The sequence below is a fragment of the Deltaproteobacteria bacterium HGW-Deltaproteobacteria-18 genome, from assembly GCA_002841885.1.
Lineage (GTDB): Bacteria > Desulfobacterota > Desulfovibrionia > Desulfovibrionales > Desulfomicrobiaceae > Desulfomicrobium.
Genome location: PHBE01000002.1, coordinates 287,177 through 344,847 on the forward strand (window position 1 = coordinate 287,177; position 57,671 = coordinate 344,847).

The 57,671-nt window shown below is 60.8% G+C and carries 52 protein-coding genes, 1 other RNA gene and 2 pseudogenes (2 of these 55 running past the window's edge); 36 read left to right on the top strand and 19 right to left on the bottom strand.

Annotation, left to right across the window (positions count from 1 at the left end):
* Both CVU60_02715 and CVU60_02720 read right to left on the bottom strand, forming a co-directional pair.
* On the bottom strand, positions 1-37 hold the 5' portion of the coding sequence (locus CVU60_02715) for a hypothetical protein (GenBank protein ID PKN43286.1). The gene continues 1,265 nt to the left of window position 1, outside the view; the window shows 37 of its 1,302 coding nt (coding positions 1-37); the start codon lies at positions 35-37; its stop codon lies off the left edge, out of view.
* A 9-nt stretch (positions 38-46) separates the two neighbouring features.
* Positions 47-391: a transcriptional regulator gene (locus CVU60_02720; protein PKN43287.1), complete on the bottom strand. Its 345-nt coding sequence runs from the start codon at positions 389-391 to the stop codon at positions 47-49.
* Positions 392-563: 172 nt separating this feature from the next.
* Between CVU60_02720 and CVU60_02725 the strand changes: the two genes are divergently transcribed.
* The 4 genes from CVU60_02725 to CVU60_02740 all read left to right on the top strand — a co-directional run bounded on the left by CVU60_02725 (position 564) and on the right by CVU60_02740 (position 2,511).
* Positions 564-884 carry a transcriptional regulator gene (locus tag CVU60_02725; GenBank protein PKN43288.1) on the top strand — a complete coding sequence of 107 codons (321 nt, stop codon included), beginning with the start codon at positions 564-566 and terminating at the stop codon, positions 882-884.
* A 199-nt stretch (positions 885-1,083) separates the two neighbouring features.
* Positions 1,084-1,320, top strand: a complete 237-nt coding sequence (locus tag CVU60_02730; protein PKN43289.1) for a thioredoxin family protein — start codon at positions 1,084-1,086, stop codon at positions 1,318-1,320.
* Positions 1,321-1,426: 106 nt separating this feature from the next.
* Complete coding sequence (locus CVU60_02735; GenBank protein PKN43290.1) at positions 1,427-1,807, top strand: thiol reductase thioredoxin; 381 nt, start codon at positions 1,427-1,429, stop codon at positions 1,805-1,807.
* The gene (locus CVU60_02740) at positions 1,804-2,511 is read left to right on the top strand and encodes a cytochrome C biosynthesis protein (GenBank protein PKN43291.1); all 708 of its coding nucleotides are present in this window, start codon (positions 1,804-1,806) and stop codon (positions 2,509-2,511) included. The genes CVU60_02735 and CVU60_02740 overlap by 4 nt, the downstream gene beginning before the upstream one ends.
* Positions 2,512-2,595: 84 nt before the next feature.
* On the opposite strand, the gene pgl is transcribed toward CVU60_02740, so the two are convergent.
* Positions 2,596-3,327, bottom strand: a complete 732-nt coding sequence (gene pgl / locus CVU60_02745; GenBank protein ID PKN43292.1) for a 6-phosphogluconolactonase — start codon at positions 3,325-3,327, stop codon at positions 2,596-2,598.
* Between the two features lie 155 nt (positions 3,328-3,482).
* Here pgl and CVU60_02750 point away from each other — a divergent pair, with 155 nt between their 5' ends.
* A complete protein-coding gene (locus CVU60_02750) occupies positions 3,483-4,454 on the top strand; it encodes a hypothetical protein (GenBank protein ID PKN43293.1) in 972 nt (323 codons plus the stop codon).
* A gap of 107 nt (positions 4,455-4,561) precedes the next feature.
* On the opposite strand, the gene CVU60_02755 is transcribed toward CVU60_02750, so the two are convergent.
* From CVU60_02755 to CVU60_02770, 4 genes are all read right to left on the bottom strand, one after another.
* A complete protein-coding gene (locus CVU60_02755; protein ID PKN43294.1) occupies positions 4,562-6,157 on the bottom strand; it encodes a transporter in 1,596 nt (531 codons plus the stop codon).
* A 4-nt stretch (positions 6,158-6,161) separates the two neighbouring features.
* Entirely contained in the window at positions 6,162-9,332 is a 3,171-nt protein-coding gene (locus CVU60_02760) for an AcrB/AcrD/AcrF family protein (protein PKN43295.1), read from the bottom strand.
* A 20-nt stretch (positions 9,333-9,352) separates the two neighbouring features.
* A complete protein-coding gene (locus CVU60_02765) occupies positions 9,353-10,522 on the bottom strand; it encodes a hypothetical protein (GenBank protein PKN43296.1) in 1,170 nt (389 codons plus the stop codon).
* 227 nt (positions 10,523-10,749) lie between these two features.
* Positions 10,750-11,712 carry a hypothetical protein gene (locus tag CVU60_02770; GenBank protein PKN43297.1) on the bottom strand — a complete coding sequence of 321 codons (963 nt, stop codon included), beginning with the start codon at positions 11,710-11,712 and terminating at the stop codon, positions 10,750-10,752.
* Positions 11,713-11,745: 33 nt separating this feature from the next.
* Here CVU60_02770 and CVU60_02775 point away from each other — a divergent pair, with 33 nt between their 5' ends.
* A complete protein-coding gene (locus CVU60_02775; protein PKN43298.1) occupies positions 11,746-12,063 on the top strand; it encodes a hypothetical protein in 318 nt (105 codons plus the stop codon).
* Positions 12,064-12,073: 10 nt separating this feature from the next.
* Here CVU60_02775 and CVU60_02780 read toward each other — a convergent pair whose 3' ends face one another.
* Positions 12,074-12,988: a hypothetical protein gene (locus CVU60_02780; GenBank protein PKN43299.1), complete on the bottom strand. Its 915-nt coding sequence runs from the start codon at positions 12,986-12,988 to the stop codon at positions 12,074-12,076.
* A gap of 752 nt (positions 12,989-13,740) precedes the next feature.
* Between CVU60_02780 and CVU60_02785 the strand changes: the two genes are divergently transcribed.
* Both CVU60_02785 and CVU60_02790 read left to right on the top strand, forming a co-directional pair.
* On the top strand, positions 13,741-15,768 hold the full coding sequence (locus CVU60_02785) for a chemotaxis protein (GenBank protein PKN43300.1): 2,028 nt from the start codon (positions 13,741-13,743) through the stop codon (positions 15,766-15,768).
* Positions 15,769-15,788: 20 nt separating this feature from the next.
* Positions 15,789-16,274 carry a chemotaxis protein CheW gene (locus CVU60_02790; GenBank protein ID PKN43301.1) on the top strand — a complete coding sequence of 162 codons (486 nt, stop codon included), beginning with the start codon at positions 15,789-15,791 and terminating at the stop codon, positions 16,272-16,274.
* 96 nt (positions 16,275-16,370) lie between these two features.
* On the opposite strand, the gene CVU60_02795 is transcribed toward CVU60_02790, so the two are convergent.
* From CVU60_02795 to CVU60_02810, 4 genes and pseudogenes are all read right to left on the bottom strand, one after another.
* The gene (locus CVU60_02795; GenBank protein ID PKN43302.1) at positions 16,371-18,032 is read right to left on the bottom strand and encodes a hydroxylamine reductase; all 1,662 of its coding nucleotides are present in this window, start codon (positions 18,030-18,032) and stop codon (positions 16,371-16,373) included.
* Positions 18,033-18,098: 66 nt separating this feature from the next.
* Entirely contained in the window at positions 18,099-19,280 is a 1,182-nt protein-coding gene (locus CVU60_02800; protein ID PKN43303.1) for an MBL fold hydrolase, read from the bottom strand.
* A 79-nt stretch (positions 19,281-19,359) separates the two neighbouring features.
* Positions 19,360-19,894: pseudogene (locus tag CVU60_02805) on the bottom strand (HPP family protein).
* Positions 19,895-19,897: 3 nt separating this feature from the next.
* Positions 19,898-20,125 carry a hypothetical protein gene (locus CVU60_02810; protein PKN43304.1) on the bottom strand — a complete coding sequence of 76 codons (228 nt, stop codon included), beginning with the start codon at positions 20,123-20,125 and terminating at the stop codon, positions 19,898-19,900.
* 29 nt (positions 20,126-20,154) lie between these two features.
* Here CVU60_02810 and CVU60_02815 point away from each other — a divergent pair, with 29 nt between their 5' ends.
* Both CVU60_02815 and CVU60_02820 read left to right on the top strand, forming a co-directional pair.
* Positions 20,155-21,432: a 3-hydroxyacyl-ACP dehydratase gene (locus CVU60_02815; GenBank protein ID PKN43305.1), complete on the top strand. Its 1,278-nt coding sequence runs from the start codon at positions 20,155-20,157 to the stop codon at positions 21,430-21,432.
* On the top strand, positions 21,429-22,205 hold the full coding sequence (locus CVU60_02820) for a 3-hydroxyacyl-ACP dehydratase (GenBank protein ID PKN43306.1): 777 nt from the start codon (positions 21,429-21,431) through the stop codon (positions 22,203-22,205). The genes CVU60_02815 and CVU60_02820 overlap by 4 nt, the downstream gene beginning before the upstream one ends.
* A gap of 487 nt (positions 22,206-22,692) precedes the next feature.
* Here the strand turns inward: CVU60_02820 and CVU60_02825 are convergent, their stop codons facing one another.
* From CVU60_02825 to CVU60_02840, 4 genes are all read right to left on the bottom strand, one after another.
* On the bottom strand, positions 22,693-23,466 hold the full coding sequence (locus CVU60_02825) for a nitrate ABC transporter ATP-binding protein (GenBank protein PKN43307.1): 774 nt from the start codon (positions 23,464-23,466) through the stop codon (positions 22,693-22,695).
* A gap of 3 nt (positions 23,467-23,469) precedes the next feature.
* Complete coding sequence (locus CVU60_02830) at positions 23,470-24,303, bottom strand: ABC transporter permease (protein ID PKN43308.1); 834 nt, start codon at positions 24,301-24,303, stop codon at positions 23,470-23,472.
* Between the two features lie 54 nt (positions 24,304-24,357).
* Complete coding sequence (locus CVU60_02835) at positions 24,358-25,428, bottom strand: ABC transporter substrate-binding protein (GenBank protein ID PKN43423.1); 1,071 nt, start codon at positions 25,426-25,428, stop codon at positions 24,358-24,360.
* 79 nt (positions 25,429-25,507) lie between these two features.
* A complete protein-coding gene (locus CVU60_02840; protein ID PKN43424.1) occupies positions 25,508-26,635 on the bottom strand; it encodes a hypothetical protein in 1,128 nt (375 codons plus the stop codon).
* A gap of 378 nt (positions 26,636-27,013) precedes the next feature.
* On the opposite strand from CVU60_02840, the gene CVU60_02845 reads away from it, so the two are divergent.
* A complete protein-coding gene (locus CVU60_02845) occupies positions 27,014-27,805 on the top strand; it encodes a hypothetical protein (protein PKN43309.1) in 792 nt (263 codons plus the stop codon).
* Between the two features lie 3 nt (positions 27,806-27,808).
* Here the strand turns inward: CVU60_02845 and CVU60_02850 are convergent, their stop codons facing one another.
* On the bottom strand, positions 27,809-29,035 hold the full coding sequence (locus tag CVU60_02850) for a glycosyl transferase family 1 (GenBank protein PKN43310.1): 1,227 nt from the start codon (positions 29,033-29,035) through the stop codon (positions 27,809-27,811).
* A gap of 509 nt (positions 29,036-29,544) precedes the next feature.
* On the opposite strand from CVU60_02850, the gene CVU60_02855 reads away from it, so the two are divergent.
* The 10 genes and pseudogenes from CVU60_02855 to CVU60_02900 all read left to right on the top strand — a co-directional run bounded on the left by CVU60_02855 (position 29,545) and on the right by CVU60_02900 (position 36,433).
* The gene (locus tag CVU60_02855) at positions 29,545-30,531 is read left to right on the top strand and encodes a hypothetical protein (protein PKN43311.1); all 987 of its coding nucleotides are present in this window, start codon (positions 29,545-29,547) and stop codon (positions 30,529-30,531) included.
* A 91-nt stretch (positions 30,532-30,622) separates the two neighbouring features.
* On the top strand, positions 30,623-30,874 hold the full coding sequence (locus CVU60_02860) for a hypothetical protein (protein PKN43312.1): 252 nt from the start codon (positions 30,623-30,625) through the stop codon (positions 30,872-30,874).
* A 41-nt stretch (positions 30,875-30,915) separates the two neighbouring features.
* Entirely contained in the window at positions 30,916-31,149 is a 234-nt protein-coding gene (locus tag CVU60_02865; GenBank protein PKN43313.1) for a hypothetical protein, read from the top strand.
* A 53-nt stretch (positions 31,150-31,202) separates the two neighbouring features.
* Positions 31,203-32,009 carry a fatty acid hydroxylase gene (locus tag CVU60_02870; protein PKN43314.1) on the top strand — a complete coding sequence of 269 codons (807 nt, stop codon included), beginning with the start codon at positions 31,203-31,205 and terminating at the stop codon, positions 32,007-32,009.
* A 308-nt stretch (positions 32,010-32,317) separates the two neighbouring features.
* Complete coding sequence (locus CVU60_02875; GenBank protein ID PKN43315.1) at positions 32,318-32,641, top strand: hypothetical protein; 324 nt, start codon at positions 32,318-32,320, stop codon at positions 32,639-32,641.
* Between the two features lie 228 nt (positions 32,642-32,869).
* A complete protein-coding gene (locus CVU60_02880) occupies positions 32,870-33,421 on the top strand; it encodes an RNA polymerase subunit sigma-24 (GenBank protein PKN43316.1) in 552 nt (183 codons plus the stop codon).
* Complete coding sequence (locus tag CVU60_02885; GenBank protein PKN43317.1) at positions 33,418-33,999, top strand: glycoside hydrolase family 13; 582 nt, start codon at positions 33,418-33,420, stop codon at positions 33,997-33,999. The genes CVU60_02880 and CVU60_02885 overlap by 4 nt, the downstream gene beginning before the upstream one ends.
* Before the next feature lie 10 nt (positions 34,000-34,009).
* A complete protein-coding gene (locus tag CVU60_02890; protein PKN43318.1) occupies positions 34,010-34,696 on the top strand; it encodes a hypothetical protein in 687 nt (228 codons plus the stop codon).
* Positions 34,697-34,736: 40 nt separating this feature from the next.
* Complete coding sequence (locus tag CVU60_02895; GenBank protein PKN43319.1) at positions 34,737-35,738, top strand: hypothetical protein; 1,002 nt, start codon at positions 34,737-34,739, stop codon at positions 35,736-35,738.
* Positions 35,739-36,346: 608 nt separating this feature from the next.
* Positions 36,347-36,433, top strand: a pseudogene (locus CVU60_02900) (plastocyanin).
* Between the two features lie 87 nt (positions 36,434-36,520).
* Here CVU60_02900 and CVU60_02905 read toward each other — a convergent pair.
* Positions 36,521-38,710, bottom strand: coding sequence for a SulP family inorganic anion transporter (locus CVU60_02905; protein ID PKN43320.1), 2,190 nt, complete (start codon positions 38,708-38,710; stop codon positions 36,521-36,523).
* Positions 38,711-38,856: 146 nt separating this feature from the next.
* On the opposite strand from CVU60_02905, the gene CVU60_02910 reads away from it, so the two are divergent.
* From CVU60_02910 to CVU60_02950, 9 genes are all read left to right on the top strand, one after another.
* Positions 38,857-40,176 (top strand): MFS transporter, encoded by a 1,320-nt coding sequence (locus CVU60_02910; protein PKN43321.1) that lies wholly within the window; start codon positions 38,857-38,859, stop codon positions 40,174-40,176.
* The gene (locus tag CVU60_02915; GenBank protein PKN43322.1) at positions 40,173-41,213 is read left to right on the top strand and encodes a hypothetical protein; all 1,041 of its coding nucleotides are present in this window, start codon (positions 40,173-40,175) and stop codon (positions 41,211-41,213) included. The genes CVU60_02910 and CVU60_02915 overlap by 4 nt, the downstream gene beginning before the upstream one ends.
* Before the next feature lie 90 nt (positions 41,214-41,303).
* On the top strand, positions 41,304-43,601 hold the full coding sequence (locus CVU60_02920; protein ID PKN43323.1) for a carbon monoxide dehydrogenase: 2,298 nt from the start codon (positions 41,304-41,306) through the stop codon (positions 43,599-43,601).
* A complete protein-coding gene (locus CVU60_02925; GenBank protein PKN43324.1) occupies positions 43,598-44,053 on the top strand; it encodes a ferredoxin in 456 nt (151 codons plus the stop codon). The genes CVU60_02920 and CVU60_02925 overlap by 4 nt, the downstream gene beginning before the upstream one ends.
* Positions 44,050-44,880, top strand: a complete 831-nt coding sequence (locus CVU60_02930; GenBank protein ID PKN43325.1) for a molybdopterin dehydrogenase — start codon at positions 44,050-44,052, stop codon at positions 44,878-44,880. Before CVU60_02925 ends, CVU60_02930 begins: the two co-directional genes overlap by 4 nt.
* 217 nt (positions 44,881-45,097) lie before the next feature.
* Entirely contained in the window at positions 45,098-45,427 is a 330-nt protein-coding gene (locus CVU60_02935; GenBank protein PKN43326.1) for an anti-sigma factor antagonist, read from the top strand.
* 82 nt (positions 45,428-45,509) lie between these two features.
* Positions 45,510-46,811 carry a hypothetical protein gene (locus CVU60_02940; GenBank protein PKN43327.1) on the top strand — a complete coding sequence of 434 codons (1,302 nt, stop codon included), beginning with the start codon at positions 45,510-45,512 and terminating at the stop codon, positions 46,809-46,811.
* The gene (hisC, locus tag CVU60_02945; GenBank protein PKN43328.1) at positions 46,798-47,904 is read left to right on the top strand and encodes a histidinol-phosphate transaminase; all 1,107 of its coding nucleotides are present in this window, start codon (positions 46,798-46,800) and stop codon (positions 47,902-47,904) included. The genes CVU60_02940 and hisC overlap by 14 nt, the downstream gene beginning before the upstream one ends.
* Before the next feature lie 363 nt (positions 47,905-48,267).
* The gene (locus CVU60_02950) at positions 48,268-50,604 is read left to right on the top strand and encodes an SLC13 family permease (GenBank protein PKN43329.1); all 2,337 of its coding nucleotides are present in this window, start codon (positions 48,268-48,270) and stop codon (positions 50,602-50,604) included.
* A gap of 164 nt (positions 50,605-50,768) precedes the next feature.
* Here the strand turns inward: CVU60_02950 and CVU60_02955 are convergent, their stop codons facing one another.
* Positions 50,769-51,125 (bottom strand): hypothetical protein, encoded by a 357-nt coding sequence (locus CVU60_02955; GenBank protein PKN43330.1) that lies wholly within the window; start codon positions 51,123-51,125, stop codon positions 50,769-50,771.
* A gap of 202 nt (positions 51,126-51,327) precedes the next feature.
* On the opposite strand from CVU60_02955, the gene CVU60_02960 reads away from it, so the two are divergent.
* The 6 genes from CVU60_02960 to CVU60_02985 form a co-directional block, all read left to right on the top strand.
* Positions 51,328-52,578 (top strand): hypothetical protein, encoded by a 1,251-nt coding sequence (locus CVU60_02960; GenBank protein PKN43331.1) that lies wholly within the window; start codon positions 51,328-51,330, stop codon positions 52,576-52,578.
* A 54-nt stretch (positions 52,579-52,632) separates the two neighbouring features.
* Positions 52,633-53,364, top strand: coding sequence for a hypothetical protein (locus tag CVU60_02965; protein ID PKN43332.1), 732 nt, complete (start codon positions 52,633-52,635; stop codon positions 53,362-53,364).
* Between the two features lie 8 nt (positions 53,365-53,372).
* Positions 53,373-53,729: RNase P RNA component class A (rnpB, locus tag CVU60_02970), an RNA gene on the top strand.
* Positions 53,730-53,736: 7 nt separating this feature from the next.
* Complete coding sequence (locus CVU60_02975; GenBank protein ID PKN43333.1) at positions 53,737-54,927, top strand: bifunctional 2-C-methyl-D-erythritol 4-phosphate cytidylyltransferase/2-C-methyl-D-erythritol 2,4-cyclodiphosphate synthase; 1,191 nt, start codon at positions 53,737-53,739, stop codon at positions 54,925-54,927.
* Entirely contained in the window at positions 54,924-56,384 is a 1,461-nt protein-coding gene (locus CVU60_02980) for a glutamate--tRNA ligase (protein ID PKN43334.1), read from the top strand. The genes CVU60_02975 and CVU60_02980 overlap by 4 nt, the downstream gene beginning before the upstream one ends.
* A 2-nt stretch (positions 56,385-56,386) precedes the next feature.
* A protein-coding gene (locus CVU60_02985; protein ID PKN43335.1) for a cysteine--tRNA ligase crosses the window boundary here: on the top strand, positions 56,387-57,671 show its 5' portion. It continues 185 nt past the right edge of the window; the window shows 1,285 of its 1,470 coding nt (coding positions 1-1,285); its start codon is at positions 56,387-56,389; the stop codon falls past the right edge of the window.

The following is a 57,671-nucleotide window of genomic DNA, read 5'->3' on the forward strand; positions in this document are numbered from 1 at the left end:
TGATGGCCAGTGTTTTCCACTCTTCTTTCCAGTTCATGACGAACCTCTATTTGGATTGCGACCGGGCAGGCCTGCCGATCATGGTGAAATGTTCCAGGGCGCGTGCGGACAGCACGGCCTCCACGCAATGCATGAAATTCAAAACGCACGGGACCTTGAGGCTGTAATAGACCTGCTTGCCCCGCTTTTCGTCAGCCACGATTCCGGCCTGCTTGAGCACATTCAGGTGCTTGGATACGGTGGAGAAATCCGCGTCGATGACTTCGGCAAACTCGCACACGCATTTTTCGCCAGCTTCGAGCTGCTCAACCATCCAAAGCCTGGTCGGATGCGCCAGGGCCTTGAGGACCGCAGCCTTGGCCTCGTAAAATTTCCTGTCTTCAGCTTTCATGGACGCTCCTTCATTTGCACAAATTGCCAAATATGCAAGCATTCAAATTTCGTCAAGTGCGACCACAATCTGGCTGATCGTATTGAATTCATCGAAATCATGAAAAGGGAGGGGAAAGAAATTGACGAGAAGAACGCTTGGCCATATTGCCAAATAAAAAATGGAGACTCACATGCTCGTGCACCTGCGCCCGACCAGGGAAGATTTCGAGGCCCGCGCAAAGGTCATGAAAGCCTTGGCGCATCCGACCCGCCTCATGATGGTCGAGGAACTCTCACGCGGCGAACGCTGCGTCTGCGAACTGCGCGATCTGGCTGACCGCGACCTGTCCACGGTCTCCAAACATCTCGCGATCCTGAAAAACGCGGGGATCGTGGAAGACGACAAACGGGGCAAGCAGGTTTTCTATCGCCTGCGCGTGCCTTGCGTGCTGAATTTCTTTCATTGCCTGGACTCGGTGCTCACGGCCCGGGACAGGCTGACAGGCCTTTGAAAAACGGCGATCTGCTGCGTCAGCGAATAAATCCAGACCGCTTATGTATTCGCAATACACCGCGCGTCCTGGATTTTTTCGCTTCCTTGCATCTCACCATTTTTGAAAGGCCTGCGAATTTGAATTTTTATGTCAATCGTGAGTAGACTGATTCTTGGCCGTAAGGCCAATCAAAACTTCAACCGTTTACGGAGCTGTCATGAAAAAAGTTCACGTCATGGGCCCAGGCTGCCCCAAGTGCACGGAAACCTACAAGATCGTCGAGGCCGCCATCGCCGAAACCGGCGTCGAAGCCAGTCTTGAAAAAGTCACCGACTTCACCGAAATCTCAAAATTCGGAGTGTTCACCACTCCGGCCGTGGCCGTGGACGGCACGGTCAAGGTCATGGGGAAGGTACCCAAAAAGGCCGACGTCATGGCTTGGCTGACCGCATAGCGTCCCTTTCGCCGCAACGCTTCGTGAACTTTTCCGTGATGCGTCGCGGCGAAACGGCTTTACCTTCCGGCGCGTACCGATCGCCAATACACTGCACGGAGTTTTCATGAAAATCCTTCGCTTTCTCGTTGCCCTCATCTTCCTCGCTTGTACCGCCGCAGCCGCAACCTCGCCTCTCATTTCCGGCGATCCGCAGGAGGTTCCCATCAAGGGCATGGTCACCATGGTCGATATTGGCGCAAAAGCCTGCATCCCGTGCAAGATGATGATTCCGGTCATAGAATCCCTGTCCGAGGAGTACGAAGGGCGGGCCGCCATCGTTTTCATCGACGTCTGGAAAAACCCGGACGAAACCCCGAAATTTGGCATCCGCGCCATCCCGACCCAGATTTTCTATGACAAGGACGGCACAGAAGTCATGCGCCACGAAGGATACTTCTCCAAGGAAGACATCATCAAGGTTCTGACCAGGCTCGGGGCAGAATAATGGACCAGTTCCTGATCCTCATCCACGAATGGATGGGGTCCGGCGTGGGTCTGGCGGCACTGGGCTGCTTTCTGTGGGGTGTGGTCAGCGTGCTCTTCAGCCCCTGCCACCTGGCCTCCATCCCGCTCATCGTCGGCTACGTGGCCGGTCAGGACAAAATGATCGAAGGTCGGCAGGCAGCATTTTATGCGGGCCTCTTCACCGCCGGGCTGTTCCTGACAATCGCCGCCATCGGAGTGATCTGCGCCATGCTGGGCCGGATGCTCGGCGACGTGGGGCCCTACTGGACCATCGTCGTCGGGCTCGTCCTGTTGTGGGTGGCCATGGACATGCTGGGCGTCTCCAAATGCTCCATGGGCGGGAACCTCATGGGCCGCTTCAGGCTGCGTGGCACGGGCGGAGCCTTCGTGCTCGGTCTGGCCTACGGAATCCTGTCGGGGTCCTGCACCTTCGGCTTCATCGCGCCCATCCTGGCCGTCATCACTGTCCAGGAAAGGATCATGACCGGCATCCTGTTCATCGGCCTCTTCGGCCTTGGACACTGCATCCCCATCGTCATCGCCGGCAGTTCCACCGCGCTGGTGCGCCGCCTCATGGCCAACGCCTCCTGGCAACGCGGAGGCACGGCTTTTCGACGCATTGCCGGAATCCTCATTGGCCTCATGGGCATCTACTTCATCGCCCGGCCGTTCCTGCCAGCCTAAGCCAGCCCGTCAGGGCAGTCCACCGTCGTGGTGCCTTTTGCACAAGGCGGCAGGCTTTGCACTGACAATATCCATAAGACGTCTTCATTCCTCCATCTGATCCGTGAACACCGTGGCATCCTTCATTTCGATCAAAAATCTGGCCGGACAAGACGATACTGAAATCGAGGCGTTGCAAAACCTCCCGAAAGCCTCGCGTTTGGACTCGCCGGTGAAAAGAAGAATCCCGGTCTGAGCCGTGAGCATGAGCGACAGGGACGAGGTCATCCGTTCCGGGGGCGGTTTGGGCGAATCGTCCATGACGATGAAACCGTGGTGCGGATCGGTTACGGAGTGATGATCCGGAAACAGAGCCCCGACGTGACCGTCCTCGCCGGAACTGAGCAGGATGATGTCGTAGCGGAATCCCTGCTTCGCGAGCACCTCTTCGTAGGCCCGTGTTCCGCGATCCGCAGCGGTCGTGTCCAGGATGAAAGGATGAGCGTTGTCCGGAGGGATTTTGCCTTCCCGCGCCAGCGGGGTGATGAGGTGATCCTTGAGCAGCCTGTAGTTGCTATCGGGATGATCGATGGGGACAAGTCTCTCGTCGACGATGAAAAAATGCACCCGGGTCCAGTCGACCAACTCCTGGCGCATCGCATCAAAAATCTTCGCAACGCTTCTCCCGCCAGGAACCGCCATGTTCACGGAGGATTGCACGGCCAGGGCATCCCGGAGTTTTTGACAAATGAACTGGGCGGCCTTTTGCAGGATCACGTCGGTATCGTTTTCCTTGATGATTGTGAGCATGGAATGTGTCCTTTTGAAGTGAATCATTACCTGCCGGCCCCTTCCTGGGTCTCGACCATTTATGACAAGTTGCCTGCGGAAAAATCACCATCGCTGACGAGCCAGCATACTCAATAACGCTTATTCATCTTAAACAACAAGAGGTGTTGTTCCCGGCAAAAGGCTGACGTACTGCGTCCGGCATGAAACCGGTCAACAACATTCACGACAACCTGTTCAGGTACGCCATGAGCCACAGGGATGTGGCCGCCGACTTCCTGCTCCACTATCTACCGACGGACTTGACCGCTAACCTGCGGCTCGAGACCCTGACCATTGCCAAGGATACCTTTGTGGATCCCGGACAACGGGAGCACTATTCGGACCTGCTCTACACAGTCTTTCTGAAAGGCGACACAGCAGCGTTCGTCTATTTCCTGTTCGAACACAAAAGCCGACCCGATCATTTCGTAGCGCTGCAAGTTCTTCGGTACATGGTCGAAATCTGGGACTTGCACCGCAAGCAGAACAAACAAGCCAAGACTCTGCCGCTTATCATTCCCATCGTCGTCTATCACGGCAAAAACAGTCAGAAGGCATCAAGACTAGCCGACCTGATCGACCTTCCGACCATGGATTACAATGCTTACGTGCCACACTTCGACCTCGCGTTTTATGACTTCTCACCCGCATCTGATGAAAAGATCAAAGGAGCCATCACCCTGCGCCTGATGCTTGCGTGCTTTCGGGCCAAAAACAATCCAAGGACGGTTGGACATGTATTGGAAATTTTCGGTTTGCTTGGCAAACTCGACAACAGCGAAACCTCCATGCGCTGGATCGAGGTCATCGCGACCTACATGTTCCAGACCATGGACATCGACAGGAACGTCATGCACAATATCGCAACCCTGCAACTGGATGCGAGCAAGGAGGACACGATCATGACTCTGGCTGAACGACTGCGCAAGGAAGGGCGTATGGAAGGCAAGCTGGAAGGGGAAGTTCTGGGCCGCCACGCCATGCTGCAGCGTCAGCTCAGCAAGCGTTTCGGAAAGGACATTCTGGACATCCGCATGCAGGAACGCCTGCGCACCGCCAGCGCCGAGCAGCTCGATCTCTGGGCGGAACGCATCCTCGATGCCAGAACCCTGGAGGATGTCTTCAGGGAATAGGCCATCCCATGCGGGCTCACGCCGCCGCGTCTTCGGGCTTGATGCGCCTAGACTTCATCGACCTGAATCGCCCTGCGCCACAACTTCCTGCCTCAACAAAAACCGCCCTATTCCGCCAAGTCGCCACCTGCCGCATCTGAAACGGGAGTTTCAAGCAACGCGCCCCAGTCCGTGCGTCCGCTCATCTCCCGCAGGATCTCCTGCGGCAGAAAATTCTTGCCGGACCGGGCTTCCCAGCCGCCGCCAAGAGCCTTGTAGGTGGCGATGAGGTTGATGAGCACCGAACCCTGCGTGGCGGTCAGCTGGTCCTGGGCCTGGACCTTGGAACGCTGCGTATCCAGAACGCGCTGAAAATCGGCCAGACCCTCGCGGTATTGGATCATGGATATCTCCACCGAGCGTTTGGCAGAGGCCACCCCCTGCTCCAAGAACGCCACTTCCTCCTGCGAGCGCGAAAAAGCGGACAGCGCGTCCTCGGTTTCCCGAGCGGCGGTAAGCACTGTGTTCTTGTACTGCTCCACAAGTTGCTGAAAACGGGCGTCCTGCACCCGGACATTATTGCTGATGCGTCCGTAATTGAAGACGTCCCAGCCAAAGCCCATACCTCCAGAATACTGCAGACTCTCCCCGCTCCAGAGGTCGCCCAGACTGCTCCCGCCCGGATACCCGGCAAAGGTCAGGGCTGCGTTGCTGGCGGAGAGGCCGATGGTGCCGAAAAGCGAAAAGCGAGGGTAGAGATCTGCCCGAGCCACGCCGATCAAGGCGCACTGGGCGGCCATTTGCGCCTCGGCGGCGCGGATGTCCGGACGCCGCCGCAACAGTTCCGCGGGTACCCCCACAGCCACGTCAGACGGTACCTGCGGGATGGGACCCGGTCCGCCAAGCAGCCGATCCGCTTCACCGGGCAACATCCCGAGCAGGGCAGAGAGCCCGTTCTTGGCCTGCCGCAGTTGCGCCTCAAGACGCGGGATGGAGGCCTGCGTCCCAGCCAGCAGTGCCCCGGCCTGGGTCACGTCGAGTTCGGTCACGTCCCCGCCCTCGTGCAGCACCTTTGCGATCTGCAGGGAGCGCTCCTGCACCGCCACGTTTTCATGCGCAATTCCCAGCCTCTGTTCCAGGGTGCGCAGGCTCACGTAGACCCTGGCCACCTCCGCCGTGAGCGTTACCAGCAGGTCATCATACCCGGCCGAGGCCGCATCAACGCTCCATGCCCCGGACTCCACCGCGCGCCGGAACTTGCCCCAGAAATCCAGCTCCCAGGCCGCGTCCAGCGCTACGGAAGCTGTGGCATAGTATCTGTCGATGGCCGGGGAGGTGTTGGCATTGTGTCTACTTAAACCCGTATCTGAGACATTGCCCTTGAGCTGCTGCAGCTGCGGGAATTGATTCCCGGTGGCGATGCCAAGCCGGGCCCGGGCTTCCAGGATGCGCAGCGCTGCAACGTGCAGGGTCGGGTTACGCTCCCCGACCAGCTCCACCAGCCGGTCCAGCACGGGATCGTTCAGCCGCTTCCACCAGTCCGCAAGCTCGGCCGGGCCGTCATTTACGCCTGCGCCCCCCTGGTCCAGCCACTCCTGCATCTGTGGAGCCTGGGGACGCACGTAATCCGGTCCCACGGCACAGCCGGACATGAAAAAAAGGACAAAACCGAGAGTCGCAAACCGGAGCGTCCTGCCGCCCGTCGTCAGCCTGATATCCTGCATGGCGCTACTCCTCGCTCTTCACGTTGAAAAAGATCGCATACAGCACGGGCACGACGATCAGCGTCAGCACCGTCGCAAAACCCAGACCGAACATGATGGTCACCGCCATGGACACAAAAAAGGCGTCCTGCACCAGGGGCAGCATGCCAAGGATCGTGGTCAGGGCGGCCATGGACACGGGAATGAGCCGGCTGACCCCGGAATCGATAACGGCCCTGAAAGGCGACTTGCCGCTCCCGGTTTCCAAATCGATCTGATCGATCAGAACAATGGCGTTCTTGATCAACATGCCCGAAAGGCTCATCAGTCCCAAAAGAGACATGAACCCGAAGGGCTGGTCGAAAAGAAGCAGGCCTGCGGTCACGCCGATGACGGACAGGGGTACCGTGAACCAGATGACCAGGGTCTTCTTGATGGAGTTGAAGAGCACGATGACGATAAGGATCATGAGCCCGAAAAACACCGGAATGGTGCTCGATAGACGCGCATTGGCCTTGGCCGAGTCTTCGGATTCACCACCCCAGGCCATGTAATAGCCGGGCATGTCCTTTATGGGCCATTTATCGGAGTAGCCAACCTTGAGGGTCGAGGCGTCGTAGTCCTCTGAGAAGGGGTCCTCTCCGGACGCGAGTTTTTTTCCGAGCACCTGCGCCACGTCCACATTCAGGACCTGCTCGATCCTGGGCTTCACGCGCTTCATCAGCTCGCTCGGCAAGCCTTCGCTGGGATCGGCATGAATGCGCAGCATCTTGAACCGGTCCCGGCGCCACATGTAGGCGTCCTCGAACTCCACCGTTATGCCCTCAAGCACCTGGCCGATGGGAATCATGGATTGCGCGGCCGGACTCCAGATCGGGATGCCCTGCATGCTGTCCAGGTCTTTGCGTTCCTCTTCCGGAGCGCGCGTGATGATCGGGAGCAGCTCGTCACGCTCCTTGAAAACCCCCACCCGGGTTCCCTCGAAAACAGACTCAAAAGCCATGGCGATCTGCGGTCTCTCGATGCCGGCCCTCAGCGCCGGGGCCTCGGCCATCTGGGGCCGCATGACCTTGACCTTCTGCCGCCACTCGTTGCGCACGGACTTGGCATGGGGGTCATCCAGCAGCACCTGTTCCGCCTTGGCCGCCAATTCCCTCAAGACCGTTGAGTCGGGACCGTACAGGCGTAGCTGGATCTTGCCGCCCACGGACGGGCCGAGCACAAAGAGCCGCACGCTGATTTGGGCCTGGGGGAACATGCGGTCGAGATCCCGCTGTATCTCCCGGGTCAGGTCCGGGATGCGTTTGTAATCGTCAACGTCCACAAGAATCTGGCCGAAGGCGTCGTAACTCTTCTCCGTCGGATAGGTCAGCAGGAAACGGACCTGCCCTCCCCCGATCATGGTCGTTATGTGGGACACGCCCTCGCGCTTGCCGATATCCGCTTCGGCTCGCTCCAGTTGTCGCTGGGTCTCGCGGATGTCCGTGCCCTCGGCGAACCAGAAATCCACGAAGAACTGGGCCCTGGTCGAATCCGGAAAAAAACTGTTCTTAAGCAGGCCAAAACCGACCAGGGACGCGATGAACATGGCGACCACGACCGCCACCGTGATCCAGCGCCAGCGGATGCACCAGGTCAAAAAGACGCGATACGCGCCATAAAATCCCCCGCCGTAGGAGTCGGGAGAGCTGCTTGATCCGTCCGCGTTTTGCGGCCGGACCTTCAGAAATGCCTTGCAAAAGAGTGGGGTGGTGTTCACGGCCGTGACCCAGCTCATGAGCAGGGAAATGAGAATGACATAAAAGAGTGAACGGCAATATTCGCCCGTGCTGTCTTGGGATGTGCCGATGGCGGCAAAGGCGGCAACAGCCACGAAAGTCGCGCCCAGCAGAGGCACCCCCACCTGGCCCACGACGTCTCGGGCTGACGTCAAGGCGTCCACCCCCCGGTTCATTTTCTCCTTCATTCCGTCCGTGACCACGATGGCGTTGTCCACCAGCATGCCAAGCGCAATGACCAGCGCACCGAGCGAGATCCGCTCCAAGGTGATGTCTCCCATATCCATGACAATGAACGTCGCCATGATGGTGATCACCAGGACCGCCCCGATGATGAGTCCGCTGCGCAACCCCATGAAAATGAGCAGAACCACGACAACGATCGCCACGGCCTCCAGTAGGTTAACCAGAAATCCGTTGATGGCCTCGGTCACGGCCTGGCTCTGGTGGGAGATGACGTGCAGTTCCATGCCCACGGGGCGCATGGATTCAAGCTCGTGAAAACGCTGATCCAGGGATGCGCCCATGTCGACCACGTTGCCGCCCAGAACGGTGGAAACGGCCAAGCCGATGGCGGGCTTGCCGTCGTAGCGCAGGATCGTATCCGGCGGAGCGATATAGTCACGTTTGATGTCGGCCACGTCACGCAGGTAGACCGTACTGTCCGAACCCATGCCCTTGATGAGCAGCCCGCCGATGTCCTGTTCGGACTCGAATTCGCCCGTGGGGCTGATGGGGATATATTCGGCCCCCAGCGGCAGATGTCCCCCGCTGGCCGGAATGTTCTTGGCCTTCAGAGCGGCAGCTATATCGGACGGAGCGACGCCGAACTGGGACATCTTTTCGCGGCGCATCTCGATAAAGATGGCTTCCTTCTGCACGCCGTAGAGGTTGATCCGCTTGACATCCTGGGCCTTCAGGAGCTCGCGCTGCAGGAATTTCGCGTACTCGTAAATCTCGCGCGGCGTGTAGCCCTCGCCGGTGATGGCCAGGAACACGCCGTAAACGTCCCCGAAATCGTCGTTGACTATGGACGGCCCGGCCCCGGGAGGGAGGTTGCGCTGGGCGTCGGAGACCTTGCGCCGCAGCTCGTCCCAGACCTGCGGCAGGCTGGCCTTGTCGAAATTATCCTTCATCGTGACCTGCACGATGGACAGATCCCGCGAGGACCGCGATTCGACCCGTTCCAGTTGTCCCATCTCCTGGCAGGCCTTCTCGATCACGTTGGTGACCTCTTCCCCCACCTGGTCCGCCGAGGCCCCCGGATACGGGGTGATGATGACCGCCTCCTTGATGGTGAACTCGGGATCTTCCAGCCTGCTCAGGTTGTTGAAGGAGTACCATCCGACCACGAGAAAAAGGACGGTCATCACCCAGCTGATGACGCTCTTACGTATGCTCCACTCCGCGATATTCATCATCGTTCTCCCGGCCGGTCTCAGAAGGTTCCATCAAAGGGCTTGACCCGCATCCCGTCCCGCAACTGGCTGGCCCCGCTCACCGCCACGATCTCTCCGGCCTTGAGTCCCCCGGTTATGCGGATGCCCGCATCCCCGGCCACCTCGCCCGTGACGACCTCGCGGCGCTGCACCGCCATCGTGGCCGGATCGACCACCCAGACATGGGCCACGCCCCGCTCGTCAGCAAAAACGGCCATGGCCGGGATGACGAACCGGCCGTCACCGTTGACTCCCTCCGGCGACGTGCCGACGATCATGGCGGTCATGCCAGGCAGGATTGAAACGTCCTCTGGTTTCTTCATCTCGAAGACGACCTGAAAGGTTTGAGTTTTCGGATCGGCGCGGGTGGAGAATTCCTTGACGACAAGCGAATATTTCTTGCCGGGCAGCGCGGCGAATTCAGCCATCACCGGAGCCTCATTGCCGGTTCTGCCGGATGGCTCGTTTATGCGAGCGACGACGCTCTCCGGCAGATCGACCAAAATTTCCAGCGCCGAGATGTCGTCCAGACTGACGATGGGTTCCTTGGCCTGCACCTCCTGAAAATTTTCCACATGCCGCTTGGAGACAATGCCGGAAAAAGGCGCACGCAGGGTCGTGTAGCCAAGCTTGTCCCGGGCTGCGTCCACTGCGGCCTGGACGGACTCCATCTCGGCCAGGGCCCGGTCCATGGCCTCGCGCCTCTTGACGACCATGCTCTCGCTGGTCGCACCGGGATCTTGCTTTCTGATCCGTAGAATCCGCTCGTACTCGCTCCTGGCGCCCTGCAGAGCGGCGCGCACATTGCCAAGCTGCCCCTGGGCGTTACGCAGGCTGTTCTCGAAGTCGCGCTGGTCCAGCTGGGCCAGAACCTGCCCTTCCTTGACCTCCTGCCCTTCCCCTGCTGGAAGCTGGGTGAGCGTCCCGGACACCTGGAAGGCCAGCTCCGCCCGCCTGGCCGCCCGAACGCTGCCCGGAAACGAGCGTTGCGCGGCTTGCGAAGCCGCACCGACGGTCAGCATCTTCACTGGCCGGGGCTCCTCCACTTCAGCTTGCCGCTCCGGTGCGCTGTCGCACGCGGCCAAAAGGAAAAATGCCAATACAGCCAAAAAGGCAGCGCCGGAGATGACACCTCCGCGGTGTTCTGAAATCCAGTAATTCCTGCTCATGCCAACACCATTTCCTTGTTTTTGCAGCTGCGCGAAAGTGGTTCCATATCTATCCGCCTCCAAAGATCCTGCTCACGATGCATCATCACGACCGCCCTTGAGCATCCTGCGGGACGGATACTAAAAAAATAAAACAAAAGAAACATCTCATCATACAAAATGCCAATCACTTTCGATTATTACCCACGTCTCGACACGACGGGCAGGGACTTCTCAACATACAGGCGTCAAGGTACCTGATAGGACCCGCTTGCGAGAGCCTCGATCACCGCCTGCCGGACCATGGAGTAGACCTCCTCGGGAGAACGCCCGAGGGTGAGAGGGCCGCCCACGCTGTCCAGGAAGGACATTTGCCCATCGGCATTGCGGTCGGACAGGCTCAGCAGGATTTCACCTGAATCTCCCGGCGCATGCACAAAGGCCTGCACAGACCAGAATGTCCCTTCCGTCAGACGCACCACTACGCGCCCCAGAGATGTCGCAAACCGAGCCTCATAAGCGCAGACACCTTGCGGGCACAGCGGAAGGCCACGGGCATCGAGGGCCGTTGCGCGGCTGAAAGGCCGCGTCAGTCCGAAAAGATTCGTGGCGCTGTTGAAGATGAGCACTGCGTCCCCTGGGCGACAGAAGGCGAAAAGCCTGTCCATGTCTCCATTGTCCAGCGCAACGCAGCCTTCGGTCCAGTCCCGCTCCATACTCTCGCCGAACCGCCGGAGCACCCCGCCGCCATGGATGGCGATGCCGCATCCAAGGCCCGTGCCGCATGGCCCCGGCCGCGAACGGCGGACGGCATCCAGTATTTTCGCATATTCGGCCTCGGATATGATGCCGCCTGTCAGAGCCTTCTCGGCATCGGCTTGATTCGGATACGAAATACCCAGGGTGCGATGGTACTGGCTGGGATCCTTTATGTATGATATGAAATACTGCCCCTCGGGAGTGGCAAAATCATGGGCCCTGCGCTTGTCCGAGACGGGATCGACGCCAAGCGAAACAGGGTAGGCGGCAATCTTTCGTCCATCCTTGAAAAGGACCATCTCGCGCCTGGCCTTGTCCACAACCAGGCACCGCTGCGATGCGGACCACGCATGAGCGGCAAGAAAATTCATGACTGCAACAGTCAGGATTAAAAATACAATCGTTTGACTTGGAAAATGCATACGCTGTATTATATTACATAATCGTCTCATTTGAATCTGGCCCAAAACAAGGAGGATGAAAAGATGTTCGCGAAAAAAACGTATCGAAATCTGTCCGTGGCCGTTTGTCTGGCCGCAGCCCTTGGTCTTGCCGGATGCGCAACCTTGAGCAAAGAGGACCGCGCTCTCCTGGAAAGCGCAAGGCTGTCCGCCGAGGAAGCCAGGATTTCAGCCGCCAGGGCCGAAGCCGTGGGCGACAGGCTTGAGGCAATGGGCGTGCGCCTTGAAAGCGCGGCCGCCAGTGCGGAACAGTCCGCGACCAAGGCCGAAATGGCCGCCGCACGCGCCGAGGCAGCGGCCGAAAAGGCTGAGCGCATCTTCGACAAGTCCCTCAAGAAATAGCCGGGCACGGTTATTGTTCCTTGGGCCGCGCGACAACCATGGGCACCCCGCTCTTTTCCTGCAGGATCTTTTCAAGGGCCTGACGGTCGATGTCGAGGGGGCCTATGGTTGCTTCGTGGTAAAGAAGCTCCTCCATGATCTTCATGAGAGGATTCTCGCCCCTGTTCTCAAAATCCTCGAAAGCCTGCACCCAGAACCTGCCGTCCGCCCACCCGTACTTGACCGGCTCGTAGATGACTTTCACCTTGGTACCTACCGGCACCATGGGATAAAGCGCGCCGACGTCCTCGGGATAAAGGCGGATGCAGCCGTGGCTGACTCGCCGGCCGATGCCCCAGGGTTTGTTCGTGCCGTGGATGGCGTAGGCCCGGTGCGAAAGGCGGAAGGCATAGTCGCCAAGCGGGTTGTCCGGCCCCGGCGGCACGGAGGCGGGCAGGCTCGGGTCCTCCTGGCGGATGGACTCCGGCACGATCCAGGTCGGGTTGGCGGTCTTGCTCTTGACGGTGTAGGTGCCAAGCTCGGTCAGGTACCCTTCCCTTCCGATCCCGGTGGGCGCGGTGATGAAATAGTCGTGCCCGCCGTCGGAAAAAAAGTAGTAGAGCTGCATTTCGGCCAGATTGACGACAATGCCCTGGACCAGGCGCTCCCTGGGCAGCACGATGGCCAGTGGCAATCGCACGATACTCCCCTCTGCGGGCACCCAGGGATCCACCCCGGGATTCGCGGCCACGACGTGATTGTACCCGAGGCCGAACTCTCGCGCGATATCGAGCAACGTGTCCTTCTCCTCCACCTGCACGTGACGTATGGTGCCGTAAAGGGCAGACTCCGGTGAAAGTACGAAAGAACGCAACGCCCATGCGGACCAGGGATTGAACAATGCGATTACAAGTGTCGCTACAAGAAACGCGGTTGTTCGCTTCATGGCTGAATAGTCCTCTTGCAGTCTGAAATCATCGAAACAGGCAGTACATCCCGATCGGACCCGACAGACGTCACAACCTTTGACATGACACATCCCTAGCAGGATTCGCCATCACAGTTCCAGTCCTGATTTTCCGAAAACGACGCGTTTTCCCTCCCCATATCAGACACCGCCTCGGAATCGCCGTGAATCGTCGACCGCGGCCATCTTCCCGGACAGCAGCACATGCAGGTCTTTACCGCATGGCGCTTCGATTCGATCTCAACATCTTTCTGTACATCGCCATGAGGCACGGGTACGGAGGGCACTTTGGCAGCAGGATAAAAACATTTTATTTCAGACGGTTAAAAAACCACGTGAGATTTGCGCGATATCGTCAAGCAAAAAAAATAGATAGACACCAGTTCATTCATACAAAACCGACAAAAACAATTCTTTTTTATTTTTATAAACAAAATTTAAAAATAGTTTGAAATTTAAAAATGATATATTTATTCATATAAAATATAAATAGTTATAAAATCATATATTTAAAATAAAATTATAAATCAGCAATAATATTTTTTTTTATAAATAAATATATTCATAAAAAATGTATGACATTTTTTCATAAATACTACATCATATTTTAATAACTAAATTCTCATAAAAACAAAAATGCATAACATGTCAGACACATTGCAATATTCAATAGTATATGACAATGAAGTTCAAATTTACACTTTTCTCACTACACCATCGCGGAGATCCCTGTGAAAAACATCAAACTCGGCACCAAACTCATCGGCGGATTCACCCTTACTGCCCTCATCGCCCTTGTCATAGGTCTGGTCAGCATACTGACCATGCGTGACCTGTCCGGGGAAATCGAGTCCATGGGAACAAAGTCCCTCCCGTCGGTAGAACTCCTGTTGCGCGTCAAGGGAGGTATCGCGGATCTGACAACGAACCTGCGCAGCCTGCTCAGCACGGAACTGACCGTCCAGGACCGCAAGGAGATTCCGGCACAGATAAACATTGTGCGCGAAGAATACCGCAAGTCTGCGGAGTCCTATGCCGCCTTGCCGCACAGCGAGGAAGAGACGGTTTTGTGGCGGGACATCCAGTCCAGCATTTCCAATCTGGACACAACCAACAACAAGGTTCTCGGCCTCAACGGCCATCTCGTCCTGCTTGACATCATGAAGCCCGATGAACTCATGGGCAGACTTCAGCAATTTCGCGGCGACCACTACAGCCTCATGACCAATGTCGGGAGACTTCTGGCCACCGGTGAACATTTCGATGGAGGAACGGATCATCATGCCTGCAATTACGGTCAGTGGGCTGGAGGGCTGGCAACCACGAATACTAAAATGAAAAGCACCCTGGAAACCGTGTATCCCGTGCACCAGTCGTTCCATCAGACCATCGCCAAGATCAAGGAGCTTGCTGCCGCAGGGCGAAACGAAGAGGCACTGGATCTTTACAAAAAGCTTCTGCCAATCGCGACGGAAGTGTTCAAGCATTTCGGCGATATGCGCGGCCAGGCTCAGGAGGCTCAAGAAACCTTCCAGGGAATGGGCCAGCTGCTGATGGTTGAATCAAGGGCGGACCAGGCGAAGCTCGATCAAACCATGCTCCAGGCCGTGGACCTGACCACCCGCAACAGCGCGCAGGCCGCCACCGCTGCCGGGCAAGCGGCGACACAGGCCATAACCGTGACCAGCGTCGGCGTTGTACTGGGCGTCATCATCGCTCTGACCCTGGGTATCGTCCTGACCAGATCCATCACCGGACCAGTGTACAAAGGCGTGGATTTCGCCAAGAAGATCGCCCAAGGAGACCTGACCGCCGAAGTGGACGTGCACCAGAAGGACGAACTGGGCATCCTGGCCCAGGCCCTGCGCGACATGGTCGCGAAACTGCGCGAGATCGTCGGCGAGGTGCAGTCGGCATCGGACAACGTGGCCTCGGGCTCCGAGGAACTGAGCGCTTCCTCCGAGCAACTCTCCCAGGGTGCCACCGAGCAGGCGGCCTCCGTTGAAGAGGTATCATCGAGCATGGAAGAGATGGGCACCAACATCCGCCAGAATTCCGAAAACGCCAGCCAGACCGAAAAGATCGCGCTCAAGGCCGCCAAGGACGCAGAGGCCGGGGGCAAGGCCGTGAACCAGGCCGTAGGCGCCATGAAGAACATCGCCGAGAAGATCTCCATCGTCGAAGAGATCGCACGCCAGACCAACCTGCTGGCCCTCAACGCCGCCATCGAGGCTGCCCGCGCAGGCGAGCACGGCAAAGGCTTTGCGGTGGTCGCAGCCGAAGTGCGCAAGCTGGCCGAACGCAGCGGCACAGCTGCGGCCGAAATAAGCGAACTCTCCTCCTCCACCGTGAGCGTGGCCGACCAGGCCGGCCAGATGTTGACCAAGCTGGTTCCGGATATCCAGCGCACGGCAGAACTGGTGCAGGAAATCTCCGCCGCATCGAACGAACAGAACGCGGGCGCGGAGCAGATAAACAAGGCTCTGCAGCAGCTTGATCAGATCATCCAGCAGAACGCCTCCGCCTCTGAGGAAATGGCTTCCACCTCCGAGGAACTGTCCAGCCAGGCCGAACAGCTGCAGTCGTCCATCTCCTACTTTCATCTGGGCGCGACCACGGCCCGCGTCACCCGCCAGTCGATTCACAGAGGCAGCCCTGTCCGCAGGGCGCCAAAGTCCCTGCCCGCCAAGAAAGGGTCGTCCGGCCTGGCCCTTGATATGGGGCGCGACGACGAAGACGACGAATTCGAAAGATTCTAACCAACGAATTGGAACGACTCATGAGTGACAACACCACCCTGCAGTACCTTACCTTCGCCCTTGGCGAGGAGGTCTTTGCCCTGGAGACGGGCTGTGTGCGCGAGGTCATCGAACTCGTGCCGGTGACCCGCATCCCCAAGACCCCGCCCTTCATGCGCGGTGTCATCAACCTGCGAGGCCACGCCGTGCCCGTGGTCGATCTGCGCATCAAATTCGACATGCCAACGACCGAGGACACGGTGAACACCTGCATCATCATCGTGGACGTGGAAGTCGAGGGCGAAAACAGCCATATGGGCGCGATAGTCGATTCCGTGCGTGAAGTCTTTGAAATGACAAACGACCAGATCAACCCGCCGCCGCGCATGGGCACGTCCGTCAGGGCGGACTTCATCCGGGGCATGGGCAAGCAGAACGAGGCGTTCATCATGATCCTCGACATCGGCAAGGTCTTCTCCCAGGAGGAACTGGCGCGCGTGCTTGAAAGCGAAGACGCCGATTCCTGACAGAGGCGTCCGGAAACCGGGTGCATCAGATGCAAAACCCCCGCCGGGAAAATTCCAGGCGGGGGCTTTTTTATCTCAACGGAACGAAGTTTTGACCTACTTCCCGGCCATCATGGCGGCGATGTCGTCCTGCACCGTGCCGATGGGCTTGATGTCGAAGTTCTCCACCAGCACGTTGGCAACGGCAGGTGACAGAAAGCCCGGCAGTGTGGGCCCGAGACGGATGCCCTTCACGCCCAGGGCCAGGAGGGCCAGCAGCACGGCCACGGCCTTCTGCTCGTACCAGGCAATGTCGTAGGACACGGGCAGGTCGTTGATGTCGTCGAGGCCGAAAACCTCTTTGAGCTTCAGCGCGATGACGGCCAGGGAATAAGAATCGTTGCATTGTCCGGCATCGAGCACGCGCGGGATACCGCCGATGTCGCCCAGGTCCAGCTTGTTATAGCGAAACTTGGCGCAACCCGCCGTCAGGATGATGGTATCCTTCGGCAGATTCTGGGCCACCTCGGTGTAATAGCCGCGCGACTTCTGCCGTCCGTCGCAACCGGCCATGACCACGAACCGTTTGATGGCCCCGGATTTCACGGCTTCAACCACCTTGTCGGCCAGGGCCAGGACCTGATGGTGCGCAAAGCCGCCGACGATGGTGCCGGTCTCGATCTCCGTGGGCGGCGGGCACTTCCTGGCCTGGGCGATCATGGCCGAAAAGTTCTTGGCTCCGCCCTCCGGACGCTCGGGGATGTGCGTTGCGCCTTCGTAACCGACCACGCCAGTGGTATAGAGCCGATCGAGATAGGTGTTGTCTTTCTTGAGCGGCACCAGGCAGTTGGTGGTCAGCAGAATGGGGCCGTTAAAGGATTCGAATTCGGTGTTCTGCTCCCACCAGGAGCCGCCGTAGTTGCCGATGAAGTGGCTGAACTTCTTGAAGGCCGGATAGTAGTTGGCCGGGAGCATCTCGCCGTGGGTGTAGACGTCCACGCCCATGCCCTCGGTCTGCTTCAGGAGCTCTTCCATGTCCTTCAAGTCATGGCCGCTGATCAGAATGCCTGGGTTCTTGCCCACGCCGATGTTGACCGTGGTGATCTCGGGATTGCCGTAGGTCGTGGTGTTGGCCTCGTCCAGGAGGGCCATGGTGGTCACCGCCATGTTCCCGGCCTTCAGGACCAGGGCGACCATCTCGTCCACGGACAGGTTCTTGGTGGTGGAGGCCAGGGCTTCGAGCATGAAATCATCGATCTCGGACTTGCGAAAGCCCAGCACCGCCGCATGTTCGGCATAGGCGGCAATGCCTTTGAGGCCGATGATCAGCAGCTCGCGCAGGGAGCGCACGTCCTCGTTTTCCGTGGCCAGGATGCCCACGCTCCTGGCCTTTTCGGCAAAACCGGCAGAGTCTCCTTTCCAGGTCGCGGCTTCGGGCAGCGGATCGGCGAAGTCCTGGCCGTGTCTGGCCTTGTACGCGGCCAGGAATGCATTTTTCAGCTTGTCGCGCCGAGCCAGGGCGTCCTGGATCAAAGCCACGAACCGGGAGTCGTCCCAGTTGGCGTTGGTGATGGTGGCGAAAAGCGCCTGCAGTACGAAATCGTCATTGGAGCGGTCCGCCTGGCCCAGTTCCTTGAGCCTTTCGCCATAAACGGCAATGCCGCGCAACACGAAAATGAGCAGATCCTGCAGATTGGCGGTTTCTTCCGGTTTGCCGCACATGCCCTTGACCGTGCAGCCCGTATTCTTGGCCGTTTCCTGACACTGGAAGCAAAACATAATGACCTCCTTTGAATCACCGTTTCTGGTCGTGCGACAACGCACCCCTCAAACCAATCACAAAAATCAATCTTGAAAGCCACTCTCCCGATGTCTGGCGGCAATGGCGTCCGCCAGGCGGTCCAAGGCGCCGAATGTGTCGTCCTTGGGCAAACCCTTGCACAGCACAGGCTCAAGCACCTCGACCTTCAGGTTGGGTATCATGCCGGCCAAGGTTTCCACGGTCTTGCCGCCCCACCCGTATGAGCCGATTATGGACAGATATCTGGCCTTGGGCCGCAAGGCGTTGGCCAGGAACGCGGCGTAGGCGGCCAGAGGGTGCGGCCCGGCAAGCACCGTGGGAGTTCCGAGCACTATGGTGCCAGCATCGACCAGGGACATGGCCAGCTTGCCGATATCGGTCACTGCCAGGTTGAAGAGCTCCACCCGCACCTCGCGTTCGGACAGGGCCGCCGTCAGATGGTCGACCATGAGCCGCGTGCTGCCGTGCATGGAGACAAAGGCAAAGGCCACCAGATTGTGCGCCGCGCCCGAAACCCAGTCCCTGTAGGCGTCAACGATCCAGCCGGGACTGTCGTAGATCTGGCCGTGGCTGGGGGCGATCATGCGGATGTCATGGGGACTCAGTTTTTCCAGGTTTTTGGCGATGATGCTCCGATAAGGCATCATGATCTCCCCGAAATACCGTTTGGCTGCTTCATGCACCCGGCCCTGGTCACGCACGAAGAGGTCGCTGGTTGCGATGTGCGAGCCGAAAAAATCGCAACTGAACAGAATCTTGTCTTCGGCCAGATAGGTGGACATGGTTTCCGGCCAGTGCACCCAGGGCGTGAGAATGAAGGTCAGCGTCTTGTCGCCAAGGGAGAGGGTTTCGCCATCGCCGACAACGATGAATTTCTCCTCGGGGATGAGCAAAAGGTCCATGAGCATGGACTTGGCCTTGGCGTTGGTGACGACCTTGGCTTCCGGGTAGAGGTCCAGCACCAGGGCGATGGTCCCGGAATGATCCTGCTCGGCATGCTGGGAAATGACATAGTCGAGCTTTTCCACGCCCTCCAGATGCCCGAGCAGGACATCGACCATGTCCGGATCAACGGCATCGATGAGCGCGGTCTTCTCGCTGCCTTCCACGAGGTAGGCGTTATAGGTTGTCCCATCGGGGAGCGGAACCAGGGAATCAAAAAGCCGCCTGTCCCAATCCACGGCGCCCATCCAGAAAACACCGTCAGTAATTTTTTTCGTATGCATCGCAGAGTCCTTTTCCTGTTGTTGTGTTGCAGCGCTTGCAACCTGAAGCTTCAAGCCATCGAGTCATGGCTCGTCCGCGTTAGAACCAAAATTCCGGATAACGCCTGCCCTTGGGGATGTTGTTGACCACCAGGGCCACCAGAAGCAGAAGCACCGCCCCCAGCCCCGCCGGAACCAGGGCGTACATGTACAAGGCTGTGCACCGAATCTCCGCCGATGACCGCGATCAGCGCCGTGGCTCCGCCAGGCGGGTACAGGGTCCTGGCCAGGTGCATGGCCGCGATGGCCGTGGCCACGGCCATCGCGGCGGCCAGCCAAGGCGTCGCGCCGAGAACCTAGTGTGCGCATACACCAATCAAAGCGGAAAGAACATGTCCGCCGAGCACATTTCTCGGTTTGGCCAGAGGACTGCGGACAGCCCCGTAAACCAGCACCGCCGTTGCCCCGAAAGATCCGATGAGCAAGGCCTGTCCGGCCTGGTCGACCAACCGCGCGTGAACGAGCCCCACAAGGGCGATGCCGATCACCGCGCCGACCCAGGACCATAGCACCTCCGAGACGGACACCCGGGGCGGGCTTTGCGTCGTACCGCGCATTTTCCTGAAATATTCCATGGCCTACCTCCCGCACATGGCGCCGACAAGGTCGGTCCTGGTCACGATGCCGACGGGACGCCCCTCATGGTCGCAGATGGGCAGGCTTTTGATGGAATCCAATCCTGTGTTCAAGCAATGTCTATCCCGGAAGATTGCCTGAAACAAAGACATCATATCATTATTTTCGATCAGTTGGTAACACATCCATCCACTATCCCGATTTGCATCCCCCCCGCGTTTCCAGCACATAAGGGAAAATTATTCTTCCGGAGGTAATGATGACGCAGGAAGCTTATCGTGAAATGTGGGAAAATCTGAATCTGGATATCGCGGCCCATGACGGGCTTTTGGGCGTACTCGGCAAATTTTACGGCGACATCTACATGAGCCAGCAGGGTCGGCTCAAAGGGATGGAGTATCTCGATTTTGTTCTCTCGGAAGTGCACGGGCTGCGCATCAAGGAACTGCAGGACGCCAAGGCCCAGGGACGCAAGATCATCGGGACGTTCTGCGTTTTCGTGCCCGAGGAACTGGCCCTGGCCCTGGACGCCGTGCAGGTCGGCCTGTGCGCCGGAGCCGACTCGGGCAAGGAAGCGGCCGAAACCCTGGTGCCGCGCAACACCTGCGCGCTGATCAAGTCCTTCATCGGGTTCAAGCTGGCCAGGCTGTGTCCCTACACCGAGTCCTGCGACCTGATCGTCGGGGAAACCACCTGTGACGGCAAGAAAAAGGCCTACGAGGCCTTTGCCGAGCACGCGCCCATGTACGTCATGGAAGTGCCCCAGACCAAGTCCCCTGCCGCCCGCGCCCTGTGGAAAGAGGAAATGCTGCGCTACATGGCCAAACTTGAGGATCTGACCGGCAAGAAAGTCACCGCCGAAAAACTGGCCGAAGCCATCAAGACCGTCAACGCCCGCCGCCGCGCCCTACAGCGCCTGAACAGGCTGCGCGCGAGCGTGCCCGCGCCCATCTCCGGCCGCGATGTGCTGCTCATCAACCAGGTCAGCTTCTACGATGATCCGGTCCGCTTCACCGCATCCATAAACACCCTGTGCGACCAGCTCGAAGAGCGCATCAAGGCCGGAGAAGGCGTGGCACCCAAGGACGCCCCCCGGCTCATGCTCTCGGGCTGTCCCATGGCCGTGCCCAACTGGAAACTGCCCTACGTCATCGAAAGCTCCGGAGCGGTCATCGTCGGCGAGGAATCGTGCATCGGCACCCGCAACACCCGCGATCTGGTCGATGAGTCCGCCGGGACCCTGGAGGAAATGCTCGACGCCCTGGCCGACCGCTACATGAAAATCGACTGCGCCTGTTTCACGCCCAATGACGAGCGTCTGGAAAACGTCGAAGCCATGGCCTCGGACCTCAAAGTCGACGGGGTCATCCAGTACGCCCTCATGTTCTGCCAGCCCTACGCCCATGAAGGCATCAAGGTGGAAAAGCGGCTGACTGCGGCCAGCATCCCGAGCATGTCTTTGGAGACGGATTATTCCATGGAAGACGTGGAACAGCTCAAGACCCGCGTCGAGGCCTTCCTGGAAACCGTGAAATGACGGTCCTGGGCATCGACATCGGCTCCCGTTCTATTGAAATCGTGGCCATGGCTCAGGGCAAGGTGGTGGAAAAGCGGCAGGCTCCCACCACCTTCAACCCGGTGGCGCAGCTGCTGGCGCTCCTTGACGGCCTTCATGCCAGGCGGGCCGTGGCCACGGGCTACGGCCGCAAGCTGGTGCAGGACCTGGACCTGAACTTTCCGGTCGAGACCATCACCGAAATAAAGGCCCACGGGCTGGGCGCGCACCATCTGTTCCCCCAGGGCCGGACCGTGCTCGACATCGGCGGCCAGGACACCAAGGCCCTGTCCCTTTTGCCCAGCGGCCGGGTCGGCAAGTTCGAAATGAATGATCGCTGTGCGGCGGGGACGGGGAAATTCCTGGAATACACGGCCCAGATCTTCCAGATCCCGGTCCAGGAATTCGGAGCCTATGCCCTCGGCGGCGACAAACCTCCCATCATCAACTCCATGTGCACGGTCTTCGCCGAGACCGAGGCCACATCCCTCATGGCCCAGGGCGTGCGCCCCGAGAACATCGCCCTTGGCCTGCACCTCTCCATCGCCCGGCGCACGGCCAACATGCTGAGCCGCGTGGGCCTCACCCTGCCGCTCATCTTTGTCGGCGGCGTGGCCCACAACCCGTGCATGCGCCAGCTGCTCTCCGAACAGGCCGGCGCCGTCATAGGCGAAACCCTGTTCATCCCGGAAGAACCGGACATGACCGGGGCTCTGGGCGCGGCGCTGTGGGCCGAAACATTGGATTCAGACTGACCGGATCTGCAAAACGATCATCATGACCGACCGGGGCCAGGCAATGGCTCCGGTTTTTTTCGGTTCATCCGGTTAAAGCGTCCATCGCCTTATGATTCACTACCGATTCACTCCGGGTGGGACCGCCCAACTCTACGAAAACTCGTTCGAAGTCCGTCATTGCGAGAAGCCAGGCTCTGCGTGGGAGTCTTCGACGAAGCAATCCAGTTCTTGAACCGGTGAAGGCGGACAAAGCATGGATCGCCACGGCGAAGACGCCTCGCGATGACGATGATGAGGCATGTTTGGCAGCGTTTTTGACCCAAAGTTCAGGGGTGCACAATGAATTTTCAACGAGCACGTACGCTTTAACCGGATGAGCCTTTTTTTCTTGGATATGGGCCAAAAAAACGGCCCAATGAGGCTTTTTGGAGAAGCCTGACGAAAAGGGATGGCTTGGGGAGTGGCCGGACAGCAAAGGTTTTCTGACAGATGCGAGGGAAAGGGACTAGAATTCTCCAGCCGCGACCACTTCCTCTTCCAGCATATCAAGTATTCGTGCCGTCATTCGGGCGTACTCGGGATTGCTGCGGTCCCGCGGATGTTCAAGCCCGACATCGATCACTTCACGGATTCTGCCCGGCCGGGCCGTCATGACCACGATGCGGTCGGCCAAATATACGGCCTCGTCCACGCTGTGGGTGACCAGGATCACCGTCTTCCTCGTCTCCCGCCAGATGCGCAGCAGCTCTTTTTGCATGAGGATGCGCGTGTGCGCGTCAAGAGCGCCAAAGGGTTCGTCCATGAGCAGGACCTGCGGGTCCGTGGCCAGGGCCCGCGCAATGGCCACCCGCTGCCGCATGCCCCCTGACAGTTCGTAGGGAAAGGCTTCGGCAAACCGGGTCATCCCCACCAGGCCGAGATAATGCATGGCAATTTCGATCCGCGCCGCCTTTTTTTCCTGCAGGAACTCAAGCCCCAGGCAAACATTGTCGCGCACGGTGCGCCAGGGTAAAACCGAATATTCCTGAAAAACCATGCCCACATCCCGGTGAGGACGGTCCAGCGGGCGATCATTGTAAGTGGTCTGTCCGCCGTCGGCCCGCTCCAGGCCGGAAATGATCCGCAGCAATGTAGATTTGCCGCATCCCGATGGCCCGACAATGCACACGAACTCGCCACGGCCAATCTGCAGGCTTGCCTTTTCAAGTGCGGCAATAGCCAGTCCGCGTTCGGTTAAGAAGGATTTGCTCACTTCGCGGACATGCACAATATGGTTCATCAATTACCTCGCAAGCCGCTGCCACGAAAAGCATCTGCGTTCAATCCGCCTGAAAAGCCAATCCATGAGCGCTCCGGTCAGCCCGATGCTGAACATTCCGGCGACCACAATATCCGTCGAAGCCATGGTGTAGGCGTGGGTGATCAGATATCCGACTCCCGAGATGCTTCCGGGAAGCATTTCAGCCGAGACCAGGCACATCCAGGCCACGCCCAGGCCGATGCGCATGCCGTTGACCATGGACGGCAAGGCCGCCGGAAGCAGAATCTTGCGGAAAATATCAAACTCGCCGGCGCCGAGGACGCGAGCAGTGTCGATGAAGACACGATTTACATTTCGCACGCCGTGGATGCTGCTGGTCAGCACCGGATAGAAGGCGCCGATAAAAATGATGAATATCATCGAATACTTGAAATTATTGAGATAAACAAACCACAGTCCGCGATCCACCCCGAAGAGATCCGCGAAGCTCGCGATTCCGAACCAGGCCATGACCAGGGGAACCCAGGCCAGAGGCGGAATGGGGCGAAAGAGATTCAGGAAGTCTCCGAACATGGTGTGCACCGATACGTAGTATCCCATGGCGATGCCCAGCGGAATCGCGACAAGAACGGCCACGATATAGCCGATCAGCACTCTGAACAGGCTGACCACGACATTGGTGATCAGGGAACCCATGCTCAGCAGGTCTTCGTTCGGGTGAAACAGCAGTTCGGCGACATCTCCCACCGTGGGCAGGATGACCTTGTTTCCGATCAGCAGTGCAGCCCACGACCAGATGGCAAGAAAGGCGAGAACAGTCGCCAAGGAAAGAATCCGGTGAAAAGAGCTGTGCATTGTCAATTCCGGGGCAACCGCCGACTCCCCTCCCTGGGGAGTCGGCGGCTCGTGTTAATTTTTGTTCAGGAAGCTGAAATCAAAGAGTTTGTCTTCGACTTCGGCGAGGCTTTTGCCTTTGAGTTCGCCCCGGAACTTGTTCATGGAATTGAGGATTTCAAGATAGGTGGCCTGACCGTTCATCCAGTTCTTGGATGGTTCGGTGGTGTAGACGATGGTGGATTTCTGCACCGCTTCAGCCGGGGACCCCGTCCAACCGGCAAGAATCTGACCTTCCTCGGCCTTGTGATCGTTGCACCATTGACCGGACCTGCTCAAAAGCTCGACCGTCTTGCGCAGAACCTCGGGATGTTCGGCGATAACCGCATCCCGGGCCGCCATGACGCAGCAGGGGAAATTGTGCCAGGCTCCGGCCGGGGGCAGGTCTCGCAGATCAAGGGCGATATGCCCGACCTTCTTGAGTTCCGAGACTTCGGGATGCGGCGCGGGTCCGACCCAGGCATCGACCTGACCGCTGGTCAGGGCGGGAATGAAATTTGAGGTGGTCTTCAGATCGACCAGCAAGACATCGGCGTCCTGCACGGTAGCGTCCTGGGTTACCTTGAGGCCGGCTTTCTGCAAGGCGCCCTCGATGATGATGCGCGGCGCGCTGGTGGGAGAATGATAGCCGATCTTTACGGGCTGCCCGGAAGCCTTGATGTATTCCGCCACCTGATCCCAGCCCTTGAGCGTGTTCTGGGGAGGAAACACCAGACCCATTCCATCGACATGCGTCGGACACAGCATCTTCATGGGCGTGCCCTGATCTATTCCGGCCATGATGGCCGTGCCCGAAGCAAGAGCGATATCCATGTTCCCCTGGGCAAACATGGTTGTCGTCTCGGAACCGCTCTTGTTCACGATGATGTTGAAAAGAGCCAAGGGCTTGTCACCGTCCATGAGTTCATACTTGAGCTTGTCCACCACCGGACGCAGATGGACTCCGAACTCCTTGAATTCCTCGTTTTGCGCCATGGCCACGATGAACGGACTGTGGTGCGTGGTGAAGATGTAGCCCACGTTCAGAACGGGAAGCTTGTCTTCAGCCATGGATTGGCCTGCGGACAGGATTGCCGCCGCGACCATGAACAGGCCAAAAATGCGTTTGAACCGCAATACCGACAAAGACATGCGTGCCATGAACCTCTCCTTTGATTGCTTGACGTTATAGAATTCCTTCCAGAAACGCTTCGATGCGGGTCCGGATCTGTTCGGCATCGGATTCGGAATACCCTGTTTCAATCTGCATAAACGGCACTCCGAGCCGCTCCGCTCTTTCGCGGACAACCTGGGATTCGACATTGAACCCGTGGCATCCCTGCCAGGTGAGATCGATGATGCCGTGAATGTCGAAAGAGCGGCACAAGGCCTCGACGGTCTGCAGCCGACCGGGATTTGGGCTCATGCACGCGCAGGGAATCTCGAGATATCGTCTGGCCACGTTCTCAAAAAGATCGCCTTCGGTTTGCACCGGACTGTCTAGCCCCTTGATCCCGCTGCAATTATCCAGACAGACAACCACCGCCCCGCTTTCCTCGACCAGTTGCAGGACCTTGTGGGAACCCTTGCCTACGGGAGTCCCGGTCAGAAGAATTCTCGGCCGGCGGTCGGTAGTTGTCGCCGTGGCGCTTTTGCGCAACGCCTGAAGCTCGTCCCGCAGCTCGCGCAGGGCAGCAAGATACGGCTCTGCCTCGACCATGAACCCCTTGCTTTCCAGCACGGGCAGAAGCTGCATCCCGGTCAACAGAGGCGGTCCGTCCGCGTTGATGCGCACGATCTCCCACATCAGGGCGCGAATTGAATTCTGGATCTGCACCTCTTCCAGCAAACGTTCGGCGGTAACGGGCACGCCGCCATGGGCTGCCAGATATTCCCCCAACCGCTCCACCTCGGCGTTCCAGAATCGAAGAGCGCTCCCCAGAGACTGATCGTATGGCAGGTGCATGAGGTGCATGGGCTTTATCCGGCCCAGAAACTCGTACATCTTCTTTTTTCCGTCGCAGGTGGTTTCCGCGATGATGAAATCCGCTGCGGAAAAAAAAGGGCAGGTGTCGGTCTTGGCGTAGCCGTAGCTGGACTTTATGAGCGGACAGAGACTGGCCGGCAGCACGCTCTCGGCGGCCTGAATGGGATCCTGGCGCTTGCCGCACAGCCCGATGGGCACGCATCCGGCGGCCCGGATGACCTCCAGTGGCGCGTAGATGCAGTATACACCGGCGATGGGCCGCCCCTCTTCCCGCGCCGTCTCCAGAGCCGCCAGGCAATGTTCGCTGAATTTTTCAAAGAACGGCAATGCCGATACGACCAGGCCGGAGGCTTTCTGTTTCCGTGTCACACGCCCCCCTGCGGTTTTGGCTTAAAAATGTAATTGGTTACAAGCACATGCAAAGAAAATTCAAATAACGGCTCTAACCGCAAATGCCTGGTCCGTCCAATTTGATCTGAGAATATATGTCTGGAAGATGTATTGATTTCGCAAATATATGAGCAAAAAGCGGCGTGACTTCAAACCGGAACGTCATGCCCCCTTCGACCGCTCGTTGACGCAGCCACAGACACCTACGGAGGAAATCGAATCTGCGATCGGAAATTTCGATCCAAGATTGCAAAACACATAGAATTTTTCATTTTGACAGGCGGATTTGAAAACGATCAAAGTTTATTGATGGGAATGAAAGTAGAACAGATTCTTGAGCAGGGTTCCGGAGCCCAGAACGAAGATTATCTTATCATGGATCAGAACATCTTCGGCGTCTTCGACGGCGCGACCAGCCTTACCGATGCCTGCTTCGAAGAAGGCAAAAGCGGCGGGTGCATGGCGTCATCCATTGCGGGGCAGGTTTTTCTGCGCAACCACCACCCTCTCGTCAGACTGGGAGCCGAAGCCAATGACTCGATCAGGGCCGGGATGGAGCGCTGCCAGATCGACCTGGCTCGGCGCTGTGGGCTGTGGAGCACCAGCGCCGCGGTGGTCCGCCTCAGGGACGGCGAGATCGAATGGTTTCAGACCGGGGATTCACAGGTAGTTTTCGTTGGCAAAGACGGCGGATACAAGGTCGCGGCCAGGCGTGAAGACCACGACTATCCAACCTTGAGCATGATCAGGGAGCGGGGCCGCTTCCATCCCGAAGTGCAGAGGATGGTCGAGACGATTCGCCAGGGCATGAACCGCGATTACGGCGTGCTCAACGGGGAGAGGGAGGCGGAAAGATTCTTCCGAACCGGCACGGAACCGGCCTGCAACGTAAAGACCGTGCTGCTGTTCACCGATGGGCTCGATGTCCCGAGCCCTGCTCCGAAAAAATACAGGGATTTTTCATGCCTTGTGAACCTGGCTGCCGAGCTGGGGCTGGAAGGCCTCCGCGATCACGTGCGCGATCAGGAGGCGGCCGATCCCGACATCAAGCGTTATCCGCGCTTCAAGAAACACGACGACATTGCCGCCATCGCGATACATTTCTAGCATTCATCTGCCTTCCAGAGCCTGCCTGTACACGCTTTCGATCCTTTCGAAGATGCCCTCCCAAGTGAATGGCCCAGTGATTTTGCGGATATAGTCCTGATCCGGTTCCACACCGTTCATCACATCGGCCATGCTCGCCTCCAGCGCCTCGGCCAGTCGTTGTTCCAGCAGCGACTCATCGCTCTTGAACGGCCTGTCCACTGTTTCCAGCGCCGGCAGTTCCACCAGACGCACCATGCTCGGATGGGGTACCGCGAAAAGTTCTCGGGCTCCCGGAAGGTCCGTGGTGACTATGCGGCAGCCGCAGGCCATGGCCTCCAGCAGGACCAGGGGAAGACCCTCGAAAAAGGATGGCAGCGCGAAGATGTCGCAGCGCCGCATCAAAGCGCCCAGCTTCTCGTGGGAGAGGAGCCCGTGGACAGTGACCCTTGTGCCGTGACTGGCGGCCAGTTCCAGGCACAAGTCCTTTTCCTGACCGCTGCCAGCGCCCACAAGATGGAGATGCCAGGGTTGGCGGATTCTTTTCAAGCTTCTCAGCAGCCAGGGCACACCCTTGGATGAATCGAGCTTGCCCGCGTAAAGGATCTGCACGGTCCCGGCATCATCCTCCCCTTCCCCAGCATAGAAGCACATTTCGTTGAAGCCGCCACTGACGACGTCAACCTTGCCAGGGTCAATGCCCAGCAATTCAACGATCTCCGTCTTCTGCTTGCCGAAGAGGGCAATGACCCGGTCGATACCGAGCAAGGACCCTTTGAGCGAATTGCCCAGTTCCGGGCACAGGCGGTACTGGCGCAGGCACGAGCCATGGCAGGTGGTCACCAGGGGCATATGGGGAGCGACCTCGCGGGCCACGGCCGTGGCCATCCACAGATGATTGGAGTGGATGATGTCTGGCGCGAATTCGGCAATGGCGGACTTGAGGACCCTGGCGAAGGCCGTCCTGTACTCGATGATCTGCAACTTGGTCAGGGAGGAGCAGACGGTACTTGGGTAGGGCATGACATCGCTCATGCCCATGACGGGAAAACCGAGGTCATGCCCGTCGAAGCGAATGACCCGAAGCCTGTCCGGCCGTATCAGCTCTTCCGGCACCGCAAAATCAGCGCAAACGCCCGCAACGAGAAAAGGCTCATGCCCCCTGCTCCGGCCCTGACGGATCATTTCCTGGACGTATTTCCCGCTGCCGGTGAAGTCCGGCTTCTGGCTGATGATGTGTAGGATTCGCATGCATGCCCCAGTAGCATCATCCCTTGCCAAGATCCATGCACGGAAATGGGGCTAGCCGGGCACTACGGGGCGCATGGAAGGCATCTCCCGCGCAAAGGGGAAAAGCAAAGAGGGCATGTTGCCGTTCAAGGCGTGATGAGGGCCGGCAGGCTAGTGACCGGTACCGAACCTGTGTTCAAGCCTGCGTGAAAGCAGCGCCTGCTCTCAAAATTTGAAGTTGTCAGGCACGAAGCCATTCTTGTAGACGACTCGACATTTCCGCCGAGAGCGTTTCGAGCGATCAAATTGTCTTGTCTTCTGGGTAGTTATGATCTAAATTATTATATTCCATATTTTTACCAACACGAACGGTCGGAGAGCATTTCCGGAAAATCAGCAACATGGACTGCAGCGGCCATCATCTACTATATGGGAGAATTGCGTTTCAGATCCAAACAAAGAGAGTTCCTGCCCCCAAGCCGCCCCCAGCTGCATCGGGCCCCAAAGCGGGCGACTGACGGAGAATAGCCATGCCGGAGATCAGCATCTACCAGACCGAAAGCGGCGTCATCGAAGTCCATCTTGACCAGGACACGGTCTGGGTCTCGCAGGAACAAATGTCAGCCTTGTTCGGTGTTCAAAAAGCGGCCATTTCAAAGCATCTCAAAAATATTTTCATCAGCGGTGAACTGGACCGAACGGCAACTGTTTCCAAAATGGAAACAGTTCAACGAGAGGGATGGCGATCCGTGAACCGTAGGATTGAATACTTCAATCTTGATGCCGTTATTTCAGTTGGTTATCGCGTCAACTCCGTGCGAGCAACCCACTTTCGCCAATGGGCCACCCGCACCCTGCGCGAGCACCTGACCCAGGGTTACACCCTGAACCGACAGCGTCTCGAAGCCAACGCCAGGGAACTGGAGGCTGCGCTTCTCCTCGTGCGTAAAGCCGTGCACAGTCCAAACCTGCAGATCGACGCAGGACGTGGGTTGATCGAGATTATCACCCGCTACGCCCAGACCTTCCTGCTCCTGCAACGCTATGATGAAGGCCTGTTGACCGAACCCGTCCAACTCCCCGGCGGAACGCTGCCAACGCTGGACACGGCCCGCGCCCTCGTGGCTAGTCTGAAGGCGGATCTCATGGCCCGGAGTGAGGCCACGAGCCTTTTCGCACAGGAACGCGGCGACGCCTTTGCCGCCCTGCTCGGCAACCTGGACCAAACCGTATTCGGCGAGCCCGCCTACCCTTCGGTGGAGGCCAAGGCCGCCCACCTGCTCTACTTCGTTATCAAAAACCACCCCTTTGCCGACGGCAACAAACGCTGCGGCGCATTTCTCTTCGTCGAGTTCCTGAGCCGCAACGGACGGCTGCTGAGCGCCGACGGCGTCCCGGTGCTGAATGACATTGGCCTCGCCGCACTGGCCCTCCTGGTGGCGGAATCCGCCCCGGCCCAGAAGGAAAACATGATCCGCCTGATCATGAACATGCTGAGCCCAGGAGAAGCATTATGAATTGTGTCATGCTCAGCCAAATTTCAGCACGTTTCATTGCCCATGTTATCCTTCAGAGCCCAGCCAACAGGAACAGCAAGATGGAACGCGGATGAAAACCCTCGAGAAACAGCTGCGTAAATTGACCATGAACGACCTCGACTCCGGAGCCGGGAAGACGATTGTCGGACGCGGAAAGGAGTATGCCTGTCGAGTACAGCATTTGCCGCGCCTCGAAGACGGGACTTTGGCGGCTTGGGTGCGGGGAACCTTCGCCTATTCCACCTCAGTCTGCATTGATGAAGACGGAGAACTCGAGTGGAGCTGCAACCTGGTCAGTGCGGAACAGACGATGCTTGGGTAGGGCATGACATCGCTCATGCCCATGACCGGAAACCCGAGGTCATGACCGTCGAAGCGGATGACCCTGAATCTTCCGGGTGGCATGAGGTCTTCGGGCACCGCGAAGTCAGCGCACACGCCCGCAACGAGAAAAGGCTCATGCCCCCTGTTTCGGCCCTGTCGGATCATTTCCTGGACGTATTTCCCGCTGCCGGTAAAGTCCGGCTTCTGGCTGATGAGGTGAAGGATGCGCATGCCGGTCGGCTAGCATTTTCTTTTTTGGATATCCATGGATGAGTGGGGGAGAAACGCCCTGACAAGCAGGAGAAACAGGCGTAACACTTGGAAACATGGAGGGGGAAAACATACTCAGAATCGGGGCCTTCACATTGACGGCCATGCTCATGGCCGCCCTTGAAATTACCCGTCCGCGCAGACGGCCCGATCCGGACCGCAAGGGCCGCTGGGTGGGGAATCTCGGCGTGATGGCCGTGTCCACGGTACTCGCGCGCCTCGTCTTTCCCATAGTGCCCATGGCTCTGGCCGTCGAGCTGCGGGGTCAGGGCCTGGGAGTCTTCCCTTTCCTCGGCCTGCCCCTGGCCGCAGAGATCGTTTTAGGCATCGTCATCCTGGACCTGGCCATGTACGCCCAGCATCGCGCCTTCCACGCCTGGCGGCCGCTATGGAAGTTGCATCGCATGCACCATGCGGACACCTTCTTCGATTTCTCCACCGGGGTTCGCTTCCATCCCTTGGAAATCCTCATCTCCATGGCCTTCAAACTCGCCCTGGTGGCCCTGCTCGCACCGCCTCCCGTGGCCGTTCTGGCCTTCGAGATCATCCTCAACAGCGCCGCGATGTTCAACCACGCCAACTTCTTCCTGCCTCTCCCTCTGGACCGCACCCTGCGCCTCATCCTAGTCACGCCGGACATGCACCGCATCCACCACTCCACCGACGGCAAGGAAATGAACAGAAACTTCGGCTTCTGCTTCCCCTGGTGGGACCGGCTCTTCTCGACCTATCAGGACCAGCCCGCCGGAGGCCACGAAAACATGCCGCTGGGCCTGAACATCTTTCGTGATCACAATTACCGGTCCCTGTTTCAGATGCTGGTCATGCCGTTCGTAAATCCCAAATCCGGACGAAAGAGGTGACAGAGAGCCTCTTGCCCCATTGCACAGCCGTTTTTCCGCATTTCAATGCGCAACGATCCAGAGACAAGTTCGCTTCCCCTCACATCAGTCCCGTTACGGCCAAAGGCAGCGATCATTGTCGCCGAGGACATTGTGAACGAGCAAATTGCATTTTCTTCTGGATAGTTATGTTATAAATTATCATATTGTGCATATTTCACCAACACGAACGATCGGAGAACATTTACGGATAATCGGGAACATGGACTGCAGCGGCCATCATCGAAGTCCAGCTTGACCAGGACACGGCATGGCTGAATCAGGCGCAAATGGTCGCACTGTTCGATCGCGACCAGTCGGTCATATCGCGACACGTTGGCAACATCTTCAAAGAGGGTGAATTGATGCGGGAGAGCAATATGCAAAAAATGCATATTGCAAATTCAGACAAGCAATTGGAATTTTTCAACCTTGATGTTATCATCTCGGTCGGCTACCGCGTCAAGTCCGTGCAGGGCACCCGCTTCCGCCAATGGGCCACCCGGACTCTGCGCGAGCACCTGACCCAAGGTTACACCATGAACCAACAGCGCCTCGAAGCCAACGCCCGATTTCACGGCGAAAAAATCCTGGAACCAGATCCCTTCCATTGACGAAATATTCCATATTTTTTTCTTAAAAAGCACCTGCCGGAAATCATCTGGCTTCACGTTGAAACAACTGCATCTGCGACCATCTTCCGATCCTTTGGCACCAGAGGGTTGACCTCCGGCAAAGAAGGACTTTCTCAGGACAGCAGACGTCGACATCAATACAAAGATTCATTTCGCCCGCCGGTGAAAATGTGACAAATCCACCCTTGCGTGCGTATATGCCCATACATGGATAAACCGGATAACGACAGAGACGACGCCTGGGCCGTAGAGCGGACCCTGAGTGGCGACCGAGAGGCCTTCGCCGTCCTCATCCGGCGTTATCAGGGGCCTGTCTACCGCCTCATGCTGCGTTTTTCGCGGGATGAATGCGACGCCGCAGAGATGGCCCAGGACGCATTTGTCAGGGCCTACGAACGCCTGGCCGCCTACGATTCGCGCCGGCGATTCTTCACTTGGCTCTACACTCTGGCCCTGAACCTGGCTCGGGATCACGCGCGACGACTCAAGCACGCTCCCCAGTGCAGACAGGACCTGGACACGACCCTGGCCGATAAAGGCCGCGACCCGCTGGCCAGTCTCGAAGCCGCCAGACTTCTGGATGTCCTGCGTGGCCTGCCACCCAAATACTCCGAGGCCCTGGCCTTGCGGTACATCGAGGACCTGCACCTGGACGAGGTGGCCGAAACCCTGGGCTTGACGGTAAGCGGCGCCAAGATGCGCGTGCACAGGGGACTGCGTATGATGAGGGAACATTTCGGGGAGGAAGAAAAATCATGAACAATGAGCATCAAAACAACACTTCGCGGGACAGGCTCGCTTCCGGCCTGCGAGGCCTGGGCGGCATGGATCCGGGAGCGGACTTCGCTTCCCGCGTCATGGAGCGCATCGGCTCTGCGGCTCCCCTACCCCTTCCCAAGCGCCGATCGGAGCGCGTCCTCGACTGGTTCGTCAGGCCACGCACCCTGCGAGTCTCACCCCTGGCCGGCTTGGCTGCCGCGGCCTGCCTGCTGCTGGCCATGGGCCTGCTCCTCAGGCTGGGCTTCGATCCCGGCAACCGGGTACCGGCAGGACTCTCCCCTGTGACCTTCGTCCTGGCCGCGCCGTCGGCCCGGGAAGTGGCCGTCATCGGCAGCTTCAACGGCTGGAACGCCGCCGGGTGGACCATGACCCGCGACCCGTCCCGGGGCCTGTGGACCCTTTCGTCGTCCCTGCCGCCCGGCAGTCACGAGTATGTGTTTCTCATCGACGGAACCACGCCCGTGGCCGACACCATGGCCGCGCTCAACGTCGACGACGGCTTCGGCGGCCGCAACTCTGTCCTGCTGGTGAAAAGCGGCCATGGCTCGATTCTCTAGCACCCTCCTCGTGCCCTTCCTGCTGGCTGCCTGGCTTTTGGCACCCTGCACAGCCGATGCGTATACCCTTGAAAGCTCCCTTCGCCAGGCCCAGGAAGAAGGGAGGCTGACACCCGCAGAAGCGGACGGCATTCAGGCCCGCATCGATCAGACCCGGGAACAGGGGCTGCCTCAGGCGCCCTTCGCAGCCAAGGTCGAGGAAGGCCTAGCCAAACGCGTCCGCGCAGAGGCCATCATCCACGCCCTGGAAGTCATTCGCGGTGATTACGCCTTCGCCCGCGACGCGCTCAGGCAAAGCGAAACCGAGCCGACGCCGGACGACATCGCCCTGACCGGGGACAGCCTGAGGCTCGGACTCACGCGCCAGGAACTGACCGCAATGGCCGCCCAGGACCCTCCCCCGCCCATGCTGGCCACGGCGGCCAGGACCAGGGCTGCCCTGAACGTCATCGGCTTCCCTGCCTCCCTGGCCGGCGAGATCATGCACCAGGGACTTTCCCTCGGATCATTGACACCTGGCTGGGAGCAGCTCTTCCGGGTGGTGCTGCGCGCCCGCGAGGCCGGCATGCCCGACGTCGCAGTTGCCGACGCCGCCGTCAGGGTCCTGGCCGACGGCGGCAGTCCCGCGGAATTGCTGCAGGAACTGGGGCTGACGGGCCGCGACACCCGCCACGGACCGGGCGACGCGCCAAAATAACCTGTGACCTTCAGGTCCCTCATACGTATATGCTTGTGTCATGAAGAAAATCACCAGAATTCTCACTCTCGTGCTGCTGGCCGCGACCATCCAGGGCTGCGCGACCATGGACATGGCCACCCGGAAAATCCAGGGAGAATATTACCAGGTTCAGGGACAATATTACCTGAACAGGGGCGATTTCAACGCCGGACGCGTCGCCTTCGCCCCCAGACTGGTTCAGTTCCCCGACGATCCGGAGCTCAACTACTTCATGGCCCGCTTCGAACTGGGTGCTGACAAGCCCGAAGCGGCACTTCCCCATATCCAGAAAGCCGTGAAGCTGTCTCCGGCCAGCGCCGACTACCGGTTCTGGGAAGGCGTGACCTTCTGGGCCCTCATGAAGCCGGACAGGGAGCGGACCGCCTATGAAAAAGCCCTGGCCATCGATCCGGATCACCTCTCGGCGAACCTCTACCTCGCACACAACATGCTCGACAGGGGCAGAAACGCCGAGGCCCTGAAGCTCTATGAGAAGACGCTCTCCCTGAACCCCCAGGAACCCCAGGCCATGTTCAACAAGGCCGTGGCCCTGGAGCGCATGAAGCGGGACAAGGAGATGAAGCTGTCCATGCACCGCTACCTGGAGACCTATCCTGACGCCTTCCTTGCGCGACAGGGAGTGCGGATGCTGAACAAAGCCGGTGACTTCACGTGGCGCAATCACGTCATCGGGTTGCGCACCATCCCCCTGCGGGCCTTGGAGTTCCTGCCAGGCAGCGCGACACTGACCCAAAGCGCCGAAGCATCCCTGAAGAGCATCGGTGAAATCCTGTCCGAGAAGACAGATCTGAGCGTCCATGTTGTTGCCTACGTCAAGGGCGACAAGACCCTGGCCCGAAAACGCGCCCTGGCCGTGAGAAATTTTCTGGGCCGCGAATATCCGGAAATCGCCCCGGAACGCCTTGCCCCTAGCTGGTTCGACAAGCCCGAAAGCATCAAAACGGACGGCAGGACCCACAATCTGGCCCAGTCCGTCAATATCTTCACCAAGGTTCAATGATCCCAGGAGGTTTTATCATGCACAGCATCCTTCGTTTTTTTCTGTCCGGCTTCATCTTCGTAGCCCTTTCGGCCCTGCCGATCCTGGCCCAAGCGGCGGATGAACCGGCCGACGATCCCGACGCCGTATCGTCCATGAGCAACCCGGCCCAGGCAGCCAAGGCGGAAGGTCTGGCAGCAGCCGCCACTGAAATGGCCGCCGAAGCGCTCGACGCGGCGACGACTGAACTTGGCGATGCCCAGGGTGCCTATGATGCGGCAGTCGCCTCCCAGGATCCGGACGCCATGGCCAAGGCGGACGCAGACCTGGCGGCGGCGACAAGTGCATACAACGACGCCTTGGCAGACGCAGCCGGCGTAACCACTGCTGAAGTCGAAGCCATGCGCGCCGAGGGGCTCGGATGGGGCGATATCGCCCATGAACTTGGCGTCCACTCGAGCACCATCGGCCAAAGCGTCGCGAACCGGAATCGCAACATGAACCACCTGGGCAAGGAATACGGCGTGACAGCCCGCAACACGGCCACGGGCAAATCCTCCAAGGAGTCGGTCTCCAGCTCCGGCAAGAGCAACAACGGCGGCGGCAAGGGCAATACCGACAGTAGCAGCAACGCCGGCGGTAATGGCAAGGGCGGCGGAAACGGCGGCGGAAACGGCGGCGGGAACGGCGGCGGAAACGGCGGCAGTAAGAAGTAGCCCCTCTGAGTCTTCGTTGATCATCACTTCAGGGATCGGACAAGTTGTCCGGTCCCTGTGTTTTTTGGGTGAGTCTTCCCCCGCACGCTATGCGGGACAGTCCATTATGTAGCGGTCCAGCTGCAGAGCGAGAGCGGGAGCTTCCTGTTCGAGCAGATTCCGGGCTTCCGCCGTGAGCACGGCGATGCGGCAGACCCCATCCGCTTCCATGTGTTCCGTGGCGGTGCAGGAGCCGAAAGCCGCCTTGGGAGCGACAACAGCCCCGGCATCGTAGTGCGCAAGACGGGAATTCCTGTCCGTAGACCTGGAAGTTGCGGAACCCCACATGATCAGATGCATGCCTTCATACGCAGCTCCCTGCGCAACGATGACATCGCCTTCTGCGTAGGAGCGTTTCGTGAGCCACGGAGCCAGCTGTTCCATCAGCGCTTCAAAAACGCTCTGCCTGTCCAGATGGGCCATCATGTCATCCACGGTCTGATCGAAAAGGCTTTCTTTTGCCGACGCCTGAGTTTCCAGCATCCGCTCGAATTTTTCCAGGATCATGTCTTCGCAGAGCTCAAGTCCCTGATCGAGGTCTGCCGTGAAGCGAATCCCCTCCAGGACCGCCGGGGCGAGGGCTCGCGACAGCGTATCCCTGAAACGATTGGACGAGTTTGAAATCACGATGGGGATCGTTGCGCTGTGCGCAGACTGAATGACGCGCTGCAGAGCATTGACGGAAGATACGTCAAACCCCGAAACGCCGGAAAAATCCAGGAGCATGCACCAGGGCCGGGGAGAAACGCTCAGTCCGGCCTTGAGTTCCTCGCTCAGGCGAGCGGCGGAGCCAAAGAACAGATAGCCGCTCAGCTGGTATCCCTGAAGCCTGTTCCCGTTCGTCTGCAGGATGGTCCGACTCGGGATTGAGCGGTTTTTGCGACTGTGCCGCACGGTGCCGTTGAACCTTTCCCTGATCACATCGATCCTGCTGAAGCGGATGATGAAAAGCACCGTGGTAATCAGCAGCCCGACTCCGACTCCCTTCAGGAATCCCAGAAGACAGATGGAAAGAAAAATGCTGCCCAGCACAAGATAGTCGGACAGGGGAAGTTTGCGGTATGTGCTGTAGAGCCAGCTATCCATGATGTCGATGCCAAGGAAGACAAGCAGGCCGCCGAGTACAGGCAGGGGGAAGAATTCCAGTGCCGCGCCACCGGCAAAGAGAACCGCGGCGACAACGGCCGAGGCCACAAGTCCTGCCAGACGGGTGTAGGCACCCGTCATCCGGCAGAGGAGGGAAAGCGAAAGCGCGTGGGCTCCGGGGGAACTGCCGCCCAGTGAGCTGGCAATGTTTGCCAGACCGGCGTTGCGAAACTCCTTGTTGAAATCAACGTCAACGCCTCCCCCAAGGTCGATGCCGCTCACGTTCAGCAGGAGCCCGATCAGGGTGACCAGAAAAACCGCCCCCATGACAGGCAACTGGTCGAGCACGACATCCCAGCGCACCATTTTGAGTTCGGCCGGGCTGAAGGCGGGCCAGAGGCCAGTGGCCGGCACGCCGGAAAGAAGAATGCCGGAGGAACGGGCTTCGGCCAGCGTCATCCCGGCGATCTGGAATGCAACATAATAGGCCGCAGTCACGACAAGCAGCGATGCAGGAAGGATGAGAAAATGCGGCCAGCGCTTCAGGGCAACCCAAAGAAGGATGGCATACAGGGCGCCTGGCCCCCACTTCAGAAGCGGTGATGCATCCAGCAGGCTCTTCATCGTGTCGAAATTGACGTCCATACCGCTCATGACCGAGACGCCCCCCAAGGTGAGAAGCCATCCGCCGCCTGCCAGAAAGCCGCCTACAACAGGATAGGGCATAAAGCGGAACAGGTTGGTCAGTCTGAAATGACCGATGGCTGTAAGCGCCAGGCCAGTGGCGAGAGTCGCCGAACCGATGGAGGCGACCATGGTCATGAACGTTGCTTCCGGGGACGCCATTCCCATGGCGGCGACTACGGCAGGGCCCATTCCCGCGAGGACAGCCACCGGAGCATCCTGAGGCAAACAGATGATGGAACGGAAGGAACTGGTCAGGGCGAGGAGGATACCCATGACGACCGCGCCGAAAAGCAGCAGCCCCGAAGCTCGCGTCGCAAGCGGTGCAAGCGAGCCCGAGAAGATCATGGCGCTCAGGGAAACCTCGATGACGACAATGAGAACGCCAATGACACAACCGAGAGCCAGTGCAGGGACGACTTTCTGCGACAACAGGTCGTCCGTAAGTTCCGTGAGTAGTGATTTCATGCTCATCTCCTCCAAGAAACATATGTCATGACAGGGCGTTAACGCAATGTGTAATCGGCCGGTCCCGAAAAACGCATATCCTTCCAAAACGCTGATCAAGCCGCGATAGCGACTTGTCTGACGCCCTTCGTCAATCAGTCCCGTCAATGGGAGATACCGATTCGCCGCAAGGGCAATTCTCCTCTGGCAAAAGACAACCAAGCTCGTTAAGGACTGCATATATCCAACCGTATCAGGAAGATGCAATGTCCCCGAACGCCGCCCTCTTTACCTACCCTTTCGTATCCCTGTGCCTGGTGGCCCTGTTCGGGTTCGGCAATATCGCCGTTTTCTACGGCCTCTATCCCTATCTCATTTCCATGGGCATCTCGCCCTTCTGGGCCGGTTGGATTCTCGCCCTGGAGCCCCTGGCCGCCTTCGTGCTGCGTCCATTCATCAGCCCCGGCCTCGGGCCGGGCAACGCCCTGCCGGTCATGCGCGCAAGCCTGGTCATGATCGCTCTGGCCCTGCTTGGCTACGCCTGGGCCACGAGTCTTCCCGCGCTCATCTGCCTGCGCGTCTTTCACGGCGCGGCCTTCGTGAGCCTGGTCTCGGCCACCACCGCGCTGCTCGTGCACTTCATCCCGCCGTCAAGAAGCGGCCAGGGCTTCGGTCTCTTTTCCCTGACTACCATGCTGCCCTTCGCCGTCATGCCTCCGCTCATGGAATACCTGCTGCGGGTCGTCCCCGACGCCGGGCACGCCTACGCCTGGGTCTCCCTCATGACCCTGCCGGCCCTGGCCCTGCTGGCGCCCCTCGGACCCCATGCGAGGCAGGCGCATGAAAATGAGAGGCAAAGTTCTTCGAGACGGCCATCGACGGGGCTCGCCGACATCCGCTCGGCTCTGGAAAACCCCGGAGTGGCCCTCGTCCTGGGCGCGGGCCTGCTGACATTTCTCGGCTCCACCCTGCTCTTCTTCTTCATGAAGGACTTCGGGGCGAGCATCGGACTGGCCAACGCGGGCCTCTTTTTCACCGTGTCCACGGGGGCCACCATCGCCGTGCGCCTGTTCGGCAGTTCCCGTTTCGACAGGCTGGACAAGCGCCGGACCCTCATGCTCACCTTCCTCGCCCTGGCGGGGTGCTACGCGTCCTACTCCCTGGTCGCATCGCCCCTGCCCTTCCTGCTCGCGGCCGCCCTTTTCGGCGCCTGCATGGGCGTGGCCATGCCCCTTCTGCAATCAACCCTCTTTCACCTGGCCGACCCGTCCAAGCGCGGCCTGACCGCCAACCTCATGCTCTCCACCATGGACGCAGGCTATGTCCTGGGCCCCTGGCTCGGCGGCATGATGCTCGGCATGGGCCTGTCACACGCGGCCCTGTTCCGGCTCTCGGCGCTGCTGGCGCTTGGCGCCTGGCTGCTGATCCGCCAAAGCGGACAACCGTCCCCGGCCACCTTCAACCCTTCCCACGGGAGAACCCCATGACCCGCACCCGAAAGGAAAACCTGGAGAGCCTGCGCGCCAACCCCGGAACCATCGAACCCGGCCAGAGCGTCACGGTCGGCCCCTTCCGGCCCGAAGACGCCGAAGGCGTGGCCAGGCTCTATTTCGCCATCTACGGAGAAAACTTCCCCCTGGACTATGTCTACGACCCCGAGCAGATCGCGGCCGCCAACGCCGGGCCGGACCTCCACCAGTTCGTGGCCCGCACGCCGGCAGGGGACGTGGTCGGTCTGACGGCCCTCTTCCGGGTGGCGCCGAACCCGGGCATCATGGAGTCCGGCGGGCTCATGATCCTGCCGGCCTATCGCGGGGGCACCCTGGCCATGCGCATGACCAAAGCCTCCCTGGCCACCCTGCCGGAGGAACTGGGCCTCAACGCCATTTTCGGTCAAAGCGTGTGCGACCACCTCATCACCCAGAAGCTGGCCCGTCATTTCTCCTTTCCCCCCTATGCCCTGGAGATGGAAGCCATGCCCCCCAGGCCCGAAGGCAGCACCGACGGCGTCGGGGGAAGAATCTCCCTGCTGAGCGAACTGCGCGTCTATCGCGATGTGCCCCACGCGGTGCACCTGCCCGAACGGTTTGCCGGCTTTCTCAAGGACCTGTACGCCAAATACGGTCTGGAGAGATCCTTCGGGACGCCCCAACCCTCCAGCGGGCGAACCCGCTCCAGCGTGACGACCATGGACGGTGCCTCCCTGGCCAAGCTCCTGGTCGACGAGCCGGGCGCGGACCTCGGCGAGACCATCGACGCCTTCGAGGACGGGCTTCCCGAACGACACGCCTACCAGCTGCAACTGCCTCTGGCCCATCCGGGGCTGCCCGCAGCTGCGGAAACGGCCCGTGAGCACGGCTACTTCTTTGGTGGTCTCCTGCCTTTGTGGACCGGCACCGACGTGCTGCTGCTGCAAAAGCTCACCTCCGACCCCGACTTCTCGCTTCCGCTGCTGCTGACCGACGAGGCCAGGGAGCTCATGGAGCACATCCGCTCGGACTGGGCCGGACTGCCCGGCCGGTGAGAGGAAAATACCGGGCGTCGGTCTCGCGTGTTGACACAAAGCGCCTTTCTTTCGCACTGTTTGGCACTTTTTCAGCCCAAGGATGTGTCCATGCCTCATGAACCTTACGATATCGGCCCCGCCCGCCCCCGCCTGGACGCCCTGGCCAAGGCGTGCGGAACGGAGCCATTCAGCGCCGACAGCTACCTGCCCGGCCTGCTCTGGGCCGGGGCCAGGCGTTGCGGCGTGCCCCACGGCATCCTTCGCGGCGTCGACGCAGCCGCGGCCAGGAGCCTGCCCGGCGTGCACGCCGTCCTGACCCGCGATGACGTGCCGGGATCGAACCGGCAGGGCATCGTGCACAAGGACATGCCCGTGCTGTGCGGGACGAAGGTCCGCCATTGCGGGGATCCCGTGGCCCTTGTGGTGGCGGAATCGCGCGACGTACTGCGAGAGGCGCTGTCCCTCATCCGAGTGGACATCGAGCCCCTGCCGACCCTGGCCGACATCGACGCGGCCCTGGCCCCGGACGCCCCGCTCGTCCACGAGGCGCACGGATCAAACATCCTGCTGGCCGCAGAGATTCGCAAGGGGGACGCCGAAGAGGCCCTGGCGCAGTGCGATGTGATCCTCGAGGAAACCTTCTTCACCCCCTCCCAGGCCCATGCGTTCCTGGAGACCGAGAACGGCCTGGCCCGTCTGGACGATGACGGCGTCCTGCACCTGACCGTCTCCACACAGGCCCCTTTCCGCGACCGCTTCGAGATCGGGCACGCCCTGGGGCTGGCGCCCTGGAAGATCCGCGTCCACAGCCCGTTCCTCGGCGGCGGGTTCGGCGGCAAGGACGGGGCCACGGTGCAGTGCCTCCTGGCTCTTGCCGCCCTGCGCCTCCCAGGGCGGACCATCAAGATGTGGTGGGACAGGGAGGAGAGTTTTTTGGCCGGCTACAAGCGCCACGCGGCCCGGATGCACTACCGGCTGGGCGCCATGAACGACGGCACGCTCAAAAGCGTGGTCTGCCGCCTGTGGTACGACAGCGGGGCCTACGCCCACCTGGGCGGCGAGATCATGGAACTGGGCATGGAGCACGCCGCAGGGCCCTACCGCGTGGCTCACATGGATTGCCGGGGCCTGTGCGTCTACACCAACAACCCCGTGGGCGGGGCCTTCCGGGGCTTCGGCGTGGCCCAGGTCAGCCTGGCCTTCGAGGGCATGATGGACCGTCTGGCCGCCCGGCTCGGCCGTGACCCGCTGGACCTGCGCCGCCAGAACGCCCTGCGCCGCGGGGACCGCAACTGCGCGGGCGTCACCCTGACCTCCTCCGTGGGCCTTGACGAGTGCCTGCGCACGGTCCGGGACCACGAGTTCTGGACCACGCGCCACGAATGGAAAAAGGCAGCTCCTCCGTTCACCCGCCGCGGCGTCGGCGTGGCCGCCGTCTTCAACGGCATGGGCTACGGCCGGGGTCTGGCCGACAACGCCATCGCCAAGATCGAGCTGACCCCGGACGGTCGCTTCGTCATCTACAGCGGCGTCCCTGACATGGGTCAGGGCAACGCCTCCACCTTCGCCCAGATCGCAGGCGAAATGCTCTGCCAGGACGCCGCACGTCTCGAAGTCATCCAGCCGGACACGGAGCGCGCCCACCCGTCGGGCTCGGCCTCGGCCGGCCGGACCACCTACACCTTCGGCCAGGCGCTGATCAAGGCCTGCGAGCTCATGACCGCCAAGCTCGTCCGCCGCGCGGCCCTGGCCCTCATGATCGACGAGCCCGGCGGCTTCACCCTGGTGCCCGGGGCGGTCAGGCACCTGCCCACGGGCAAGGAGCTGCCCCTGGCCGCCATGGGCGCCATGCTGCCCCGTGACGACCGCGTCTGCGTGGCCGAATACCTCATGCCCGTCTCCCGCGAGGTGCCGGACACGGGCAAGGATTTCCCCATCGGCTTCCCGCACCTGATCTTCCCCTTCGCGGCGCACCTGGTGCGCGTCGAGGTCGACGAACTGACCGGCCTGGTGCGGGTCTGCGACTATCTCGCGGCCACCGACGGCGGCCGCGTCCTCAACCCGCTGAACTTCCACCAGCAGATCGAGGGAGCCGTGGCCCAGGGGCTCGGCTTCGCCCTGATGGAGGGCTTCGGGACCGAAAACGCGCGCATCACGACCCCCGACCTGTCGACCTACCTCATCCCCACCAGCCTGGACCTCCCGGACACGCGGTCCGTGGCCGTGGAGACGCTGGAGCACAGCGGCCCCTTCGGCATGAAGGGCGTGGGCGAGGTGGGCCTGAACGGGCCGTTGCCGGCCGTGGCCTCGGCCCTGTCCGACGCGCTGGGCGCGCGCATCGACCGCGCTCCGGTCACGCCGGCCATGATTCTTAAACTTCTGGCCTCACGCGGAGCGCAGGCATGATCATCCGTTTTTGCATCAACGGCCGGGACACGGAACTCGACGTGCGCGGCGACGAGCGCGCCGTGGACATCCTGCGCGAAAGGCTGGGGCTGACCGGCACCAAGGAAGGCTGCGGTACCGGCGAATGCGGCGCGTGCGCCATCCTGGTCGACGGGCGGGCCCGCCTGTCGTGCCTCACGCTGGCTGCCCAGCTTGACGGCCGGAACCTGACCACCATCGAGGGGCTCGGCAGCCCCGAGGCTCCCCACCCCCTGCAGCAATCCTTCGCCGAGCGCGGTGCCGTGCAGTGCGGATTCTGCACGCCGGGCATGGTCGTGACCGCCGCGGATCTCCTGGCCCGCGACCCGCACCCCGGCCGCGAGGCCATACGCGAAGCCCTGTCCGGCAACCTCTGCCGCTGCACGGGCTACTCCCGCATCCTCGATGCGGTGCACAAGGTGGACGAACGATGAGCGCATATCTGCCCGGAACCCTGGCCGATCTCTGGAACCTTCTCGAAGAGGCGGACACGGCCGTCATGGCGGGGGGAACGGACTTCCTCGTGCGGCGCAGGGCCGGGAAGTGCGCAGGGCGGATCTGCTGTCTGGAGCGCATCCCCGAACTGCGAGGGCTGGAAGCGGAGAACGGAGTCCTGGAGATCGGCGCGGCCACGACCCTGACCGACCTGCTGGAATCCAGGGCCGTCGCCGCCCGCCTGCCAATGCTCCACCAGGCCATCCGCCAGCTGGGCTCGCCCCTGGTGCGCAACCAGGCCACCCTTGGCGGGAACATCTGCACGGCCTCCCCCGCCGGGGACACCCTGCCCGCCCTGTACACCCTCGGGGCGCAGGCGGTGCTCATGTCGCGGGACGCGGAGCGGGTCCTGGACGTGGCGGAGTTCATCACCGGCCCCGGCCGGACCGTCCTCGAACCCGGCGAGATCCTGGCACGCGTGCGCATCCCTCTGCCGGACCCGGGCGCCATGCAGCATTTCGAAAAGGTCGGCAGGCGCCGGGCCCTGGCCATCAGCGTGGCCAGCCTGACCGCCGTGCTGCGTCTGGACGGGGACGCCGTCCGGGACATCCGCTTGGCCTTCGGCAGCGTGGGCCCCACGGTGCTGCGCTGCGCCGAGGCCGAGGCCTGGCTGACGGGCCGCGCCCTGACCGCCGACAACCTGCGCCACGCGGCCGGCCTCGTGCGCTCGGCCGTGCGGCCCATCGACGACGTGCGGGCCACGGCGGACTACCGCCGGCAGGTGGCAGGCAACCTGATCCTGCGGCTGGAGGCGTACCGGCCATGAAAGCCTGGACCCTGGTGCGGCTCGAGCTTCTGGCGACGGCCACCTGCTGGAATCCCTGTCCTCGCACGCGGGTGCCACAGCACGCGACCCGATCACGACCGTGTCCGCATCCGTCACGAACTGAACCGCAGGCGCGAAGCAGTCCGGCGACATCGCCATGCTCGCGGTACGGTATCTCGGAGCCGCAACGCAGTGACTTCCATCCCAAGGAGAACCCATGAATATTGAAACCCGGATCGTCGAAACCAAAGCCCTGCTGACCTGCACCGGACGAATGGACGCCGTCTCGGCACCCCGCTTCGAGGCCGCCTGCATGGAGTTGCTCGCACAGGGACACGCGAGCCTCGTCGTGGACCTGGGCGGCCTCGAGTACATCAGTTCCGCCGGACTGCGCAGCATTCTGTCCTCCGTCAAAAAGCTCAAGGCCTCCGGCGGAGGCCTCGCCTTCTGCGGCCTGTCCTGCATGGTGGACGAGGTTTTCAGGGTTTCGGGCTTCCTGAAGCTGTTCCGGATTCACGCTTCGGCAGCCGAAGCGCTCGAGGGCTGATGGCCGGCGAATACACCTACCGCCGGAGCGCCGACATGAACGAATTCAGGGCCTGCTTCGCCCTGCCCAAGGAAGAACAAACATGACCGACCAACGGACCATAACCCTGCGCCTGCACGCGGACCCGGCCTGGATTCCCATGGTCCAGGGCCTGGCCGAACAGTGCGGCACGGTTTTCGGCCTGGATCATGGCAAGGCCCTGCGCGTGACCATGGCCGTGGAAGAAATCCTGGCCTACCTTGCCGAACTGACGCCGCAGGCTCCCCTGGAGCTGAACCTGACGCCCGGCGCCAGCCATGTCGACACGACATTTTCCTTTGCGGCCAGAGATGCCGACCTGTGGGCCATGAACATCACCGCCTGCGGAGCCGACTGCGCCAAGGAGAACCTGCAGGCCATGGGCCTGCTTCTGGCCGCGCGCATGAGCGACGGCCTGGATGTGCGCCGTGACGGCGCGAACGTGACCCTGCGCCTGCGCCAGGACCGCTCCTATCCAGACCTGGAGGCGCGCAAAGCCGAACGCTTCGCGCCCCGGGGAGAAGTGCTGTTCCAGCCTGCCCTCGACCCGAGCCGTATCAAGGAGGCCTGCGCCCTGGCAGCGGCTCTCTACCCCGAAGGCATCGTTCCGCGGGCGTTCAGGACCCCTGGCAAGGTGGTCGACCAGATTCTGGGAGGGGAACTTTCCGGGTCCCTCGCACTGGACCAGGGTGGAAATGTGTGCGGCTTCATGACCTGGGACTCGCCCTCCGCCACCAGCGTGTCCTTCTGCGGGCCGTATGTCTTCACCTTTGAAAGGGCTGCCGTAGCGCACGGGCTGACGGAGCATCTCGTCGGCGCCGTGGCCCGGACTCCCGTCTCTGCCATACTGAGCCAGCTGCCCACGAAAGACCTGCCCCGGGAGGATGTCGAGCTGCTGGGAACCCTGCCCCTGTTCGCGGCCGACGGCACGCCCAGCCCCATGCCGATCTGGTATCGGGGCATGCGCGAGGACAACGGCTTGGCGGTCTGGACCCATCCGGAACTGGAAGGCTTTCTGCGCACGGCGTACGAGCAACTCTTCCTCATGCGCGACATCCACCTCGTCTCGCACCAGGGCGAGCAGGTGGCCGGGCGCTCGGTCTTCGCCACGTCCATCCAGCCCGAGGCCAGCCAGGCGCTGCTCATCCCCATGCTCGCCGGGGCCGACGCCTCCGCCACCGTGCGCGGGCACGTCCAGCTGCTCACAGGCGAAGGGTACCGCAACATCCTGGTCCACCTCGACCTGGCCCACGGCTGGCAGGCGGCTCTGGCCCCGGCCCTGCTGGAGAACGGCTTCCAACCCCGCGTCCTGCTCCCCCATGCGGGACAGGCGGACGTGATGGTGCTGCAGCATGCTGGATCTTGAACGACTGGTACCGGCCCACGTCCGGAGCTTCGAGGTCTATACGCCGAGCAAACCCGACCAGGAGCTGATGCGCCTCTTCCGGGTCGACCGCCTGCACCGGCTCAACAACAACGAGAACCCCCTGGGCCCGCCGCCCGAGGCCGCCCGCATCGTCCAGGGGTTCCCTCCCCGTCTGACGCCCATCTACCCCAGCGGCGATGCCTACGCCCTGCGCCAGATCCTGGCCGCGCGCTTCGCCAAGTCGCCGGACCAGTTTCTGGTCGGCAACGGCTCGTGCGAGGTCATTTCCAGCGTCATCAAGGCATTTTGCGCCGAGGGAGACAACATCGTCACGGCCGACAGGACCTTTGCCGTGTACGAGTGGGTGGCCGAGTTTTCGGGCATAGAGGCCAGGCTCATCCCCCTCAGGGATTTCGGGTTCGACCCCGACGCCATGCTCGCCGCCCGCGACGATCGCACCAAGATCCTCTTCGTCTGCAACCCCAACAACCCCACGGGCACATGGTGGGACACGGCCACCCTGCGCCGTTTCCTGGACGCCGTGGACGGCCGGCAGATCGTCGTCCTGGACGAGGCGTACTACGAATTCGTGGAGCAGGCAGGCTTCCCGGACGGCATGAAACTGCTGGAGCGCTACCCCAACCTGGTGGTCTTCCGCACCTTCTCAAAGATGTACGCCCTGGCGGCGCTGCGCATCGGCTACCTGTGCAGCTCCCCGGCAGTGGTCGACATCATCCGCCGCACCCACGTGGTCTATTCGGTCAACGCCCTCGCCCAGCAGGCCGCAGCCGCGGCCATGGAAAACGACGCCCCCTTCATCGCCACCACCCGCGCCATGGTCGCTGCGGGCAAGAAAAAAGTCCTGGCCCTGTGCGGGGAGCTGGACCTGACCTGTCAGTGCGGCGAGGGGAACTTCGTCATGATCCGCGTTCCTGCCTCCGACACCCTGCTTTACCGCAAGCTCATGGCCAAGGGGGTCATGATCCGCACCATGACGGGCTTTCGCTTCCCGGGCTGGATCAGGGTCAGCATGGCTCAGGAAGACGTGATGGAGGAGTTCTGCGCGGCCCTGCGCGACGTGCTTCGCGCCTGAGAGAACAGATGCCGGGTCGACAGGGACGCGAAAGGACCTGAAGCGGCTCGGCATCCGGCATCCCTTGCCCACAGCCTGCGGATCAATTTGAATCTCCATCCTGCACACCATTCTGCCGCAGCGGGATCGCACCTCAACCTCCAAACCGCCTCACCACAGTGCTCAACAATACCCTGTGCCCTTCGCGCCGGATCGGAAGTCCGAAATGAATTTTTTTGGGCATTTTCCTGCTTGACCCCGTCAGCCGTCCCACGCCATGTTAACCTTTGAGCGTGGAAAGCTGGCCCTGCCCATCTTTCTGCAACCTGGGCATGCGCCGTCGGCGACACCGATTTCACCAGCCTCACGGAGTTCTCACAGACCATGCTGTCCCTCTTCATTCTCCTCTTCATCGTACTTGCCGCCTTGGTCCTTTTCATCGGCGGCTGGGTGCCTGCGGATCTGGTCGGGATCATGGTTCTCGCCGCCCTGGCCCTGACCGGTCTGGTCTCGCCGGAGGAGGCCGTGGCCGGGTTCAGCAGCCCGGCTGTCATAACAGTGCTGGCCATGTTCATTCTTTCGGCCGGTCTGAGCCGCACAGGCGTGGCCTACCGCATCGGTCAGCCACTGCAGCTCTTCGCACGCAAGGGTGAAGCCCTGCTGATCGTAGTCCTTATGGCTGCGGCCGCCCTCCTTTCGGCCCTCATCAACACCACCAGCGTGGCCGTCATCCTGCTGCCCGCGACCATGGACCTGGCCCGCCGCAGCGGCCTGCCGCCTGCGCGCCTGCTCATGCCCATGGCGCTCGGCTGCCTGCTCGGCGGACCCTTCACGGGCATCTCCACGCCACCCAACATTCTGGCCACAGGGGCCCTGCGCTCCGCCGGGCTGACGCCCTTCAAGATTTTCGATTTCACCCCCATCACCGGGGCCTTGGTCCTGGCCGGCATCGCTTTCATGGTCATTGTGGGCAAACGACTACTGCCCAAGGGTGCCGCATCCGGGACCGATAAAAACGGCATCGAATCCGCCTACGAGATCGGATCGCACATCTTCACCATCGAAGTCCCGTCAACGTCGACTTTGGTGGGGCGCAGCCTGACCGAAAGCCGCCTGGGCTCGGCCCTCTATTTGACGGTGGTCGGTCTGCAACGCGCCGGTGAACTGATTCTCTCCCCCCGGGCACAGGAAACGCTGCATGCCGGAGACATCATCATCGTCCACGGTCAGTCGGACCAGGTCAGCCAGTTTCACGGCAGCAGGCATCTGCAGGTCGAACAGCCCGGGCCCGAAACCGCCGAGATCACGGGGCGCCTGGGCACGGCCTCGGTCCGCATCGGCAAGGGATCTCCGCTCATCGGGCGCAGCCTGGCCGAAAGCGGGCTGCGACGGGATCATCACGTGCATGTGCTGGCCCTGGGCTCCCCCGCAGGCGAATGCCTGCGTGAAGTCCGCCGCCACCGTTTCGAGGAGGGGGACGGCCTCGTGCTCCAGGGCGAACAAAAGGCCCTTGAAGACCTGACGGAGACGAACCTTGTCGAACTTGCGGAGCCGCTGACGAAGGGACCGGCCGATGCGTCGGTCTGCGAACTGCTCAGCCTCTGCTCCGTCCGGGTGCCGGAAGGGTCGGTACTGGCCGGGCGCAACCTGGTGGAAAGCCGCCTGGGCAACGCATTCGGCCTGACGGTGGTGGGTCTGGTGCGAGAAGGGAGCGTGACCTGCCTGCCCGCCCCGGAAGAAACGGTCCAGCCCGGCGACCTGCTCGTGGTCCAGGGTTTGGCGCGGGACATTGATGTCTTTGAAGGCCTGCAGGATCTGGAAATTTCCGACCAGTCCTCGCAACTGGCGGCTGAACTGGAATCCCAGCAGATCGGCATGGCCGAGGTGCTGCTCTCGCCCCGCACGACCCTGGCCGGAAAGACCCTGAACGATCTGCTCTTCCGCGACCATTACGGGCTGAGCGTTCTGGCCGTGCTGCGCAAGGGACGGGCGTGCCGCTCGGGCCTGCAGGACATGCCCCTGCAGTTCGGCGATGCGCTGCTGGTTTACGGCCCGCGCCAGAGCCTGGAGGCAGTGGCCCGTGACGAAGACTTCCTCGTCCTGGACCAGGAAGCGGCACAGGCGCCACGCCTGCACAAGGCCCCCCTGGCCGCCCTGATCATGGCGACCGTGCTCCTGAGCGCCATCCTGGGCTTCGTACCCATCTCCATCGCGGCCCTGACCGGAGTGGCGGCCATGGTCGTCGGCGGTTGCCTGACCATGGAGGAGGCCTACCATTCCATTGAATGGAAAGTGATTTTCCTCATCGCAGGCATGCTTCCGCTCGGCATGGCCATCGAGAATACCGGGGCGGCCCAGATGGGGGCGGCGGCGCTCATCGGCATGGTCGGCGACCTGGGCCCGCGCTGGGTCGTGGCGACGCTCTTCGCGGTGACGGTGCTCGGCACGCAGGTCATCCCCACGGCGGCTCTGGTGGTGCTCATGGCGCCGGTGGCCCTCGGCGCAGCCTCATCACTGGGCATTTCACCGCAGCTGCTGATGATGACCGTGGCCATGGCCGCGTCGGCAAGCTTCGCGAGCCCCCTTTCGCACCCGGCCCACCTGCTGGTGATGGGACCCGGCGGATACAGGTTCATGGACTACGTAAAGATCGGGACACCGCTGACCCTCGTGGTCATGGCCGTGTCGGTCTGGCTGCTGCCCATCCTGTGGCCGGCGTGAAGCCGCCCGGCACAAACGGCCAGGCCGCTCCCTGTTTCGCCACGATTTAGTCTTCCGGATCTCTCAGGACCGGACGGCCTGCTTGCGCAAAGCCGCTTAAACCTCACGCCGGGCTCAAGAATAATAATGGTGTACGTCCAATGATCGCAGGAAGGCGCTCACGCTTACTGCATCACCACCCAGCCGTCGGGACCCTTCACGAAACGCACAGTCGTCATTTCCTTGGAGCGCCCGGCAATGGGGACGGTCATGTCAACTTCGACATCGCAAACAAAACCGGGAGCGTCCTTTGCCTCCGTGCAGCCGATCTTCTTGACGGCATGAAGCTGCGTTTTCCCCAGCGAGTCCGTAAGCGCCTTGCCCGCACCGCCGAACAGCTTTCCGGCCTCGTCGAGGCTTTGGGCGGTCTTGGCCATATCCTTCTCAAAGGCAGACCGGATGTCGGCCTCGGACGGCTCGCCGGAGCAGCCCACAGCAACCAATGACACTGCAAGCAGGATTCCCGTCAGCATGATTTTCATTTCTTCCCTCCGTTACAACTAGTTTCATCCCTTGAACATCTTGAGGTCGAATATGGCTTTAAACGGGAAGGTTGTCCAACCTCCGCCGCCTCACACAGAGGCCACCAAGGGTGATCATCCCCGATTCGCGTTCAATCGGAGCGCGCACGCAGCTCGCCGCCGTGACATTCTCCCCAAGAATCGTTGACTTCCAGGCCGCCCTATGCTCAAGGTTCCGCTCCCGGGCGCGCCTGCTTGGGGCGGACCACGCAGCATGCCGTTATTGAAAATCGGAACATGCGCAAGATCCGGCTGGTTTTCAAGGGTGCGCCAGAAGACAGAGTTCCCGACGACTCAAGGCTCCGGCCACGCAAGGCCTGAGCCTTTTTCGTTGTGCACCGCATTGACATCACGGGGACTGGTTACTAAGTTTGCAACTTTCCCTGTCCACCGGACCGGCCCATTGGGCTTTTCGGCTGGATGGCACAATGACCCGGTTGCCCTACGGAGCTCCATGCATCCCTCGAATCTGATTTCCCGCATCGAATCCACGGCCCCGCTGCATCTGGCAGCGTCCTGGGACAAATGCGGCGTACAGGTCGCCTCAGCCGCCACCGAGGTCGGGACCTTGTGCGTGGCCCTGGACCCCAGTGTCGAGACAGTGCGTCAGGCGGTGGAGCACGGAGCGGATTTTCTGCTCTGTCACCACCCGCTGAGCCTTGCGCCCAAACTGCCGAGCCGCCTTGATGACTACCACGAGGTGCTGAGACTGAGCCTCAGGAATTCCATGTGGCTTTACAGCGCGCACACCTCCCTGGACGCCAATCCGCATGGGCCGGTCAACTGGTTGGGACGCGCCATCGAGATGCAGGACATGCGCATTCTCGAGGTGACCCGCCGCGAAACGCCGAGCCTCCTGCGCCTTGCCGATCCGGCCATGCAGGAACGTGTCCGGGATTTTGCGGGCTCCTCCACCGGCCGGGGCGCACAAATGGAGGAATACCTCCTCTGGCCGGAAGAAAGCGCCGCTTTCAAGGCCAAGCTGGAAACTGGGACGCCCTGGCAGGAATTGGCCCTTGCCGCGCCGATCCGCGAATACGGTTTCGGATGCATCGGAACGTTGCCCAAAACCCTGGGCTGGGATGAATTTTCAGCGCGTCTGACCGCCCTCGGACTGCCGCTGTCGCGCATGGCGGGTCAGGTTCCGGGAACCGTCACCCGGGTAGCCTATTGCCCCGGATCCGGAGCGGACCTTGGACCGGCCGCCTTCGCCAAAGGCGCGGACGTCTACCTGACCGGAGATGTCAAATATCATCAGGCCCAAGCCGTGCAGGACATCGGCCTGACCATAGACGTCGGTCATTTTTGCCTTGAAGAGACCATGATGCGCACCTGGAGCCAGAACCTGGACCGCGAACTCTCACCCGAGGGAGTCAAAGTGGTCTTTCTGCCGGGGCGCAATCCCTTTGCCTGAATCTTCCCGGGAAGAACCCCGGAAAATTGATACGCTTTTGAGGAGGATGCTACCTTGAGTATTTATATGGAACAGATCGAGCAGCTGGTCGTGCTGCAGAAAGTGGATTCGGAGATGATCACCCTGGAGCGCATCCTCGAAGAGGCGCCCAAGCAGCTGCGTAGCCTGCAGGAAAAGCAGGCCTATCTCAAACAGCAGCAGGACGTGATCCAGGAAAAGGTCGACGTGCTGATGGAGCAGAAGAGCCGCCTTGAGGGTGAGATCGAGAGCGACACCCAGAAGGTCAAGAAGAGCAAGAACAAGCTCATGATGGTCGAGAACACCAAGGAATATCACGCCATGATGCGTGAGATGGACACCATGGAGAAGATGAACCGCTCCCGCGAGGAAGAGCGTGCCAATCTTCTTGCGGACCTTTCCGACCTCGATGGTCGCAAGGAGGCCCTGCAGGGTGACATCGACAGCCTGGGAGAGACCATCACCGCCCAGCAGTCCACTCTGGACCAGGAACTGGCCGAAAAGCGCGCCCGTATCGCAATCCTCGAAAAGGAAAAGAATAAGGCTTCCGAGGCTGTTCCCACGCCCATCCTGACCCGCTACAATTTCATCCGCGACCGCATCCCGAATCCCGTCATCGTGCCGGTCAGCGAAGGCGTGTGTCTGGGCTGTCATGTCGTCATCCCGCCCCAGGCCTTCATCGACCTGCAGAAAGGGGAGCAGATTTTAAGCTGCCCCAACTGCTTGCGCATCATTTTCTGGGAGCGTCATTTCTCGGGTAATGATTGATTTTTTGCGGAGCCGGACAGGCTGTCGCTGCCGGCCGCAAGGCCGGGAGAGGAAAGTCCGGACACCACAGGGCAGGATGCTGGATAACGTCCAGCGGGGGTGACCCCGGGACAGTGCCACAGAAACAAACCGCCCGGGCTTTATGTCCGGGTAAGGGTGAAAAGGTGGGGTAAGAGCCCACCAGTTGTCGCGGTGACGTGGCAAGCTAGGTAAACCCCATCCGGTGCAAGACCAAATAGGAAGGTGACCGGCCCGGTCACGACCCTTCGGGTAGGTTGCTGGAGACGGCGGGCAACCGCCGCCCTAGAGGAATGACAGCCGCCCGGCAACGGGCACAGAATCCGGCTTATCGTCCGGCTCCGTATTTTTACAATGACACACTCACTTTGGACCATAATCCTGGCTGCGGGCCAGGGTTCGCGTCTGGCCTCCTCCACGGGCGGCACACGCAAACAGTTTCTGCACCATGAGGGACACCCCCTCTATTGGCGCAGCGTTCTGACCATGTCCGCGATCCCTGAACTTGCGGGCGTGGTCCTCGTTTTTCCGCCCCAGGAACTGGAGCAGCGCTCCGCCGAACTGGAAAACCTCAAGAACATCGCGGACCCCGGGGTCCGCATCCTGATCACCGCCGGCGGCGACAGACGCCAGGATTCCGTGCGCCTGGGTCTGGCCGCATTGCCTCGGGATTGCAGCCGGGTACTTGTACACGACAGCGCGCGCCCCTTTTTCTCGCCCGCCCTGGTGCAGACTCTCCTGTGCGGATTGACCGACGAAATCCGTGGAGTCATCCCCGCCATTCCTGTCACGGACACGATCAAGCAGGTCGAAAGCGACCTTGTCCTGGCCACGCTTCCGCGCGAATCCTTGCGCGCGGTCCAGACGCCGCAGCTCTTTCCGGCCAGTCTGCTGCGGCAGGTTCATGAGCAGGCTCTGGAAGAAGACTGGGCCGTCACGGACGACGCCAGCATGATCGAACGCGCGGGATACCGCGTCCGGATCGTGCCCGGCGAAACCGCCAACCTGAAGATCACAACCCCGGAGGACCTGCGCGTGCTTGCCACTCCCGCTCCCCTGCCTGTGCCCTGCACCGGCTTCGGCTACGACGTGCACGCCTATGGCGGCAACCGGCCCATGGTGCTGGGCGGCATGCCCATCGCCGGAGCCCCTTTCGTCAAGGCCCACTCCGATGGCGACGTGCTCCTGCACGCCCTCTGTGACGCCATCCTCGGCTGCCTGGGCCTTGGGGATATCGGCGAACATTTTCCGGACAGCGACGATCGCTTCGAGAACATCTCCTCCGGCATCCTGCTCTCGGAGGTCATGGACAAGGCGCGCTCCCTGGGGCTTTGCATCACCCATGTCGACCTGACCGTCATCGCCCAGATCCCCCGTCTGGCTCCGCACAAGGAAGCCATCCGCAGCAACGTGGCGCGGATGCTTGAGCTTTGCGACCAGCAGGTCAACGTCAAGGCGACCACGGAAGAGCACCTGGGTTTCACCGGCCGCAAGGAAGGAATCAAGGCTGTGGCCGTGGTGACTGCGACAAGGAAGCAGGCATGAGCAATTTCAAGACCGGCGGGCCCTTTGTCACCCGCTTCGCTCCCAGTCCCACGGGGGGGCTGCATCTTGGCAACGTGCGCACGGCCATCCTCAATCACCTGCTGGCGAAGCAAAGCGGCGGAAAATTTCTGTTGCGCCTCGAGGACACGGATCAGGAGCGCTCCTCCTTTGCCGCTGAAGCCGCCATCCTGTGGTCCATGTCCTGGCTCGGGCTTGTGCCCGATGAACCTGTGCGCCACCAGAGCCTGCGCCTCGATCTCTACCGGAGCGCCGTGGACGCCCTGGTGGCCGAAGACCGGGCCTACCCCTGCTTCTGCACCGATGCCGAACTGGAGCAGGACCGCAAGGAAGCCGCAGCCAAAAATCTCCCTCCCCGCTACAGCGGCCGTTGCGCCCGCATGTCACGCGAGGAGCGCGCCGACAGACTGGACCGGGGCGACGCCCACGCCATGCGCTTTTGCCTGCCTGAAAAGCCGGAGGTCAGCTTCAAAGACCTCATCAAGGGCCAGATCTGCCTTCCGGCGGGCGCCTTTGGCGACTTCGTGCTGCTGCGCTCGAACGGCTGGCCAAGCTACAACCTGGCCGTGGTCGTCGACGACGCGGACATGGGCGTCAATCTGGTGCTGCGCGGCGAGGATCATCTGACCAACACGGCCCGCCAGCTCCTGCTCTACGATGCCCTGCGGCTCACCGCCCCGGCTTTCGCCCATCACGGCCTGCTCATGGACACGGACGGCAAGAAGCTCTCCAAGCGCAGCGGCGCTCTAAGCATCCCCGAGTGCATGGAAATGGGCCTTGAACCCCAGGCCGTGGTCCAGTATCTGGCGTCCCTGTCCGGAGCTCTGCCGACCAAGAATCTTTTCACGTCACTTGACGAGATGGCCCAGGCCTTCAACCCCTTCGCACTGGGCCGGGGCAACGCGATCATGAGCTTCGATGAACTGAAGGCTCTCAGCGCGCGAGTGTTCCGGACGGCGGATCCTGCAGATCAGGTCCGTCACGTCGATGAATCCTTGCCTGCCGATAACGCGTGGCACGAGTTCGACCCGCAAGTACGCTTGCATCTGCTTGAAAGCCTGCGCGAAAACGCTGCCAACCTGCATGAACTGTGCGCCCTGCTGCCTCTGGTCACGGAAAAAGAGACCCGCTTCACCCCGGGGGCCCTGACCGAGCTGGCCGCGAACCTGCCGGTGCTGGCCGCGCTTGATCAGGTCATGTCCGCGCACGCTCCGGACGCACGTCTGGAAAAGGATGCTGCCAGCGCCGTGTTGCGCCGCACAAGCGAAGAAGCCAAAGTCAAAGGCCGCCAGCTCTACCATCCCATACGGCTGGCCCTGACCGGCGGCGAAAACGGCCCGGAGCTTGCCACTCTGCTCACGCTCTTGCCGGCAGGCCTGATCAGGGAGCGCACCCAAACCGTGCTGAACATATTTTCCCATTGCAACCACAAGGAATGAGCATGCAGATCTACAATAGCCTTACCAGAAAAAAAGAGGAATTCGTCCCGCTCAAACCCGGCCATGTGTCCATGTATGTCTGCGGCATCACCGCCTATGACTACTGTCACATCGGACACGCACGCTCGGCCGTGGTCTTCGACGTTCTGGTCCGCTACCTGCGCTACATCGGCATGCAGGTCACCTTTGTGCGCAACTTCACCGATGTGGACGACAAGATCATCAATCGCGCCAACCGCGAGGACACGGATTTCGAGACCATCGCCAACACATACATCGATGCCTTCTACACCGACATGGACCGCCTCGGCATCCTGCGGGCCGACATCGAACCCAAGGCCACCGAGCACATAACGGAGATGATCAAGCTCTGTGAAAATCTCATCGCCAAAGGGCACGCTTACTCGACACCGAGCGGCGACGTCTATTTCCGGGTTCGCTCCTACGGCGATTACGGCAAGCTTTCCGGCCGGAACATCGAGGATCTGATGTCCGGAGCGCGCATCGAGCCTGGCGAGAAAAAAGAGGATCCTCTTGATTTCGCCCTGTGGAAGGGCGCCAAACCCGGCGAACCGTCCTGGCCCAGCCCCTGGGGACCGGGACGTCCGGGCTGGCATATCGAGTGCTCGGCCATGAGCGAGCGCTATCTGCCCCTGCCGTTTGATATCCACGGCGGCGGACAGGACCTGGCCTTCCCGCACCACGAAAACGAACGCGCCCAGACCGAGGCCGCCACGGACAAGCAGTTCGTGCGCTACTGGGTGCACAACGGGTTCGTACAGATCAATTCTGAGAAAATGTCGAAATCTCTCAATAATTTCGTGACCATCCGCGACATTCTGGCCAACTACCTGCCCGAGGTGCTGCGCTTCTTCCTCATCACCAAGCATTACCGCAGCCCCCTGGACTACACCGCCGACGCGCTCGAGGAATCCGAGCGCGCCCTGAAGCGGATCTATCTGACCAAGGCCGCCGCCGAAGCGCACGTAGCCGGCACCAAGTGGACCGCCACGCCTCTTCCGGCAGAAGTCGTGATCGAGGCCACCGCTCTGGAAGCCAAGTGGGACGAGTCCATGGCTGATGACATGAACACGGCCGCGGCCCTGGGGCATATCTTCGTGCTGATGAAGATCGTCAACCGCATCCTGGAAGACAAGGCCCTCAAGAAATCCGAAGAAGGCCGTGACATGATCCGGCATGCCCTCAAGCTGTTCGAACGCTGGGGCGAGGTGCTCGGCCTTTTCCTCATGCCGAGCAACGATTTCCTGACCCAACTCAAGCAAAGCC

Bases quoted from the DNA above. Each gene is read 5' to 3' on its own strand.
- CVU60_02720 (PKN43287.1), bottom strand. From the start codon at position 391: ATGAAAGCTGAAGACAGGAAATTTTACGAGGCCAAGGCTGCGGTCCTC.
- CVU60_02725 (PKN43288.1), top strand. From the start codon at position 564: ATGCTCGTGCACCTGCGCCCGACCAGGGAAGATTTCGAGGCCCGCGCA.
- CVU60_02730 (PKN43289.1), top strand. From the start codon at position 1,084: ATGAAAAAAGTTCACGTCATGGGCCCAGGCTGCCCCAAGTGCACGGAA.
- CVU60_02735 (PKN43290.1), top strand. From the start codon at position 1,427: ATGAAAATCCTTCGCTTTCTCGTTGCCCTCATCTTCCTCGCTTGTACC.
- pgl (PKN43292.1), bottom strand. From the start codon at position 3,327: ATGATTCACTTCAAAAGGACACATTCCATGCTCACAATCATCAAGGAA.
- CVU60_02750 (PKN43293.1), top strand. From the start codon at position 3,483: ATGAAACCGGTCAACAACATTCACGACAACCTGTTCAGGTACGCCATG.
- CVU60_02755 (PKN43294.1), bottom strand. From the start codon at position 6,157: ATGCAGGATATCAGGCTGACGACGGGCGGCAGGACGCTCCGGTTTGCG.
- CVU60_02760 (PKN43295.1), bottom strand. From the start codon at position 9,332: ATGAATATCGCGGAGTGGAGCATACGTAAGAGCGTCATCAGCTGGGTG.
- CVU60_02765 (PKN43296.1), bottom strand. From the start codon at position 10,522: ATGAGCAGGAATTACTGGATTTCAGAACACCGCGGAGGTGTCATCTCC.
- CVU60_02770 (PKN43297.1), bottom strand. From the start codon at position 11,712: ATGAGACGATTATGTAATATAATACAGCGTATGCATTTTCCAAGTCAA.
- CVU60_02775 (PKN43298.1), top strand. From the start codon at position 11,746: ATGTTCGCGAAAAAAACGTATCGAAATCTGTCCGTGGCCGTTTGTCTG.
- CVU60_02780 (PKN43299.1), bottom strand. From the start codon at position 12,988: ATGAAGCGAACAACCGCGTTTCTTGTAGCGACACTTGTAATCGCATTG.
- CVU60_02790 (PKN43301.1), top strand. From the start codon at position 15,789: ATGAGTGACAACACCACCCTGCAGTACCTTACCTTCGCCCTTGGCGAG.
- CVU60_02795 (PKN43302.1), bottom strand. From the start codon at position 18,032: ATGTTTTGCTTCCAGTGTCAGGAAACGGCCAAGAATACGGGCTGCACG.
- CVU60_02800 (PKN43303.1), bottom strand. From the start codon at position 19,280: ATGCATACGAAAAAAATTACTGACGGTGTTTTCTGGATGGGCGCCGTG.
- CVU60_02810 (PKN43304.1), bottom strand. From the start codon at position 20,125: ATGTGCTGGAAACGCGGGGGGGATGCAAATCGGGATAGTGGATGGATG.
- CVU60_02815 (PKN43305.1), top strand. From the start codon at position 20,155: ATGACGCAGGAAGCTTATCGTGAAATGTGGGAAAATCTGAATCTGGAT.
- CVU60_02820 (PKN43306.1), top strand. From the start codon at position 21,429: ATGACGGTCCTGGGCATCGACATCGGCTCCCGTTCTATTGAAATCGTG.
- CVU60_02825 (PKN43307.1), bottom strand. From the start codon at position 23,466: ATGAACCATATTGTGCATGTCCGCGAAGTGAGCAAATCCTTCTTAACC.
- CVU60_02830 (PKN43308.1), bottom strand. From the start codon at position 24,303: ATGCACAGCTCTTTTCACCGGATTCTTTCCTTGGCGACTGTTCTCGCC.
- CVU60_02835 (PKN43423.1), bottom strand. From the start codon at position 25,428: ATGGTCGCGGCGGCAATCCTGTCCGCAGGCCAATCCATGGCTGAAGAC.
- CVU60_02845 (PKN43309.1), top strand. From the start codon at position 27,014: ATGAAAGTAGAACAGATTCTTGAGCAGGGTTCCGGAGCCCAGAACGAA.
- CVU60_02850 (PKN43310.1), bottom strand. From the start codon at position 29,035: ATGCGAATCCTACACATCATCAGCCAGAAGCCGGACTTCACCGGCAGC.
- CVU60_02855 (PKN43311.1), top strand. From the start codon at position 29,545: ATGCCGGAGATCAGCATCTACCAGACCGAAAGCGGCGTCATCGAAGTC.
- CVU60_02860 (PKN43312.1), top strand. From the start codon at position 30,623: ATGAAAACCCTCGAGAAACAGCTGCGTAAATTGACCATGAACGACCTC.
- CVU60_02865 (PKN43313.1), top strand. From the start codon at position 30,916: ATGACCGTCGAAGCGGATGACCCTGAATCTTCCGGGTGGCATGAGGTC.
- CVU60_02870 (PKN43314.1), top strand. From the start codon at position 31,203: ATGGAGGGGGAAAACATACTCAGAATCGGGGCCTTCACATTGACGGCC.
- CVU60_02875 (PKN43315.1), top strand. From the start codon at position 32,318: ATGGTCGCACTGTTCGATCGCGACCAGTCGGTCATATCGCGACACGTT.
- CVU60_02880 (PKN43316.1), top strand. From the start codon at position 32,870: ATGGATAAACCGGATAACGACAGAGACGACGCCTGGGCCGTAGAGCGG.
- CVU60_02885 (PKN43317.1), top strand. From the start codon at position 33,418: ATGAACAATGAGCATCAAAACAACACTTCGCGGGACAGGCTCGCTTCC.
- CVU60_02895 (PKN43319.1), top strand. From the start codon at position 34,737: ATGAAGAAAATCACCAGAATTCTCACTCTCGTGCTGCTGGCCGCGACC.
- CVU60_02905 (PKN43320.1), bottom strand. From the start codon at position 38,710: ATGAAATCACTACTCACGGAACTTACGGACGACCTGTTGTCGCAGAAA.
- CVU60_02910 (PKN43321.1), top strand. From the start codon at position 38,857: ATGGGAGATACCGATTCGCCGCAAGGGCAATTCTCCTCTGGCAAAAGA.
- CVU60_02915 (PKN43322.1), top strand. From the start codon at position 40,173: ATGACCCGCACCCGAAAGGAAAACCTGGAGAGCCTGCGCGCCAACCCC.
- CVU60_02920 (PKN43323.1), top strand. From the start codon at position 41,304: ATGCCTCATGAACCTTACGATATCGGCCCCGCCCGCCCCCGCCTGGAC.
- CVU60_02925 (PKN43324.1), top strand. From the start codon at position 43,598: ATGATCATCCGTTTTTGCATCAACGGCCGGGACACGGAACTCGACGTG.
- CVU60_02930 (PKN43325.1), top strand. From the start codon at position 44,050: ATGAGCGCATATCTGCCCGGAACCCTGGCCGATCTCTGGAACCTTCTC.
- CVU60_02935 (PKN43326.1), top strand. From the start codon at position 45,098: ATGAATATTGAAACCCGGATCGTCGAAACCAAAGCCCTGCTGACCTGC.
- CVU60_02940 (PKN43327.1), top strand. From the start codon at position 45,510: ATGACCGACCAACGGACCATAACCCTGCGCCTGCACGCGGACCCGGCC.
- hisC (PKN43328.1), top strand. From the start codon at position 46,798: ATGCTGGATCTTGAACGACTGGTACCGGCCCACGTCCGGAGCTTCGAG.
- CVU60_02950 (PKN43329.1), top strand. From the start codon at position 48,268: ATGCTGTCCCTCTTCATTCTCCTCTTCATCGTACTTGCCGCCTTGGTC.
- CVU60_02955 (PKN43330.1), bottom strand. From the start codon at position 51,125: ATGAAAATCATGCTGACGGGAATCCTGCTTGCAGTGTCATTGGTTGCT.
- CVU60_02960 (PKN43331.1), top strand. From the start codon at position 51,328: ATGCTCAAGGTTCCGCTCCCGGGCGCGCCTGCTTGGGGCGGACCACGC.
- CVU60_02975 (PKN43333.1), top strand. From the start codon at position 53,737: ATGACACACTCACTTTGGACCATAATCCTGGCTGCGGGCCAGGGTTCG.
- CVU60_02980 (PKN43334.1), top strand. From the start codon at position 54,924: ATGAGCAATTTCAAGACCGGCGGGCCCTTTGTCACCCGCTTCGCTCCC.